41 protein-coding genes are annotated in these 41,254 nt (G+C 60.8%); 27 read left to right on the top strand and 14 right to left on the bottom strand.

The window, feature by feature from the left end:
* From SO139_RS33350 to SO139_RS33320, 7 genes are all read left to right on the top strand, one after another.
* Positions 1 to 402: DUF3305 domain-containing protein (locus SO139_RS33350; protein WP_498541296.1), on the top strand; the 402-nt coding region annotated here is incomplete at its 5' end.
* A gap of 50 nt (positions 403 to 452) precedes the next feature.
* The gene (locus tag SO139_RS33345) at positions 453 to 1,079 is read left to right on the top strand and encodes a DUF3306 domain-containing protein (protein ID WP_449381622.1); all 627 of its coding nucleotides are present in this window, start codon (positions 453 to 455) and stop codon (positions 1,077 to 1,079) included.
* A gap of 121 nt (positions 1,080 to 1,200) precedes the next feature.
* On the top strand, positions 1,201 to 1,980 hold the full coding sequence (locus SO139_RS33340) for a Cro/CI family transcriptional regulator (RefSeq protein ID WP_449381587.1): 780 nt from the start codon (positions 1,201 to 1,203) through the stop codon (positions 1,978 to 1,980).
* Between the two features lie 29 nt (positions 1,981 to 2,009).
* On the top strand, positions 2,010 to 2,228 hold the full coding sequence (locus SO139_RS33335; RefSeq protein ID WP_449381588.1) for a twin-arginine translocation signal domain-containing protein: 219 nt from the start codon (positions 2,010 to 2,012) through the stop codon (positions 2,226 to 2,228).
* Positions 2,229 to 2,230: 2 nt separating this feature from the next.
* The gene (locus tag SO139_RS33330) at positions 2,231 to 5,173 is read left to right on the top strand and encodes a formate dehydrogenase subunit alpha (RefSeq protein WP_474801439.1); all 2,943 of its coding nucleotides are present in this window, start codon (positions 2,231 to 2,233) and stop codon (positions 5,171 to 5,173) included.
* 12 nt (positions 5,174 to 5,185) lie between these two features.
* Complete coding sequence (gene fdh3B, locus SO139_RS33325) at positions 5,186 to 5,782, top strand: formate dehydrogenase FDH3 subunit beta (RefSeq protein ID WP_449381589.1); 597 nt, start codon at positions 5,186 to 5,188, stop codon at positions 5,780 to 5,782.
* 43 nt (positions 5,783 to 5,825) lie between these two features.
* The gene (locus SO139_RS33320) at positions 5,826 to 6,839 is read left to right on the top strand and encodes a formate dehydrogenase subunit gamma (protein WP_449381590.1); all 1,014 of its coding nucleotides are present in this window, start codon (positions 5,826 to 5,828) and stop codon (positions 6,837 to 6,839) included.
* Between the two features lie 16 nt (positions 6,840 to 6,855).
* On the opposite strand, the gene SO139_RS33315 is transcribed toward SO139_RS33320, so the two are convergent.
* The 5 genes from SO139_RS33315 to SO139_RS33295 all read right to left on the bottom strand — a co-directional run bounded on the left by SO139_RS33315 (position 6,856) and on the right by SO139_RS33295 (position 11,538).
* On the bottom strand, positions 6,856 to 6,978 hold the full coding sequence (locus SO139_RS33315) for a hypothetical protein (RefSeq protein WP_449381591.1): 123 nt from the start codon (positions 6,976 to 6,978) through the stop codon (positions 6,856 to 6,858).
* Positions 6,979 to 7,135: 157 nt separating this feature from the next.
* Entirely contained in the window at positions 7,136 to 7,750 is a 615-nt protein-coding gene (locus SO139_RS33310) for a LysR family transcriptional regulator (protein ID WP_449381592.1), read from the bottom strand.
* 419 nt (positions 7,751 to 8,169) lie between these two features.
* Complete coding sequence (locus SO139_RS33305; RefSeq protein WP_449381623.1) at positions 8,170 to 9,006, bottom strand: ABC transporter permease; 837 nt, start codon at positions 9,004 to 9,006, stop codon at positions 8,170 to 8,172.
* Positions 9,007 to 9,038: 32 nt separating this feature from the next.
* Positions 9,039 to 9,980, bottom strand: a complete 942-nt coding sequence (locus SO139_RS33300) for an ABC transporter permease (protein WP_449381593.1) — start codon at positions 9,978 to 9,980, stop codon at positions 9,039 to 9,041.
* A gap of 46 nt (positions 9,981 to 10,026) precedes the next feature.
* Complete coding sequence (locus tag SO139_RS33295) at positions 10,027 to 11,538, bottom strand: ABC transporter substrate-binding protein (protein WP_449381594.1); 1,512 nt, start codon at positions 11,536 to 11,538, stop codon at positions 10,027 to 10,029.
* Positions 11,539 to 11,756: 218 nt separating this feature from the next.
* Here SO139_RS33295 and SO139_RS33290 point away from each other — a divergent pair, with 218 nt between their 5' ends.
* The 5 genes from SO139_RS33290 to SO139_RS33270 all read left to right on the top strand — a co-directional run bounded on the left by SO139_RS33290 (position 11,757) and on the right by SO139_RS33270 (position 18,004).
* Positions 11,757 to 12,965 (top strand): ROK family transcriptional regulator, encoded by a 1,209-nt coding sequence (locus SO139_RS33290; protein WP_474801447.1) that lies wholly within the window; start codon positions 11,757 to 11,759, stop codon positions 12,963 to 12,965.
* 235 nt (positions 12,966 to 13,200) lie between these two features.
* Positions 13,201 to 14,796 (top strand): gamma-glutamyltransferase, encoded by a 1,596-nt coding sequence (gene ggt, locus SO139_RS33285; RefSeq protein WP_474801449.1) that lies wholly within the window; start codon positions 13,201 to 13,203, stop codon positions 14,794 to 14,796.
* A gap of 38 nt (positions 14,797 to 14,834) precedes the next feature.
* The gene (locus SO139_RS33280; RefSeq protein WP_474801451.1) at positions 14,835 to 16,454 is read left to right on the top strand and encodes an ABC transporter ATP-binding protein; all 1,620 of its coding nucleotides are present in this window, start codon (positions 14,835 to 14,837) and stop codon (positions 16,452 to 16,454) included.
* Positions 16,455 to 16,487: 33 nt separating this feature from the next.
* The gene (locus tag SO139_RS33275) at positions 16,488 to 17,717 is read left to right on the top strand and encodes a Gfo/Idh/MocA family protein (protein ID WP_449381597.1); all 1,230 of its coding nucleotides are present in this window, start codon (positions 16,488 to 16,490) and stop codon (positions 17,715 to 17,717) included.
* Positions 17,718 to 17,881: 164 nt separating this feature from the next.
* Complete coding sequence (locus tag SO139_RS33270) at positions 17,882 to 18,004, top strand: hypothetical protein (protein WP_449381598.1); 123 nt, start codon at positions 17,882 to 17,884, stop codon at positions 18,002 to 18,004.
* Positions 18,005 to 18,174: 170 nt separating this feature from the next.
* On the opposite strand, the gene SO139_RS33265 is transcribed toward SO139_RS33270, so the two are convergent.
* From SO139_RS33265 to SO139_RS33235, 7 genes are all read right to left on the bottom strand, one after another.
* Positions 18,175 to 18,606, bottom strand: a complete 432-nt coding sequence (locus SO139_RS33265; protein WP_498541297.1) for an EamA family transporter — start codon at positions 18,604 to 18,606, stop codon at positions 18,175 to 18,177.
* 549 nt (positions 18,607 to 19,155) lie between these two features.
* Positions 19,156 to 19,611: a MaoC family dehydratase gene (locus SO139_RS33260; protein ID WP_449381600.1), complete on the bottom strand. Its 456-nt coding sequence runs from the start codon at positions 19,609 to 19,611 to the stop codon at positions 19,156 to 19,158.
* 11 nt (positions 19,612 to 19,622) lie between these two features.
* Complete coding sequence (locus SO139_RS33255; protein ID WP_449381601.1) at positions 19,623 to 20,792, bottom strand: FAD-dependent oxidoreductase; 1,170 nt, start codon at positions 20,790 to 20,792, stop codon at positions 19,623 to 19,625.
* Between the two features lie 11 nt (positions 20,793 to 20,803).
* Positions 20,804 to 22,048 (bottom strand): flavin-containing monooxygenase, encoded by a 1,245-nt coding sequence (locus tag SO139_RS33250; protein ID WP_449381602.1) that lies wholly within the window; start codon positions 22,046 to 22,048, stop codon positions 20,804 to 20,806.
* Between the two features lie 32 nt (positions 22,049 to 22,080).
* Entirely contained in the window at positions 22,081 to 22,647 is a 567-nt protein-coding gene (locus SO139_RS33245; protein ID WP_449381603.1) for an OsmC family protein, read from the bottom strand.
* A 495-nt stretch (positions 22,648 to 23,142) separates the two neighbouring features.
* Complete coding sequence (locus SO139_RS33240; RefSeq protein ID WP_474801456.1) at positions 23,143 to 24,801, bottom strand: winged helix-turn-helix domain-containing tetratricopeptide repeat protein; 1,659 nt, start codon at positions 24,799 to 24,801, stop codon at positions 23,143 to 23,145.
* On the bottom strand, positions 24,798 to 25,091 hold the full coding sequence (locus SO139_RS33235) for a hypothetical protein (RefSeq protein WP_474801458.1): 294 nt from the start codon (positions 25,089 to 25,091) through the stop codon (positions 24,798 to 24,800). Before SO139_RS33235 ends, SO139_RS33240 begins: the two co-directional genes overlap by 4 nt.
* 1,069 nt (positions 25,092 to 26,160) lie before the next feature.
* Here SO139_RS33235 and SO139_RS33230 point away from each other — a divergent pair.
* The gene (locus SO139_RS33230) at positions 26,161 to 26,499 is read left to right on the top strand and encodes a PilZ domain-containing protein (RefSeq protein WP_449381605.1); all 339 of its coding nucleotides are present in this window, start codon (positions 26,161 to 26,163) and stop codon (positions 26,497 to 26,499) included.
* A 387-nt stretch (positions 26,500 to 26,886) separates the two neighbouring features.
* Here SO139_RS33230 and SO139_RS33225 read toward each other — a convergent pair whose 3' ends face one another.
* On the bottom strand, positions 26,887 to 27,150 hold the full coding sequence (locus tag SO139_RS33225) for a hypothetical protein (RefSeq protein WP_449381606.1): 264 nt from the start codon (positions 27,148 to 27,150) through the stop codon (positions 26,887 to 26,889).
* Between the two features lie 462 nt (positions 27,151 to 27,612).
* Here SO139_RS33225 and SO139_RS33220 point away from each other — a divergent pair, with 462 nt between their 5' ends.
* The 3 genes from SO139_RS33220 (at position 27,613) to SO139_RS33210 (ending at position 28,625) form a co-directional block, all read left to right on the top strand.
* Complete coding sequence (locus tag SO139_RS33220; RefSeq protein WP_449381607.1) at positions 27,613 to 27,783, top strand: hypothetical protein; 171 nt, start codon at positions 27,613 to 27,615, stop codon at positions 27,781 to 27,783.
* A 20-nt stretch (positions 27,784 to 27,803) separates the two neighbouring features.
* Positions 27,804 to 28,163, top strand: a complete 360-nt coding sequence (locus SO139_RS33215) for a DUF6616 family protein (RefSeq protein ID WP_449381608.1) — start codon at positions 27,804 to 27,806, stop codon at positions 28,161 to 28,163.
* A 144-nt stretch (positions 28,164 to 28,307) separates the two neighbouring features.
* Positions 28,308 to 28,625, top strand: a complete 318-nt coding sequence (locus tag SO139_RS33210; protein ID WP_449381609.1) for a sensor histidine kinase — start codon at positions 28,308 to 28,310, stop codon at positions 28,623 to 28,625.
* Between the two features lie 14 nt (positions 28,626 to 28,639).
* On the opposite strand, the gene SO139_RS33205 is transcribed toward SO139_RS33210, so the two are convergent.
* A complete protein-coding gene (locus SO139_RS33205; protein ID WP_449381610.1) occupies positions 28,640 to 29,152 on the bottom strand; it encodes a winged helix-turn-helix transcriptional regulator in 513 nt (170 codons plus the stop codon).
* A gap of 206 nt (positions 29,153 to 29,358) precedes the next feature.
* Between SO139_RS33205 and SO139_RS33200 the strand changes: the two genes are divergently transcribed.
* The 11 genes from SO139_RS33200 (at position 29,359) to SO139_RS33150 (ending at position 41,022) form a co-directional block, all read left to right on the top strand.
* Positions 29,359 to 29,997, top strand: coding sequence for a 2-hydroxychromene-2-carboxylate isomerase (locus SO139_RS33200; RefSeq protein WP_449381611.1), 639 nt, complete (start codon positions 29,359 to 29,361; stop codon positions 29,995 to 29,997).
* A 59-nt stretch (positions 29,998 to 30,056) separates the two neighbouring features.
* Entirely contained in the window at positions 30,057 to 31,601 is a 1,545-nt protein-coding gene (locus SO139_RS33195) for a class I adenylate-forming enzyme family protein (RefSeq protein WP_449381612.1), read from the top strand.
* 54 nt (positions 31,602 to 31,655) lie between these two features.
* Positions 31,656 to 32,393, top strand: coding sequence for an SDR family oxidoreductase (locus SO139_RS33190; RefSeq protein ID WP_449381613.1), 738 nt, complete (start codon positions 31,656 to 31,658; stop codon positions 32,391 to 32,393).
* An 11-nt stretch (positions 32,394 to 32,404) separates the two neighbouring features.
* Positions 32,405 to 33,586: an acyl-CoA dehydrogenase family protein gene (locus tag SO139_RS33185; RefSeq protein WP_449381614.1), complete on the top strand. Its 1,182-nt coding sequence runs from the start codon at positions 32,405 to 32,407 to the stop codon at positions 33,584 to 33,586.
* A gap of 23 nt (positions 33,587 to 33,609) precedes the next feature.
* Positions 33,610 to 34,731 carry an acyl-CoA dehydrogenase family protein gene (locus tag SO139_RS33180; protein WP_449381615.1) on the top strand — a complete coding sequence of 374 codons (1,122 nt, stop codon included), beginning with the start codon at positions 33,610 to 33,612 and terminating at the stop codon, positions 34,729 to 34,731.
* Between the two features lie 14 nt (positions 34,732 to 34,745).
* Positions 34,746 to 35,933, top strand: a complete 1,188-nt coding sequence (locus SO139_RS33175; protein ID WP_498541295.1) for an acetyl-CoA C-acyltransferase — start codon at positions 34,746 to 34,748, stop codon at positions 35,931 to 35,933.
* Positions 35,934 to 35,953: 20 nt separating this feature from the next.
* Positions 35,954 to 36,964: an NAD(P)H-dependent flavin oxidoreductase gene (locus SO139_RS33170; RefSeq protein WP_449381617.1), complete on the top strand. Its 1,011-nt coding sequence runs from the start codon at positions 35,954 to 35,956 to the stop codon at positions 36,962 to 36,964.
* A 53-nt stretch (positions 36,965 to 37,017) separates the two neighbouring features.
* The gene (locus SO139_RS33165) at positions 37,018 to 38,178 is read left to right on the top strand and encodes an iron-containing alcohol dehydrogenase (protein WP_449381624.1); all 1,161 of its coding nucleotides are present in this window, start codon (positions 37,018 to 37,020) and stop codon (positions 38,176 to 38,178) included.
* A 65-nt stretch (positions 38,179 to 38,243) separates the two neighbouring features.
* A complete protein-coding gene (locus tag SO139_RS33160; RefSeq protein ID WP_449381618.1) occupies positions 38,244 to 39,443 on the top strand; it encodes an ABC transporter substrate-binding protein in 1,200 nt (399 codons plus the stop codon).
* 31 nt (positions 39,444 to 39,474) lie between these two features.
* Complete coding sequence (locus SO139_RS33155; RefSeq protein WP_474801465.1) at positions 39,475 to 40,281, top strand: glutathione S-transferase family protein; 807 nt, start codon at positions 39,475 to 39,477, stop codon at positions 40,279 to 40,281.
* A 39-nt stretch (positions 40,282 to 40,320) separates the two neighbouring features.
* Positions 40,321 to 41,022 (top strand): SDR family NAD(P)-dependent oxidoreductase, encoded by a 702-nt coding sequence (locus SO139_RS33150; protein ID WP_449381620.1) that lies wholly within the window; start codon positions 40,321 to 40,323, stop codon positions 41,020 to 41,022.
* The last annotated feature ends 232 nt before the right edge of the window (positions 41,023 to 41,254 follow it).

Raw genomic sequence — 41,254 nt, 5'->3', positions numbered from 1 at the left:
CGTTGCGTCGCCGTGCTGCCCGATGAGCCCGAGACAAAACCCTGGACAGTGCTCCGCGAAGAGGACGGCAAAACCCTGTTCTATGCGGGCAGTGCGACGGTTGATCTCTATCCGTCCGAGACTGCACGCTACCGCGACAATCTCGCCTCGGGCGGTCCGAGCATCTGGACCGTGCTGTCGCCCGCGGAAGGCGTCTGGTCCTATTCAGTGGCGGCCGTCACCGCCGATCCTGCGGAGGGTGAGGCGTTCACTGAGGCCGGTGCCAACCTCGTCGAGGCGGTGCCGATGCCGGAGGTGCTGCGCGAGGCGATTGAAAGTTTTGTTGCCGAGCACCACGTCGAACGTGAGTTCTTCAAGCGCGAGCGGCGTCAGGCCGATCCGGAGGCGCTAGCCCGCCGCTAGCATGAAGGCGGACAGGAATGAGCGAGGCAAGTCGAGTGAGCGAGGACGAGCTGAGTGAGGACAAGTTTCTGGTGCGTTGGTCCCGCCGCAAGCGGGAGACAAGAGCGAACGCCACGTCGCCGACCGCGGCAACGCACGATGATGTGCAATCTGCACCAAAGCCCCCCGCCAAGGACGACGAGGCGAAAGTCGATCTGTCGAGTCTGCCTTCGATCGACTCGATCACGTCCGCGACAGACATCAAGGCCTTTCTGCGCAAAGGGATTCCGCAGGAGCTGGCCCGTGCGGCGCTTCGTCGCGCCTGGAGCGCCGATCCTGCCATTCGCGACTTCGTCGGGCTCGCGGAGAACGCCTGGGACTTCAACGATCCCTCTGCGATGCCCGGTTTCGGTCCGCTGGATTATTCCGAGGGAGATCTGGCCACGCTGGTTGACCGGATCCTTAGTGGCCTGCGCAAGTCGGCCGAGGCTCAGCTTGAGACTCGGGTTGAAGCCACGGATTCTTCGCGAGAATTGTGCCAGGCCAAGACTTCAACGGTCGAGGTCATAGCCGCGGAATCCGCGACGACCGAAATTGCCTCAGTTCCTGCTGCAACGCAATCGACAGTGGCTGAAAGCGCCGAGAGCGGCCGCGAACCCGTTCGGCGCCGCGCCCATGGCGGTGCGCTGCCGCGCTAGTGGCCCCAACGAAAGAAATAGCCTCAGGCTATGGAACCCCCGCAGCAATGGAAGTACAATTCGTCCAGCGCTTTGCAACCAAAGCGAAATCAAGCACCTGGGACTTGGATGGGAGGTCCACGTGCGTGATGACGGCCTTGATCGCGCCATTGACGCCGTTGGCGGCGTTGCCAGGCTTGCGCGCAAAATCGGCATCAGCCAGCCCTCCGTTTCAAACTGGAGCAAGGTGCCCGCACAACGGGTAATTGCTGTCGAAGCCGCGACTGGCGTATCGCGCAACGAATTGCGGCCCGATCTTTACAGAGAGCTGCCTGTGGCCGAAGACCCGAGTGATCCCGTCGACGCGGCGCGGGCGCAGGAGTATCTGCTGCTGGCTTCGCTTCTGTCGGCAGCGCCGTCAAAAAAGCTGCTTGATCAATTGGCGGCATTGGCCGGCGACGCGACGTCGCTTGGGTGCGCGCATATTGCGCTGGCCGAAGCCGCGGCCAACGCGGTCGCAGCGAAAGTTGAACGCGAATATTTCGACTTGTTCGTCGGTCTCGGCCGCGGCGAGCTTTTGCCTTATGCCTCCTACTACCTGACCGGCTTTCTCAACGAGCGGCCGCTGTCACGCCTGCGCGGTGATCTCGCTGCGCTCGGGATCGTGCGCGTTGCGGGCAATTCGGAGCCGGAAGACCACGCGTCGATCCTGTGCGAGATCATGGCCGGTTTTGCTTCAAAACGCTTCGAGGCATCTTCCGACGTGCAGCGCGCCTTCTTCGAGACGCACGTCGCGCCCTGGATGGGGCGGCTGTTCGCCGATATCGAAAGCGCTGAGAGCGCCACCTTTTATCGTGCGGTCGGCGCGCTTGGTCGCGCCTTTATCGAGATCGAGACGGAAGCATTCACATTCGCCAACTGACCCGCACGCGCGGATCCAGGAGAGATGCGATGAATGAAGACCGGAAAACCATAGGCGGGCGTCGCGACTTCCTGCGCAAGGTCGGCATCGGCACGGTCGGCGCTGGCGCGACGCTGGCGACACCGCTGGTCGGGTCCGCCGAGGCCGACAGCGAAACCAACGATGAGAAGCGCAAGGCGCGCTACAAGGAATCCGATCACGTCAAAGCCTTTTACCGCGTCAATCGTTATCCGGCCAAGGGAGGCTGACCGTGCTGATCAAGCGAACACACCAGCATTCGCTGCGCCACGGCTCCGTCGCGGAGTCCATTGCAGGTCAGGCCGGAGGTCTCGACCGCCGCAGTTTCCTGCGCAAATCCGGTCTTGCCGGCGGCGCGCTCGCCGCACTTGGCACCCTGCCGGTCGGTAATGTGCGCAAGGCGGAGGCGGCGATGGCCGGTCCGCTCACCGCGGGCGCGACCGTCCGCAAGAGCATCTGCACGCACTGCTCGGTTGGGTGCACGGTGACGGCTGAGGTCTTGAACGGGGTATGGATCGGCCAGGAGCCGAGCTGGGACTCCCCGATCAATCGCGGCTCGCACTGCGCCAAGGGCGCCTCTGTGCGCGAACTCGTGCATAGCGAGCGGCGGCTACGCTATCCGATGAAGCTGGTAGACGGGCAGTGGACCCGCGTCTCCTGGGATACCGCGATCAACGAGATCGGGGATAAACTTCAAGCTGTGCGTGAGAAGTCGGGTCCCGATTCCGTCTATTGGCTCGGCTCGGCCAAGATGACCAACGAAGGCGCCTATCTGTTCCGCAAGCTCGGGGCGTTCTGGGGCACCAACAACACCGATCACCAGGCCCGCATCTGCCATTCAACCACCGTCACCGGCGTCGCCAACACCTGGGGCTACGGCGCGATGACCAACAGCTACAATGATATCCGCAACGCGAAGACACAGGTCATCTTGGGCGGCAATCCGGCCGAGGCGCATCCGGTCTCGCTGCAGCACCTGCTTGAGGGAAAGGAGCTGCAAAAGGCCAACTTTGTCGTCATCGACCCGCGCCTGACGCGCACTGCCGCACACGCGACGGAATATGTGCGCATGCGGCCGGGCACCGACATCCCGGTGCTCTACGGCATGATGTGGCACATTCTCCAGAATAGTTGGGAGGACAAGGAATTCATCCGGCAGCGCGTCTACGGTTTCGACGACCTCAAGAAGGAGGTTGAGAAGTGGCCTCCGGAAGAAGTTGAGCGCGTGACCGGCATTCCCGGCGAGCAGCTCAAGCGCGTCGCCAAGATGTTCGCCACCGAGAAGCCGGCGACGCTGATCTGGGCCATGGGCCAGACTCAGAAGACCGTCGGCACCGCCAATGTTCGGGCGAGCTGCATTGCGCTGTTGATGACCGGCAATGTCGGCAAGGCCGGCGCCGGCGCAAACATCTTCCGTGGCCATGACAACGTTCAAGGCGCGACCGACGTCGGACTCGATATTGTCACGCTGCCGTTCTACTACGGCCTCGCTGAAGGCGCCTGGAAGCACTGGTCGCGGGTTTGGGAGGTCGACTACGAATTCCTGAAGTCGCGCTTCGATACCAAACAGATCATGGAGACCCCCGGCATCCCGCTGACCCGCTGGTTCGAGGCGGTGACGCTGCCGAAAGATCAGGTCGCGCAGAAGGATAATGTAAAGGCGGTGTTCGTGCAGGGACACGCCTCCAACAGCATCACACGCGTTCCTGAATCCCTCAATGGCCTGAAGGCGCTCGAGCTGCTCGTCATCGCCGACCCGCATCCGACGACCTGGGCCTCCCTCGCAGTCGAAGCCGGACGCAAGGATGGCGTCTACATCCTCCCGGTCGCCACGCAATTCGAGTGCAAGGGGTCGCGCGTCGCCTCGAACCGCTCGCTGCAATGGGGCGAGCAGATTGTGAAGCCGATCTTCGAATCGAAGGATGATCTCGAGATCATCTATTTGATGGCGAAAAAGTTCGGCTTCGCGGACCAGATGTTCAAGAAAATCAAGGTCGAGAACAATCTTCCTGAAGCTGAGGATGTCCTGCGCGAGATGAACCGCGGCAGCTGGTCGACCGGCTATTGCGGGCAATCGCCCGAGCGGCTCAAGGCGCACATGAAGTACCAAGCGAAGTTCGACATGCTGACGATGCGGGCGCCGAAGGACGATCCCGAGGTCGGCGGCGACTATTACGGTCTACCCTGGCCGTGCTGGGGATCTCCGGAGGTGAAGCACCCCGGCACACCGCTGCTCTACAACACACATCTGCACGTCATGGATGGGGGCGGCACGTTCCGGCCGCGATTCGGCATCGAGCGTGAGGAGAAGCTGCCGGACGGCACGACGCGGAAAGTCAGCCTGCTCGCGGACGGCTCGTACTCGTTGGGGTCAGGTATTCAGGACGGTTATCCGGAATTCACGCTGGCGAGCCTGAAGAAGCTCGGCTGGGACACCGACCTCACCGAAGCGGAAATGGCCGTAATCAACAAGATCAATCCGGCCAATCCGGACACGGTGTCTTGGGCTCTCGATCTGTCGGGCGGCATCCAGCGCGTGGCGCTGGCGCATGGCTGTGTTCCCTACGGCAACGGCAAGGCGCGGATGAATGCGTTCGGCTTGCCCGATCCGATTCCGGTTCACCGCGAGCCGATCTACACGCCGCGCGTCGATCTTGTGGCTAAATATCCGACGTTGCCCGACGCCAAGCAGTTCCGCGTGCCAAATATCGGGTTCTCCGTGCAGAAGGCTGCGGTGGAGAAGGGAATCGCAAAACAGTTCCCGCTCATCCTGTCGTCAGGCCGTCTGGTCGAATATGAGGGCGGCGGTGAGGAGACCCGCACCAACCCCTGGCTTGCCGAATTGCAGCAGGACATGTTCATCGAGATCAATCCTGGCGATGCCGCCGATCGCGGCATCAAGGACGGCGGTTGGGTCTGGGTCACTGGCGCCGAGAACAATTCGAGGGCGAGGATGAAAGCGCTCGTCACCGAGCGTGTCGGCAAGGGCGTCGCTTGGATGCCCTTCCACTTCGGTGGCTGGTTTGCGGGAAAGGATCTTCGCGGCAACTACCCGAAGGGCACCGACCCGATCGTGCTCGGCGAGAGCGCCAACACGATCACCACCTACGGCTACGACCCCGCGACGGGCATGCAGGAGCCCAAGGTCACACTCTGCCAGATCGCGGCGGCTTAGGGAGCAACGACGATGGCACGTATGAAATTTCTCTGCGACGCCGACCGTTGCATCGAGTGCAACGCCTGCGTGACGGCCTGCAAGAACGAGCACGAGGTCCCCTGGGGCATCAATCGGCGCCGGGTCGTCACCATCGCCGACGGCAAGCCGGGCGAGCGGTCGGTCTCGATGGCCTGTATGCACTGCACGGATGCGCCTTGTGCGGCAGTGTGTCCGGTGAACTGCTTCTACACCACCGCCGACGGCGTGGTGCTGCACTCCAAGGACCTTTGCATCGGCTGCGGCTACTGCTTCTACGCCTGTCCGTTTGGCGCGCCGCAATATCCGAAGATCGGTAATTTCGGCTCGCGCGGCAAGATGGACAAATGTACCTATTGCGCCGGCGGCCCCGAGGCCGATGGCAGCAAGGAGCAATACGAAAAATACGGTGCGAACCGCCTCGCTGAGGGCAAGCTGCCGCTGTGCGCCGAGATGTGCTCGACCAAGTCGCTGCTCGCCGGTGACGGCGAGATCATTGCCCAGATCTATAAGGAGCGTGTGCTGAAGCGTGGCTATGGCTCGGGCGCGTGGGGCTGGAAGACCGCCTATCGCGAGACGATCGAGTCCTGAAGCACGCCGCGGGCGACGCGGTACAAATGCCGAGGAGGAGCTCATGTCCTCATTTGCAAGGTTCATTGGTCCAGCCGTCGGTGCGTGGGCGTTGCTTCTGTTGATCATGGCAGTTCCGGCGCCGTCGGCGGCCCAGCAGATCAATCCGACGGCGAACTCGGTCAACGAACGCCAGTTGCTTCAAGAGATGGACCGGATCCAGGGGCGCGTCAGCATTCCCGACCAGCGCTCCAGCGTGCTGATGCAACCGGCCGGCCGCGAGTGGCGTGAATTCCGCGACGTCGCGCTGCGGTGGATCGGTGGCGTTGCCATGCTTGGCATGCTGGCGGTGCTCGTGATCTTCTATTTGACGCGCGGCATGGTTCGCCTCGAAAGTGGACGATCAGGCCGAACCATCGTGCGATTCAATTCATTTGAGCGTTTCGTGCACTGGATGACCGCGACCTGCTTCGTCATCCTTGCGATTTCGGGACTGAACATCACGTTCGGGCGGCCGCTGCTGCTTCCGCTGATTGGATTTGACGCTTTCTCGGGATGGTCGCAATGGGCGAAATTCGCCCACAACTACCTGAGCTTCCCCTTCACAATCGGCGTCGTGCTGATCTTTCTGATGTGGATCGGCGGCAACATCCCGAACAAGGTGGATCTGGAGTGGATCAAGCGCGGAGGCGGGCTGTTCGGACACGATCATCCGCCGGCACGCCGCTTCAACGCCGGTCAAAAGGGGATCTACTGGATCGTTGTGATCGGCGGCGGCCTCGTCGCCGCGACCGGGTATCAGCTCATGTTTCCCTTCTACCTGACGGGAATCGAGGGCATGCAGATTGCCCAGATCGTTCACTCCGTCGTGGCTGTGCTGTTTATCGCCGCGATGCTCGCTCACATCTACATCGGCACGATCGGGATGGAAGGGGCATTCGAGGCGATGGGATCAGGTGAGGTGGATATCAATTGGGCGCGCGAGCACCACAGCCTGTGGCTCGAGCAGCAATCGGCACGGAGCGGCCCGAACGATTCTCAGCGGCAAACGCGTCGTGCTACATCCGCAGCCGAATAGGGCTGGCGGCGTCTGCCTACAGACGCACGCCACTCGTTGCAAAGGCTTCTGCGACGGGTTGCTGTAAGCTGTCGAGCACGGCAACTCCAATCGCAGCGATTACGATCGTCGCAACGCAGGCAAGGATGAAAGCCCTCATCGCGATCCTCCAAACAAGCTGCCTTACGGATCATTATATAGGATGCCCGGTCACAAACAAACAACCGAGCGGGGTCCGGATTACGTAGCCCGGCCAGAGTTGAGGCGGTGCCACTCCGACACGAGCCCACGGGTTCGCGGTGCGCCATTTTGCGCTTTCAATTTGACTGTTTGGCCGGGACATACCGTCGTCGAAGAAGCATGAAATGAAGAAAAGTATGCGCGCGCAAGATGCGCAGTCCGTGCAGCAACGAAGCGACCGCATCGATAGTTCCGCCAATCAAGCCGTAGCCGCGCCCGTCATCCTCCTCGGGATGGTGCAGATAAGGGCTGCGGAATTCGACGAAGTCGAATTCGCCTTGCCTCAGCGCACGGAATAGCGACTCGTCGAAGCCGGCCTCGACGCGGACGCGGATCGACGGATGTGACGAGATCGTGCGTGCGAGCGCCGCCGGAAGATATCGTCGGAGCCATGTCGGGCCGGCGCCGATCGCGACGGTCCCGACGGCGCCAGAACGCTGCGCGGCAATCTCGTGACCGGCATCCTTCATCTGGACATGCACAGCCTCGGCGTGGCGCAGCAGCGTGGTCCCGAACGATGTCAGCACGACGCCACGCGGCAGACGCTCGAACAATTTGACGCCGAGCTGCTCCTCGAGCAACTTAATGCTCTTGGTTAGTGTGGGTTGTGCAATATTGAGCTCGGCTGCGGCAAGCGAGATGTTCTTGCGTTGCGCGACTCGGAGAAAATATTCGAGCTGTCGGAGGTCCATTGCTGCTCACGCTGAGGGAGATCTTCGTAGCTAACAATCAGGTGGCATGCGCTCGCTAAGTTCGCTCTCGCTTGCTTACACCAGTGGCGATCTAGTTTTTGCATCAAGGCGGCATGCGTTATAGCCGATGCACGGCAGGACCCCATAGAAGGGTAGTTATTGGCGTAAAGCAGTTGCCGATTGATCAGCCTCGATCTTCTTGGCTGGAGCTAACTTAAACTTCCTTTGATGGATGAGAGCGAGAGTTCAAATTTTTCAACTAGTTAGGTGGGGTGTGTGCACCGGAAGACCAATAAATTCTGTATCGGCTATTCCGAGCAGCTCCGGAAATGGAGAGCGGGTGGCAGTCCCCCTCGCTGACCTCGGCGGCTGGCGGGCGAGTACATGAGGCCGATGCGGCGCCCGGTTGCGTTGATAATCTACTGCCTGGGGTTCAGTACACTATTCAGGCCATCACCGATCAGGTTGAAGCCGATTACAAGAGCGATGATTGCGAGACCGGGCCAGAATGCCATCCATGGCGCCTCGCTGAGGAACTGCCTGGCTACATCGAGCATGGCGCCCCAAGAGGGAGCCGGAGGCAATTGACCAAGTCCAAGAAAGGCGAGGCTCGCCTCGGCCAACACTGCAATCGCCATCGTGAGGGTTGCCTGGACGATTGTCGGTGCGAGCACATTCGGCAATACCTGCCCAGTCAGGATAGCGAAATGACCGAGCCCTTGAGCGCGAGCTGCCGCGATATAGTCCTCGGTGCGGACAACCAGTGTCTCGGCGCGTGCAACGCGGACGAAGACTGGGATCGCGGAAATGCCGATTGCGATCATCGCATTCTGGAGGCTAGGACCCAGGAATGCGGCCAGCGCAATCGCGAGCACGAGAAACGGGCACGCGAGGAGAGCATCTGCAATGCGCGAGATCACCATATCGGCGACACCACCGAAATAGCCAGCAATGAGACCGAACGGAAGGCCGATCAGCACCGCAACAGTCACGGAAACCATGCCGGCGGCGAGCGATGCCTGTGTTCCGAAAATCACCCGAGACAGCACATCGCGGCCGAGGTCATCCGTGCCAAACCAATGCTGTGTATTCGGGGCGGCACGAATCGCCATCCAGTCCGGCGCATTCGGATCATAGGGCGAGATCCATGTTGCGAACACCGCCAGCACGACGAAGAACAGGATGATCGCGCCACCGATCATGGCGGATGGCTCGCGCAGCAAGCGACGAATTTCCGAGCGCTTGCCTGCGCGCATCTGAGCGGAGACCGGCGCCGTCTCAATCGTGCTCACGACCTGAGCCTCGGATTGAGCAGCACATAGGCCACATCGGCAATCAGGCTCATCAGGAGAAATACTGCCGCCGTGCAGAGAACGACCGCCTGAACCACAGCATAATCGCGGCTGAATACCCCATCGACGACCATTTTGCCGAAACCGGGGATCGAAAAGACCTGCTCGGTCAACACCGCGCCGGCCAGTAACTCGCCAAATTGCAACGTGCCCAGCGTGACCACCGGGATCAGCGCATTCGGCAGTGCATGGTGCAGCACGATGGTGCTTTCGCGGACGCCTTTCGCGCGAGCGGTGCGGACATAATCCTGCTTCATCGCCTCGATCATTGCGCTGCGGACATGGCGCATCATGATCGCCGCTGTGCCCGTGCCGAGCACCAAAGCAGGCATAAGCATCGAAATCAGGTTGCGGCCGACACTTTCAGAAGGCGGAACAAAACCTCCGGCCGGCAGCCAGCCGAGGTTCACCGAGAATAGAAGGATCAACATGATCCCCAGCCAGAAATGCGGAATGGAAAGTCCAGCGAGTCCGAAAAGACTGGCACCATAGTCGAGGGGCGTCCCGCGTCCCAGCGCCGCGAAGATCCCGATCGGCAGCCCGACGAGTAGCGCGACCAGCATCGACAGGATCGCGAGCTCAATGGTCACCGGCAGTTTTTCCACCAGCATGGTGCCGATCGGCAGTCGGGTGCGGACTGAAGTGCCGAAATCGCCGTGCGCCAGGGCTTTTAGCCAGATGGCATATTGCACCGGAATCGGATCATTGAAGCGATACTTCTGCCGAAGATATTCTACGACCTCGGGATTGCGCTCTTCCCCGGCGAGCGCCAGCGCCGGGTCGCCGGGTAGCAGCTTCTGCAGACCGAACACCATCATCGACACGAGCAATAAGGTCGGTAGTAGGACGGCAAGGCGGCGCAGAAGCAGGGTCTTCATTGGAGCAGATTGGTCCTCACCTGAGGAAAGCGCGAGACGTTGCGCATCAATTCACTGGCTTGACACCCACCAGGCGCAAGAGCCCGTCTGGTACCATGACGATCCCACCGACCGATTTGCGGGCAGCAAAGAACCAGTTAGGGTGATAGAGGGGAATTGACGAGAGTGCCGTTAGGTAAATGTCAGTCGCTTTCGCATAGAGAGTCTTGCGCTTGGCTTCGTCGGCCTCGCCTCGCGCCTCGGTCAGGATCGCATCGAGATCCTTGTTGCAGTATTTGTTGACGTTCTGAGAGCCTGCGCAACTGAAGAATGCGACCAGTGTTGGGTCCGGGTCAGCACGGCCGCTCCAGTTGCCGATGTAGGCTTCGAAATTGCCGTTCATGTAGCGCTCGATAGCGGTGGTCGTTTCCATAGGCAGCAGTTTCACGTCGAAACCGGCCTCGGCCGCCATCGACTGCATGATCTGTGCGACCCGGGAGTCGCCGGCCGTATTCTCGTACTGAATTTCGATAGGGACGCGGGTCATTCCGGCCGATGCAATCAATGCCTTGGCTTTGGCAACGTCGCGAGCCGGCGCCTTGTGGGCTGTATCGTAGAACGGAGATGACGGGGGGATCATCTGATTATCCGCCAGGAACTCGCCGTTGAAGGCAACGCGATTGATGACATTGCGATCGATCACAAGCTCAAAGGCCTGCCGTAGCGTCGCGTTCTTGCCGAGTGGTGTATCGGCCTTGGCGCCTGCGCCGACATTGAACATCAGATGCGAAACCGCAAGCCCCTTTCCGGAATGCAGAGTGAGGTTGGGATCGTCGCGCACGGTCTTGAGATCGGTGGGCGCGACGCGTTCCGCGAGCTCAAGATCGCCCGCTCGCACCCGCGACAATCGCACGGTTGAGTCAGGCACGTAGTAGTAGACGACTTCGTCGTAGCCGACCGCTCCAGCGTTCCAGTAGCCAGGATACTTCTTGAGGCGAATGAGGTCACGCGACTTGCGCTCGACAAATTGATAAGGACCCGCACAGACTGGCGCGGCTGCAAAGTCGCCGGCTTTCTCCGCGGCGGCCTTCGGCGATACCATCATGCCGGCACGATCGCTGAGATTGGCAAGCAGCGGCACGAATGGTTCCGACAGGTTGAACTTGACCTTGTCGCCCGCAAGGGCCTCGACGCTCACGATCGGCGCCAGTTCGGCCTTGCGCTTCGAATCCGGCATCGTCTTCATGCGCTCGATGTTGAACTTGACCGCCGCCGCATCAAACGTGGCGCCATCGTGGAACGTGACGTTCTTGCGCAGAGTAAAGGTGATCGACTTGCCGTCCGCGGCCCACTCCCACGCCTCTGCGAGCTGTGGCACGATCTTGAGGTCGGGGGAGATATCGACAAGTTTGTCGCACAGCGCCGCAAACACGAACCGGCCCGAATAAGTGCCGCTGAGTGCCGGGTCGAGCGCATCGGGATCGTCCTGAATGCCGACCCGCAGTGTTGCGGCACTGGCCGCGACAAGGCCCGATCCGATCATCAGAATTGCCGCCAACGCCGTGCCCATCCGCTTCATACGGAATTCCTTTCTTCCAAGGCTTCTCTGTCGAGGCTCTCGAAGAAGACAAGCACACCAATCTCAATTTGTAAACATATCGAACGAATTGACCTTTGGTGCGCAATAATGTTGTACGAAATGCACCGTCGACGGCGAGAATAACGCTTCTGTTCCCTCTTGACGGAAGGCGGGAGTCGCCATTAGTTCGAGAGGCTGACGAATTGGATTGAGCTTATATGCCAGACGCCCCGTCATCGCCCGTTGCGCGACAGCAATCCGTGCGCCTAGTCGTCGAGCGCCTGCTGCGTGATCGAGCGGTCTCGCGCGCCGAGCTCTCTCGCAGCACAGGCCTGTCCAAACAAACAATTTCCGAAGTCATGCGCGATCTCGAACGGGACGGCTGGGTGCGCGAGGACGGGCAAATCCAGGGCAGCGTGGGTAGAAGTGCAGTTACCTACGCGCTGCGGCCCGACGCTGCGTTCGTGCTGGGCGTCGACCTTGGCGGCACGAAACTGCACGTCGCGCTTGCCGATCTGCAGGGAGAGATCGTCGCCGAGAGCATCGAACCGACCTCCGGCGACGGTGGTGCTGCCGTGGTCGCTCAGATCGGGCGCATGCAAGAGTCTCTTCTCCAGCGTGCATCTGTACCGGCCCAGCGCTTGCGTGGTGGCGTGATGGGGAGTCCGGGCATCATCGACCCGGCCTCGGGCAGCATCGTCATCGCGCCCAACATCCCCGGACTGGATAGTCTGGATGTGCGGACTGCATTGCGCGAGCGTCTCGGCATCGACGTCGCGATCGAGAACGACGTCAATCTTGCCGCGATCGGCGAGCACTGGCGCGGCAGCAGCCGCAAGGCCCGCAGCTTCGCCTTCATCGCCGTCGGCACCGGTATCGGCATGGGCATCTTTTCGGACGGATATCTTGTGCGCGGCGCGCGTGGCGCGGCGGGCGAGATCGCTTACCTGCCACTCGGAGGCGACCCCTACGATACGCGCGGTCTTCGGTTGGGTACGCTGGAAACCGCCATCGGCAGCGTCGGGATTGTCGAGCGCTATCTCGGGCTTGGTGGTGTCCCAGGCGGCACGGTGCGCGATGTCTTCGATCGGCTCGAGACCGACGAGGCGGCACGAATAACAATCGACGAGGTCAGTCGGATCCTTGCGAGTGCGATTCTGGCCGTGCACAGTATCCTCGATTCAGAAATCATCATTATTGGTGGTAGCATCGGCGCGCGGCCCGAGTTGAAGCTGCGGATAGATGAGTATCTCGAACGATGCATGCGCGAGCCTGTTCGTATCGAGCTCAGCGCGCTCGGCAATCGCGCTACGCTGATCGGCGCAATCGGCAGTGCGATAGACCTCGTTCACCGCTCGCTGTTTGGCATCGGCAGGGACGCGGGCCCGCTAGCACTTCCCGCCGTGGCGGCAGATGTTGCGGCATGACAGAATATCCGTCGAGAATTGAGGTTGTCGGCAATGCGGATGCCGTCGCGGAGCGCGCGGCCGCGATTGTCGTCGCCCAGCTGCGCGCTCGACAGCCGGTCACTCTTGGTCTTGCGACCGGCGCATCAATGACGCCGCTTTATGCCCTTGTTGTCGCTGCAACACGCGCCGGCCCGATCTCATTCCACGCGGCAGCGAGCTTCAATCGGCCTCATACCAACGAACGGAGAAGGGCATGAGCTGGGGACAGCGCGATTTCATGGTGCCGGGACGCTCTCTGGCGGTCGGCGACCAGGGCATGGTCGCGGCCTCTCACCCCGCAGTCACGCTGGCTGCGGTCGAAATCCTGCGTAGCGGCGGCAACGCCGTCGACGCCGCGATTGCTGCGATCGCCCTTCAGGGCGTCATTGATCCGCACATGACCGGCATCGGTGGTGACTGTTTTGCGATTTATGCTCCCGCTTCAGGCAAACCCGTCGCCATCAATGGTTCGGGCAGAGCGCCGGCGAAGGCAGAGCTGGGCTGGTTCCGGCAATTGGGATTGGCGTCGATTCCTGATGACTCGCCCCATGCCGTCACAGTTCCCGGGGCGGTCGATGCCTGGTGCCGACTCTCGAGCGATTATGCTTCAAAAGGTCTAGACGAGATTTTGGCACCCGCGATCCACGCGGCCGAGAAAGGCTTCGTGGTGACTCCGCGCGCTGCTCTGGACTGGGCACGCTATGCCAATCGCATCGAACGGCATCAGACCGGTGGGCCTATATATCTGCCCGGTGGCGCTGCGCCCGTCGTCGGCGGAAAGCTCAGCCATCCGGCCCTCGGCGCAACGTTGCGCCGGATCGCTCGTAAGGGACGGGCCGCATTTTACGAGGGTGCCGTCGCTGAAGAAATCGTCTCAATTTTGAAGGCGCTGGGCGGACTGATGGAGCTCGAGGATCTGGTGAGTGCCCGGTCGGAATACGTGACGCCTATCAGTGCCGACTATCGTGATCACCAAATCTGGCAATGCCCGCCGAACGGGCAAGGCGTCGCAGCGCTGTTGATCGCCCGAATCCTAGCCGGCTTCGATATGGCCGATCCCGCGCTCGGCGAAGCGGACCGCATCCATCTTCTGGCCGAGGCGACCAAGGCGGCTTACCGGCAGCGCGATGCGCTCGTCGCGGATCCCTCTTTCCGCCCGTTCGATATCGACGCCCTACTCTCGGAGGGATCGGTCGCGACCTTACGCTCCCGCATCAGGCGCGAATGTGCGAGCGCACCGACGGACTTCGACATGCCCGTTCATCGTGATACAGCCTACGTCGCAGTCGCCGATCGCGACGGCAACATGGTATCTCTTATCAATTCGCTGTTTTTTGCTTTCGGAAGCGGCATCTACGCTCCTCGCTCGGGCGTGCTATTGCAGAATCGAGGCTCGGGATTCGCGCTCGTCGATGGGCACCCCAATGCCATTGCGCCACGAAAGCGTCCATTCCACACTATTATTCCTGGTCTATTGGCAAGGCGCGACAAGCCGGTCATGGCTTTTGGCGTAATGGGCGGACAATATCAGGCGACAGGACATATGCAGATCCTGAGCGGCATGCTCGACCGAGGTTGGGACATTCAGAAGTCCTCGGATGCACCGCGCAGCTTTGCATTCGACGGTGCGGTGGCGCTCGAACCCACGGTTCCTGCCTCGGTCGCTGATGATTTAATCGGTCGCGGCCATCGTGTGATCTGGGTCGACGAACCCTTGGGAGGCTGCCAGGCCGTGCACATCGATGTGTCGCGGGGCGTCATGTTCGGGGCGTCGGATCATCGCAAGGATGGCATCGCGTTGGCGGCGTGATCGGGACGAGGATGGATCGCAATGTTGGATCGGACAAAATGAACGACATAGTCGAACCGATCCTATCTATCGAACAGCTGACACTGGCGCTCCCCGCCGGCGCTGATCGTAGCTTCGCCGTCGAAGACGTCTCCCTTGCCTTGCACGCGCGACAGATACTCTGTGTTGTCGGCGAGTCCGGCTCCGGCAAATCGGTCTGCGCCTCTGCCGCGATGGGCCTGCTGCCGCAAGTCATTCGCCCAGTCGCAGGGGCCATTCGGTTCGAAGGGCGCGATTTGCTGAGGCTGGCGCCCAAAGAATGGCGGACGTTGCGTGGGCGGCGTATTGCGATGGTCTTCCAGGAGCCGATGACGGCGCTCAATCCTGTTATCAAGATCGGTGAACAAATCATGGAGGCGTTCGAGGCGCACGAGCAGCTCACGCCGCGTGAACGGCAGGTGCGTATGCGCGCACTCCTCGAGGAGGTGGGCTTGCGCGATCTGGACCGCATCATCCGCAGCTATCCGCATCAGTTGTCGGGCGGGCAACGTCAGCGCGCCATGATCGCAATGGCGCTGGCGCTCGAGCCGTCGGTTCTGGTGGCAGACGAGCCGACAACGGCGCTAGACGTCACCACACAAGCGCAAATCCTTCGGCTCATCCGCGACATCCAGCAGCGGCGTGGCATGGCGGTGCTTTTCATCACTCATGATTTCGGCGTCGTCGCCGACATAGCAGACCGCGTCGCGGTCATGGAGAAGGGGCGGGTCGTGGAAGAGGGGCCGGTCGAAGACGTTTTAAGGCGCCCAAAGGATCCCTATACACGTCGGCTGCTCGCGGCCGTACCCGGCGGGGTTCCGCCAGTTCGGGCGCAAGTCACGGACGAACCAATTGCCTGCGCCACGACCGGGCTTGCAAAGACGTATCGAGGTGGTGCGTGGTTCGGAGTGCAGACCGAGGTCGCGGCCGTCAAGGGCGTGAGCTTCGAAATCCGGCGAGGCGAAACGCTCGGCCTGGTCGGAGAATCGGGCTCAGGCAAGAGCACGATTGGACGCTTGGTGATGCGTCTCACCGACGCCGATGCAGGGGTGGTCCGCATCGGCGAACTTGATTTCTTCGAGGCTCGCGGAGCGCGTCTGCGGGCCGCCCGCAAGCACATACAAATGGTTTTCCAGGATCCGTTTTCCTCGCTCAATCCGCGCCGCCGCGTCGGACGGATCATCGCCGACGGTCCAATGGCGCACGGGGTTCCGGCAGCACAGGCCTTCGCTCGTGCCGAGGAGCTTTTGACCCTCGTCGGGCTCGATCCGGCCGCAGCGCGCCGCTTTCCGCATGAATTTTCCGGTGGGCAGCGCCAGCGGATCGGCATCGCGCGCGCGCTGGCGCTCGACCCAGAGGTCTTGGTCGCGGACGAACCTGTGTCGGCGCTCGACGTCTCGGTCCAGGCGCAAGTGCTCGCCCTGCTCGAGACGCTGAAGGAGAAGCTGCGGTTGGCGGTGCTGTTCATCACCCACGATCTCAATGTCGCGGCCCAGGTCTGCGATCGGATCGCCGTCATGCGCCTTGGCGAAATCGTCGAGATCAGACCGACCGCAGACCTGCTCAATCGGCCGGAGCATCCTTATACGCAGGCACTGCTGGCCGCGATTCCGGGGCGGCAACCGAAAGCGCCGAACTGATCCAGCCCATGCCATCATTGAAGGAGGTCTGATATGCAGAAGCTCACCGAACTTCCGATACTGCGTGTCGGGCTCATCGGCAGTGGCTTTATCGCCGCGTTCCATCTGCAGTCCATGCTCGGCGTACGCAATGTCTGCGTCGGCGGCGTGTACAGCCGCTCTGCTGAGCGTCGTGCGCGCATCGCAGACACGGCGCGCAGTCTTGGCCTTGGACAGGCGCATGTGTTCGGCAGCATCGAGACGATGGCCCTGTCCGGCGAGATCGATGCGCTCTGGCTGCTGACGCCGAACGACACTCGTCTCGACATCATGCGCGAGATTCACCGTGTGACCAAGGCGGGAGCTCCTCTGCGGGCCGTTGCCTGCGAAAAGCCGTTGGCTCGTACCCTTGCTGAAGCGCGGGAAATGCGCAGGCTTGCCGAAGATGCCGGCTTGCTCCACGGTTATCTAGAGAACCAGATATTTTCGACTGCGGTTATGCGCGGCAAGGACATCATATGGCGGCGGGCCGTGCCTGGGAGCGGTCGCCCTTATCTCGCTCGTGCGGCAGAGGAGCATTCCGGGCCGCACGAGCCATGGTTCTGGCAAGGCGAAAAGCAGGGCGGCGGCGTGCTTTCCGATATGATGTGCCATTCGGTCGAAGTCGCACGCTTCATGTTGACCGCGCCCGGTGCAAAGCGCGAGTCCTTGCGTCTGATCAGCGCCAGTGCCACGACGGCCAATCTCAAATGGACGCGGCCTCGCTATGCCGCCGATCTCAAGACGCGAATGGGCGTCGATTTTGCGAAGCGTCCTGTCGAGGATTTCGCACGCGGAATCCTCACGATGGAAGATGCCGATGGGCATCAATTGATGATCGAGGCGACGACTTCTTGGGCCTATGTCGGCGCTGGCCTGCGCATCCAGCTCGAATTGCTCGGCCCCGAGTATTCAATGGAGTTCTCGTCACTTTCGACCGGGCTCAAGGTCTTCCTGTCGCGCACGCTCGCCGGGTCGGAAGGCGAGGATTTCGTCGAGAAGCAGAATGCCGAACAAGGCCTGATGCCGGTGGTCGAGGACGAAGCTGGCATCTACGGTTATACGGACGAAAACCGTCATATGGTCGAAGCGTTTAGGCTCGGTGCCAGTCCTAGTGAGACCTTCGATGACGGTGTCGGGGTTATGGAAATGCTCATGGGCCTCTATCGCTCTGCGGAGCTCGGTCGGAGCGTACATTTTCCGGATCCCGAGCTCGAACACTACGTGCCGCTAGTGGCTCGGTGACGGTAGGGCGCCAGCGTGCACCGCAAAAGTCATCCGCTTCGGAGTTCGGTGGCGCATCACCTCGGGACCCGCATTGACCGCGGCAATACCCGATAGCAAGCTCGTTCGTCGTCTTTGGCGCCTGAGCCGACCGCGCCCAAAAGAATTCACCTGGAGATCCAACAGTGGACAGATCAATTCTGCTCGCCGCCATCTGGGCTTCACTCGCCGGGCCGGCGCTTGGCCTCGTCGGCATTTTCCTGCCCGGGATCCTGGCGCCTACGACCGCTTCGTCATTTGGTCCGTAATGTGTAGGTGCAGGCAGTCGCGCGGCTACCCCTCCACGCTTTGCGTGAGCGGGCCAATTCGTCCGCCTCGGCCGCGGGCGAATGCGGAAGTCTTATTTTTTTAGCTGGGCGAGCGGCGTTATCGGTTCCAAGCTCCTTTAGTTCGGAGGTTGAGCAGACTTGGGCGTATTTTATCTGCTACGAGATGGCGCGCGTTCTTGACTGCCGAACACCAGTGCAATTCCGCCAAGTATTGCAAGCGAAGATATGGAAAGGCGAAGGGAGATTGCTTCTCCTAGCACCAAGGCGCCTGCCAATGCCGCAATGACTGGAACGCTCAGCTGCACCGAGGCGCCTTGCGCGGGCGTGAGCCCCGGGAGCACCGCGTACCAGACCGTATAGCCAAGCCCGGACGCAACCGCGCCAGATAGGATTGCGCAGGCGAGCCCGATGGCTGTGATGTGCGTGCCAAACGAAAGGGCGCACAGGGAAAGACAGATTGCGATTGGAAGGGAGCGCAGAAAATTGCCACCCGTCACGCCAATGGGATCCGCAACACCACGGCCGAGCAAGGAGTAAGCGCCCCATGCAACGCCGGCAGTCAGCATGAGGGAGGCGCCCATTACAGACGGTGCCGATGCACCGGGAGCTACGAGCGCCGCCAGTCCGGCGACGGCAATTGTCAGTCCGAACGACTGCAAGGTGGATAGACGTTCACCGCGAACGAGCCCATAGCCGACCATTGTAGTCTGAACCGCGCCAAACAAAAGGAGCGATCCCGTACCGGCTGGTAGGGAGACATATGCAAAGGAGAACGCAGCCGCATAAACGAATAACGTAACAGATGCTGGCCACGATCCCGCCGGCTGTTCAGGCTTCCGGCGAAGCGACAAGATGAGGCACAGTACGCACGTGCCTGACGCGAGCCGAACAAGGGTGAAGGTGGCAGGATCGATCGCGGCCTGAGATAGGGCTAACCTGCAAAGCAACGAATTTGCGGCAAACCCAGCCATCGCCAAACCGGTCAAGGCAATTGTCCCGATTGTGATACGAGGCCGCTGCATTCGTCATTCACCTAAGCGAGACCGCAGGACCGATCTGCGCCGGTGTCACTGCAATTGTTGCATTGAGTCCGCACGACCGACCCATCACCTGGCTACGGCACGCTTCGCCTAGCGAGCCACGCGCCGCGACAACGGCATCGTGTAGGTTATCGCGGTTCCGACCACGCAATCTTCTCCGCTTGCGTTGCGGACGACGGTCTCCAACTTGCAGATCGGCTTGTCGTCCCGGACGTGCTCGACTTTGACGCTTGCGGTAATCGTCTCTCCGATCCGTACGGCCTTGACGAAACGCCAGTTTGTTTCGAGAAATACCGTGCCCGGTCCCGGGAGATCTTCGGCAACGACGGCGTTCATGAGACCGGTCGTGACCCCGCCCTGTACGATAAGTCCGCCAAAGGGTGACGCGGTCGCCAGTTCCACGTCATAATGGATAGGGTTCTTGTCGCCCGTCATCTCGGTGAACATTTCGATATCGCGCATCGAGGTCGTGCGGCTCCTTTCAGCGCGGCGACCTGGCACGGGTCGGCCGGCCAGCGTTCGGGTCCAGGGTGAGTCGGTCGACATTTCTCGTGCTCCTATGCTGCGAGGGACGGTTGTTGAGACAAGTTCGCGATGTGATTGGCTTCCGCTTTCATTGCCGCGCTCAGATCGGCATGAAGTTGCTTGACTTCGTCGAAGTCCCACGAGAACGAGGCAATTGCATCGGTGGCGCGAATAAGCGGCAAGGACAGTTCGTCGCGCTCGCGCTGGTAGCTCTCAAGGCCGCGGTTGCCGCCGTCGATGATCCCTCGCGATAGCAATTGCGCATCGCGAAGAGCGTCCGTGATTCCGTGCGCGGTCAAGGGGTCCTTGAAATAGCCGGCATCGCCGACCAGAGCCCACCCTGCACCATGACATTGTCGAAGGTAGCTCGTTGCGCCCGCAAAGCTCCGCAGACGGCCGACCAGCGTGGCTCTGCCAACGTCGGCGCGCAGCTCGGGAAAGCTCGTTGCCAGCACCTGGAGGAATCCGCGCATCACATCGCCGCGAAATGTCGCGACAAATTGAGAAGCCGGAACCGCCGCGAAGACGCAGTGAGCAGCGTTCGTTGGAATCACTCCTGCCGCGGCATTCCTTGCGAAATGCCAATGCAGGCCATCGCTGTTCAAGTCTGCAAAGTAGCCAAAAACGATGCCACAGGCATTGAAGCCTTCGACCAGTGTTTTTGAATTGACGAGCCGCGCAACGGTCGACTGGCGGCCGTCCGCGCCAATGACGATATCCGAGCGGACGGTTGTGCACGCACCGCTTCCATCTCTCAGTGAGGCGCCAATAACCCGGCCGTTCGATGCAAATTGCAACTCGGAAAGAGCGGTGCCATAGCGAACCGCCGCGCCGGCTTCGCGGGCTGCATCGGCGAGCAACGGATCGAGCACGGTGCGTCGCGGCGCCAACAGAAAATCGACGCCGTGATCCCGCTTGATATCCACTCGAACGATCTCGTCGCCATAGTGAAACGTGGTCGATCGAATCTCAGGCGTTCCCGCCGCTGCAAACTTCGGAATCAATCCCCATCGTTCGAGCTGCATAACAGCGGACCGCATCAGGGCGTGCGTCGACATCGTATCGGCGCCATAGGGCTGCCGATCGACCATCAGGACTTTTGCACCCGCCCGGGCCAGCAGGAGGCCGGTGGCCGCGCCCGCGCAGCGTCCGCCGATAACTACCGCGTCATAATGTGAGTTGAGACCGTGGAGACCGTTCATGGCAATTGCTCTCAGGCAGCAACGCGATTGAGGTTCTGGCTCAGATGGGCGGCGAGATCGGCAGCATCGGCGCCCGCTCCATCGATGAAAGACGATTTGCGCCGGCGCATGAATGGCAGGCCCATGACGTACATTCCCGGCGCAGAAACAATCCCGCCGTCGTGACGGATGCGTCCCTTGCCGTCGAGCACGGGGACGTCCAGCCAGGAGTAGTCGGGGCGATAGCCCGTCGCCCAGATCACCGTACCGATACCGCCACGGATTAGGTCCAGGCAGAGCCTGGTTTCCGACCCGACATCCGTCGGCTCAAAGCGATGAGGCGGGGCAAACTGCTGCGCCAGTCCGCTCGTGTTCACCCAATCATCGATGCTGGCGAGAAGACGGTTCATTTTTAGGTCGGCCAGCGCGCAATGATTGGCGAGCGATCCCGAAAACTGCGCCTTGCCGTCGCAAAGTCCGACAAGGCGACCCACGAGCTCGACGCCCGCCTTGCGCAGGCTATTGAGATCGATCGTGACGCGCTCAGGCGTTCCGATGAGCTGAAGCGACGGCAGTCGCCGCGCTCTTTCGATATCCTCGACCATGGTGTCGTACCGAACATCCATGGCACCGATGGTGTCCATCCACCACTGGATATCCCGTCCGCGGTAGGTCCGCGGCAGCCGGACGTGCTCTCCGACGCAAAGTAAGACTCTGCGGCCGGCCGCTCGGATCTCCCGGGCGAGCTGAATGCCGCTTGCTGAGGCACCGACGATCATCACGCCGCCATTAGGTAGGAGAGCGGGATTGTTGTATTGCAGTGGGGTGAGGCTGGTCACGGCGGCAGGCAAACCCGCAGCGAGCGACGGGATCGAGGCAAGGTTGCAGGCGCCGGTTGCGATCACGAGCTTGCGGCAGCGCCATGGACCAAGGTTGGTTTCGACCTCGTAACCGACCTCCTGCTGCCTTACCCGGGTGACGCGCGCTCCCGTCACAATTGGAGCACACGAAAGCCTGGCGTATCCCTGCAGGAAACTGACGACCTCCGACATCGTCATGAATCCGTCGGGATCATCACCGCGGTAGGCATATCCTGGCAGTCGAGTTTGCCAGTTGGGCGTCAGAAGGCGCAGCGAGTTCCACCGCTCCGTCAGCCATGAGTTGGCTACCTCGCCGCGCTCAAGGACCACGTGGTCGATCGAACGCGTGCTCAGATGCCAGCTCATGGCCAATCCGGATTGGCCGGCGCCGATAATGATGGCGGTCGCGAACTCCAAAGCACTCGCTCCTTTTTTTCCAACCGTCGTCCTCAGTTAGCGGTTACGAAGATGTTCGTTGGATTGGTCACGATGTCGAATACGGCGGACCGCTTCTGCGATTGAGCTACCAACGCCTTGATGTCGTCTTCGCTCGCATCGGCGCGAATATCGAAGTGGACGCGGATGGCGCCGAAGCCATTGCGCACCTCGTCGTCGATGCCCAGGATTCCCTGAATATCCATGTCGGCCTCGAGCGATGCCCTGACCGAATGGAGCTGTATGCCGCGGCGCTGGGCAATCGCAGCAACACCTGCCGTGAGACAGCTCGCGAGCCCGGAAAGGACAAGCTCGACAGGAGTCGGGGCACTGTCTTCGGCGGCAAAGACCTGCGGGTGATCTGCCTCGACGGTGAACGTCTTGTTGCGGGACTGCTCGGCTCCGAGCCCAAAAAAACTGCCAATAGCGGAGCGGCTGTGCGTGCCATTCACCCATTCGCAGCTCGCTCGCCACTTGAACTGAGCCGCCTCAGGCGCTTGCTCAAGTGCCATACGGGCACCTAACAACGCCTCGACGTTGACGCCATTATTGATTTTCGCGCTTGCACTCGTCGTCGTCATCTTGTTCTCCTCTGGTGACAAACCCGAGTTAAGATTCGTAAATCTTCCTCTCACTCGGCTCTTGCTGGCTTTGCGCTCGCCAAATGTCAGATCGATTTACGCGCCCTTGCCCGCGCATGCTTGACGCCCGCATCCGGAATTTCTTTAGATGCCGTGGATTTTTTGCTGAGGCAGGCAAAGGGCAGCGGGGCGATCACGCAGCGCTCTCAATCGCGTGAAGATACGGGGAGAGAGAGCAAATCGCTTCCAAGCAGCCGCGCTGCTTGCGATTCGATCGATAGTTCGACTTCGAAACTCAGCGGCTCCTTTAAAAGGAGCCGCCTTCCAGGGACCTCGCAGTGTGCAAACGGATAGGTCGGCACGCGGCCGTGGTCGCCAATCATTGCAGGCGGCTCGTGGCTTTTCACACAGCCAGGGACGTTATGGGACTTAAGCCAAGGCTCGTGATGCGGGCGGATGGGTCAAAACTCGAGGTGGCTACGCGGGCGTGCGTTTCTAAGCTCGGGGCTGCGAAATGCCTGCATTACTTAGACCGCGAATAAAACGATCGATAAGGTCCGGATCATTGCAATAAAAAAGTTCCTGACGAGCAGTTTCAGTAGTGTAGCCGGGCTTGCGCCGAAGCAGATCAGCAGCAACAGCTTCCGCTTGTGTCTTATCACCGAGAATGCCTAGTGAGGCGGCCAGTGGGGCGAACGCTTGATATGTAGCATTGCTTAGCCGAGTTGCCCGTCGCGCGAACTCGACTGCTATATCGTACTCGCCTAAGGAAAAGTGGGTCCAAGCGCGAACGTGATGGAAACTCCAAAGATGGTTGTCCCGTGGACTGAGCACGGTCGCGCGGTCGAGTAAGGTCTCAGCATCGGTCTCTCGGCCATGCCACAGCAAATTAAAGCCTTGTGCAAAATAGGCCTGGGCAAAACTCGGGTTTAGCTCCAAGGAAAGGTCGAGAGCCGCCAGTGCTTCGTCATTGTGACGAGTTAGGCACAGGACTCGACCACGGGCGCATTGGCAAAAGCAATCAAGGTCGTCGAGGGCTACTGCCGTTTGCGCCTGCCGCAAAGCGGTTTCAAGTCGCGCTAAGCGGTCTTTCGGTTCGTCTAGAAACGCACGTTGTATGTTTACGTAGCTGAGAGCGCCATGCCCGCGAGCAAAGTATGGATCCTCCGCGATGGCACGCTTGAAATACGTTTCAGCAGAATCAAATCCCGGAGTAGTAAAGCGCCACAAATTCCATAGACCGCGCTGGTAGCAGTCCCATGCGTCGAGGCTTTCGGGAGGCTTGCGAGCAGCGAGTTGCTGCTCGACCTTGGATAACTCGGGTTCGATCGTTGCAGCAATCTGTCTCGCCATCTCGTCTTGAATATCAAAAATGCATTCAAGCTGCAGATCATACTTGTCCGACCACAGTTGCTGCCCGTCCGCTGCCCGGACTAACTCCGCCGTTATCCTCACCGTCTCGCGATTTTTTCGTACGCTGCCGAGAAGCACATACCTTACGCTCAGCTGTTCGCCTATCTCCCGCGCGTCGACCATCCGCCCCTGGAAGCCGATGGTTGAGTGTCGCGAAATGACCGAGAGCCACCTGTTCCGAGCGAGGAGACGAATGATATCTTCCGTTAGACCGTAGCTAAAGTAATCGTTGTCGGGGTCATCAGACATATTCCCGAACGGCATTACGGCGATTGATAAGCGCGCAACAGCCTCGGCCCTAACTGTTTCCGAGACGATGTTGTCGAGGTTGGACACTTCGGTCGCGACGGAAACAGTGGTGGATTTGCTTTCCGAACCGATACTTCGCTCGCTAGGACGCTGAGCGTTTTCACCATCCGCTTCCGACGCTGAGACTGTTTGAACGTGTCCGACGAATCGGAAGCCACGTTTGTGTTGTGTACGAATGAGCGACTGGTCGTTGCCGTTATCACCAAGCGCCCGCCTGGCTGCGTTAACTCGGCTGCTGAGCGCTGCTTCGGAAATGATTCGACCGTGCCAAATAGTTTCAATCAACTCATCCTTACTTACAATCCGATCACGGTTGCGCACCAGATGAACAATAAGGTCGAAGACCTGAGGTTCGATATGGATGAACTCACCACGCCTGCGCAGCTCCTGCTGGCTGAGGTCGATCTCGAACTCGGAGAACTGGTACTTCAATACCGCCTCCAACTCGATCCCAATGCATCGCTGCGGTCGAGATATTCATACACGGGCCACGCAGTGGTCTGTCTCGCGAGGTTGGGTTTGGTGATCATCGCTTCCGGCCGCACATCCCGCCATTGTCCGTACAAACGGATGCGGTGACCGCCATCCTTACTGTCCCATTCGGGGTCGGCGACTGCTAGTTCGGGGCCGTTATGATCGTGCGCGTGCGCTGCGAAATGCGAGGCCAGCAACACGATCGCTGTCGTCGCCGCGTTGGCGGCCATTAAAGACATCTTCGTCATCGCAGTTTCTCTAGACAAACAAGAGATTAGCGCTGCGAAATGAGGTTACTTCAAACTGCGCGGGCTCCCCGATGTGTGCCGGTCAGTTGTTGCACCAACTCCAGACGAGTTGGACGGCTTCTAAAATCCCGCTCGTTCTTACGTCTGCGATGCGGTCACTGAGGTTCAAGTCGCGGCGGGGTCAGGTAAGGAACGGCGACCTGGCGGAGAGGGCCGCTTTGGTGCAAAGCGGACAAGCGCGCAGGAATGATCTTGGCCATTGCCAATGAGGACTGCCATTCCTTGTGGCGGGTTGCCTGCTCGCCTGCGGTTGGATTTTTTGATGTAAGCCGTCGATCTGCAATGGACAGAATTTGGCTCAGTTGGAAAGAGTCTCTTGAAAAATCAATAGTGGCAGCGTGTCTCTTAATCAGCGGGTCCCAGGTTCGAGCCCTGGAGCGCCCACCAATCTCCCAAAAATATCAGTGGGTTAGACCGATCCTCGCGAAGACACAGGTCGCTTGTAAGCGCTGGGTCACGCTTGGGTCACAAAGGAGGCTGTCACGGCTCTATTTAAGCTGGCGGCGACGTGCGGCCCGGCTCGTATCTTGAATGATCGAAGGCCGTGTTCTCCGCTCCGACTGCATCGTGCCAGCGACGCTCACCGAGACCTCATCGCCCATCGGAAATTCTTGCTCGGCAGTAAACACTGCTGCTCCAGGAGCAGCGGCCGCGGATTCTCGAAAATGTCCGAGTCGATGGCGAGCGCCTGGAGGGCGTCGGCGTGACGCCGACGATCGAGGGGCAGACGCTCCCTGCGCATTTCGCCCATGGATCTCGTGAAGCCGACCTCCGCTTCGAAACACGAACGTCCGTTTGTAAAGTCGGCGTCTGAATTAACCACGAACTTCGATCCAATTTTAATAAGACAACAATGCTGCTTGTTAGCTTAAATCAACCAGATCAGCTTTGCAGGTGCTGCCGTTTTCCGGGCGTCGGCGGGACCGGGAAACCGACTTCATAAAGCGCGATCGCAATCGCTGCGGTCGCGTCCGATGGGAAGTTGCATTCTCATTTGGAGCATCTGGCCATGATGGAACGTCGCGCACTGAGCCGCATACCGATGAACCGGGCGGCGCTGCTGTCATTCGATGGAATTCGTGGGACTCATCCATGCGTGGTGCGCGATATCAGCGCCTTGGGGGCCTGCATCTCCGCGCCGTACTTCATATTTGCCAACGAATTTGTGCTGTCGTTCGATGGCCATCCCGCAATTTTCATCTGCCGCATTGTGTGGAGAAAGGAGACGCTTTGCGGAGCTGCCTTCCTCCTGCGTCGTCGCTCGCCGAAATTGGCGAACGATTCCGGCGAGTACACAAAAGTGGTGCGACTTGATCGCCAGACCATGCGCCGCGAAAGGCGTCATTAGCTGAGAAGTGGCGGCAAAACTCCTTGCGCGCGCCGCTCGGCATGCTGCCGCCAAGCCGGAGGTCGCGCGCGGACGTAACATTGCCCGCGCCTAGACGTGGGCACCTTCGCCTATTCTGGGCATCTTCGGCGGCGACGATCACCCTCATGCTGGCGGCGGCCACGCTATCCGCTCCTGCGGCTGGTTTCGAGCAGTGCACGACCGGCGCGCTGAAGACGTTAGGAGTCTGCGGCGCCGGCAAGCCGCGACCACGGCAAGCGGCCAGCTTGGATCGGGTGAAAGGACCGTCCTACTGTGACGACCCCCGCGGCCGATATCGCCTACGGCAACGTATTTGAGCCATGTCGCCGCACCGTGTCGGATTCGCATGGGCCTCTCGGCCGTTTATTAGCCGCAGACCCGCACGCGGTGCTCCCGCCAGCCATGCCCGTCCCAGAAGCGTTGGGTCTTCCAGTAGCAAGGAGGCATTGGTTCGCCAACCGGGGCATCGACATAGCCCGACCAGTACGGATAGCCGCCGGGGCCGGGATAAGTGCGCGGATACGGATTGCCGCCGGGTCCGTAATCATAGCGCGGACCAGCAAACGCGGGCGAGGCTGCGGAGACGGCCAAAGTCGCGGCCGCAGCGAGAGCCAATAACGTTTTCCTCATGGTGTATCCTTTCCAGTTCGGCGGCGGCAGGAGGGACGCACGCCGGTCACTGCAATGAACTCACGATTCCAGGCCACGGCAAGATGCCATTGACGCCACCGACCAATATTGCTGGCTCGGGGATTAGGTCATCAGGCAGGCAGCGCCGCCACGAGTACGTCCCTCTTGGTCGCCCCCGGGAAGCCGGGATCGAATGCGAGCAGGTACCAGTTAGTGACACTTGTCTTCTCACCGCGGCGCGGCGACGCTCCCGTTGCCACGGACCACAAACATCCGGGATGCGGCTTACCTCATTAGCCCCAACAGCGTCGCGAGAGCAGACATTGCGGGACCGCCGGCGCGATCCCGACCGACGCCAGGTATGTGATCGACCGAAATCGTGCGACCGGCGGTGGCATGACTGCGGGAGTTGATTTCGGTCTTGCCATAGTCGGCCACCTCGCGGGAGAGCCCGTCGGTCGAGTGGCAGAGCTGTCCTTCGAGTATGCGCCGCAACCCCCTTTCGGAACCGGGCGAACTGAACTGGCCGATCCCGCGACATTGGCCAAAACGACCGACGCGCTGAAGTATCTGATGCCGGTCGAGCAGCTGGAGGGCGTGAGAGCCCGCCGCTCGGCCATGGGAAAACTCTAACCGGCCCACGCTCTCGTAAGGTGTCATCATGCAGCAGGGTTTTCGTCGAGCTCTACAACTACGCTCCCGCATGGAGCAAATGCTCCGAAACCGAGCGAACCGAATTCGTCAACAAGGTCATCGAGGCCGTAAACGGATTGAAATCTGCCGGCGTCGACGTCATCGCCTACGGCAAGAACGCGCCTGAGACCGATCGCCGCGCGCCGTGCGACTTCTTTTGCGTCTATCGCGTGCCGAGCGTCGAATTTCAGCGCGAGTTCGAGCGTCAGATCACCGCGTCTGGTTGGTACAACTACTTCGAGCAAGTGAACATTGGCGGATCTGCGGAAGATTATTCGGCTGTCCTGCTCGGTAATGCCAGGATGGTTCATCCTGACTGAACACACAAGGCTTCACCGATCGCCGAGCCTGACAGAGAGCGACGGTAGTTTTGCAGGTCGTCCGACGCCGGTCATGGGTGGCCATGCGGTGGCCCACACGATCCGATTGGTCTCGTTGCCCGGTAGCGGATTCAGAGCGATAGGTTGCTCTTCGGTGCGATCCTGCGAAATCTGGTGCGTAACTTGGTCAAGTACACTCACCCTGGCGGTCGCGTTCTCGTTGATGCCGTGCTGCCGGCAAGAACGTCCTCATCGAAGTCTATGACGCCGCTATCGGCATATCCCGGCGACGAGATTCCGCAAGTCTTTGATTTGTTCGCTTGCACGGACTTCTCGAGCGGTAGCGATGGGGTAGGCCTCTACATTGTGCGACAAGCCGCTGGGATGCTCGGGCATCACCTGGAGATCACGTCCACACCATTGCAGGGGTCGCGATTTTGCATTGTTGCAGAGAGGGCCTGATGTTTATTAGTGACCTAACCAGATCGAACGGTTCTCCTGGAGCCTGTTAGCGTGTTCGCACGTACCGGCGACGATTGTCGCGCGCCGGGGCCAGGATGCACGTGAACTGCCTTGGCCGTGAGCGGCTCACCGCATTCCGAACAGACCATGACTGGGTCGAACAACTTTCCGCAGTTCTTGTGCTCATGCAGCATCGGCCTCCCGCGCGCGTCGACCATGTGGATGTTGCCCCAGTGCACGATGGACATGATGATCGGATAAAGGTCGAGACCCTTCTGCGTCAGGATGTATTCGTAGCGCTTTGGCGAGTCCTGGTAGGGAATCCGGCGAAGCACGCCGAAGCGCACCAGCTTCTTCAGCCGATCGGCGAGAAGATGCCGGGTAACTCCCAGCGACGCCTGAAATTCATCGAACCTGCGGATGCGCAGAAAGCATTCGCGCAGGATGAGCAGGCTCCAGCGGTCGCCGATCACGGCCACTGTGCGGGCGAGCGAACAAGGCTCCTCCTCGAGAGCGTCCCATTTCATTCGCGTCTCCAGCAATTCGCCACAGCATTTCAAAATAAATTCTAAATTAGAACGGACATGATTTCAATACGATACCTCACTAACCGCTACAAACCTTAGATCATATGATGAGTATCATATTGACAGTTCTAAAATAGAACGTAGCATCTCGATGCGATTAACGGGGCGGTCTGCGGGGGCTGCCAGTCGAAAAGGAAAGGCGTGCCATGGCTGTTCCGCTTAAGGTCGAGTTTCATTTCGATTTCGGTAGTCCCAACGCTTATCTCGCCGAACTGGTGCTGCCGGAGATCGAGCGGCGGATCGGCGTGAAGTTCGACTACGTTCCCGTGCTCCTCGGTGGCGTCTACAAGGCGACTGGCAATATGTCGCCAGCCGAGTCCCTGCACGGCATCAAGAACAAGCCCGGATACAACGCGCTGGAAACTGAGCGCTTTCTACGGCGCCACAACATCACGAAATTCAAGTCGAACCCGTTCTTCCCGGTGAACACGCTAACGCTGATGCGCGGCGTCGTTGCGGCCCAGTTCGAGGGAATGTTCGAGCCCTATTTCCGCGCCGCCTATCACCACATGTGGGTCGAGCCCAAGAAGATGGACGATCCGCAGGTCTTCCGCGAGGCGTTCCTGTCCTCTGGACTCGATATCGATCGCATTGCGGTGCGCGCACAGCAGGACGACGTCAAGAAGAAGCTGATCGAGAACACCAGTGATGCCGTGGCTCGCGGCTCGTTCGGATCGCCGACCTTTTACGTCGGGAGCGAGATTTTCTTTGGCAAGGACAAATTGCGCGAGGTGGAGGACGAGATCGTCGCGCAACTAGCCACGGAGCGGCGCAAGACCGCCTGATCCGGACCGGAAGCAAGAAAGAATAGGGCCCAAAGGGCCATTGCAGGGAGGTTTCAGTGGTGGCTTCGACGCAGACGGTGGCAGAACATCTTGAAGGCTTGCCAAACCGGATCCACGGGGTGATCGACCGGCATGTCGACTTGACCCCGGATCGTCTTGCCTTGATCGATGACAAGGCAAGCTTGACCTATCGCGAGCTGGATCGGAGCGTGGGCGGCGTCGCGAGGGCGTTGCGGGCGCTGGGAATCCGCGCCGGCGACCGCATGATGATCGTCAGCGAAAACTCCATTCCGCTCGCCTGTCTGCTGCTCGCCGCAAGCCGGCTTGATGCATGGGCGATCGTCGTCAATCCGCGGCTGTCGCCACGCGAGATTGACCAGATCAAGGATCACAGTGGCGCTCGTCGGGCTTTCTTTACCACCGATGTTTCGCAGGAAGCATCCGACCACGCCACGCGGTATGGCGCGAGCATACAGGATGTCGGCCCGCTCGAGGGCATCGGCGTGACCGCGCTGAATGAGACGACCGCGCCAGAGCCGGTCGAGACCGAAGGCTCGCACCAGGTTGCGGTCCTCATCTACACATCGGGGACCACGGGCACGCCCAAGGGCGTGATGCTAACTCACCGCAATCTCCTGTTCAGCGCAAAGGGCACTGCCAATTGGCGGAAGATGACGTCGGCCGATGTGCAATATTGTGTACTGCCGATCTCGCACATCGTTGGCATTTCGTTGCTCACCATGACTTTGATGGTTGGCGGCACCGTGCGCCTGGTCGCAAAGTACGATCCGGCCGCCCTCGCGAAAGCGATGGCGGAGGAGGGTATTACCATCCTCAATGGCGTGCCGGCGACTTACCAGCGGCTGGTTGAATACCGGCGCAACGCAGGCTTGCCGAAGTTCAATCGTGGTGCGCTTCGCCTGATTGCAGTGGCGGGAGCGCCGCTCGATCTGGATCTCAAATCTCGTGTCGAGCAGGAACTCGGCCTGCCGCTCCTTAACGGCTACGGCATTACCGAGTGCTCGCCGGGCATCTCCGGCGTCCGATTCGATAACCCGAGGGCCGACCACGCCGTAGGAACGGTTCTCCCAGGCCTTGAGGCAAAGCTCGTCGCTCGGAACGGCAAGACCGTTGCCAACGCTGAGGTCGGTGAGCTCCATGTTCGTGGCCCGAATGTGATGCGTGGCTACTACCGCGCTCCCGACTTGACCGCGAAGGCGATCGATGCCGACGGTTGGTTCAACACCGGCGACCTAGCGCGCTTCGAGGGCGACTGCCTCTTCATCGTTGGCAGGACCAAGGAGATGATCATCCGCTCCGGATTTAACGTCTATCCGGCTGAGATAGAAGCAGTGTTGAGTACGCACGATGCGGTGGTGCAGTGCGCCGTGGTCGGACGGCCAGTCGAGGGCAATGAAGAGATCGTGGCCTTTGTGCAGCTGATCAAGGGCTCGACCGTCACGGTACAGGATCTGATGGCCCATGTTGCTCCGCAACTGACCTCGTACAAGCGCCCGTCCGAGATTATCCTGATGGACGCGCTGCCCGCGACATCAACGGGCAAGCTATTGAAGCACAAGCTCGCGGAATCGCTGCGCAGCTGAGGCTGACGCGCCGTCCGCAGAACAACTCACTCAAGCAAGAGACCGGAGAACACCATGCAAAAGAGAAACAAGACGGTTGCCGTCATTGGTGCCGGTGATTTCATCGGCGGCGAGATCGCCAAGAAGTTCGCCTCCGAGGGCTTCACCATCTTCGCCGGTCGCCGCAACGGCGATAAGCTTGCGCCACTCGTCAAGGAGATCGAAGCCGCCGGCGGCGAAATCCATGCCCGCTCGCTCGATGCGCGCAAGGAGGAGGAAATCACTGCCTTCCTCAACGACGCCGACAAGCATGCGCCGCTGGAAGTTTGCATCTTCAACATTGGCGCCAACGTAAATTTCCCGATCCTGGAGACTACCGAGCGCGTGTTCCGCAAGGTCTGGGAAATGGCGTGCTACTCCGGCTTCCTGGCCGGGCGTGAGGCGGCGCGGCTGATGACGGCGCGCGGTGCGGGCAACATTTTCTTCACCGGCGCGACCGCGTCGTTGCGCGGCGGCAGCGGCTTTGCCGCCTTCGCCGGCGCCAAGTTTGGCTTGCGCGCCGTGGCGCAGGCGATGGCGCGCGAGCTCGGACCGAAGAACATCCACGTCGCGCATCTCATCATCGACTCCGGTGTCGATACCGAATGGGTGCGGCAGCGCCGCATCGAGGCGCTCGGTCCCAATGCGCTCGACAACCCCGACCTCCTGATGCCGCCGTCGTCGGTCGCGGCGTCCTACTGGCAGCTCTATCAGCAGCCGAAGAGCGCCTGGACGTTTGAGCTGGAAATCAGACCCTTTGGCGAGAAGTGGTAGGAGTAGGTCCGATGGAGCTCGCATTGTCACCGGAGGATGCCGCCTTCCGCGACGAGGTGCGCGCCTTCATCGCCGGGAATTATCCGGCGGAGATGCGCGTTCCGAATCCGGAGACCGATCTTTCCAAGGAGCAGATGCTCCTCTGGCATCGCATCCTGCACAAGAAGGGCTGGATCGCGCCGCTCTGGCCGAAGGAATATGGCGGGCCCGGCTGGTCGATCACGCGCCGCTTCATCTTCGAGCAGGAGACCACGCGCGCCGGCACGATGCCGCCGTTGGCGTTCAGCGTCACTATGGTTGGCCCGGTCATCTATACGTTCGGCAACGAAGCGCAGAAGAAGAAGTTTCTGCCGCGCATCCTGTCCGGTGAGGACTGGTGGTGCCAGGGCTATTCCGAGCCGGGCTCCGGCTCCGATCTTGCCACGGTCCGCACCAAGGCCGTACGTGACGGTGACCACTACATCGTCAACGGCCACAAGACCTGGACCACGCTGGCCCAGCACGCCGACTGGATCTTTTGCCTGGTGCGGACCGATCCTGCCGCCAAACCGCAGTCCGGCATCTCGTTCCTGCTGATCGACATGAAGTCGCCCGGTGTTACGGTCCGGCCGATCATCACCATCGACGGCTCCCACGAGGTCAACGATGTCTTCCTGGAAGACGTTCGCGTTCCCGTAGAGAACCTCATTGGCGAGGAGAACAAGGGCTGGAGCTACGCGAAATTCCTGCTCGGCAATGAACGCACCAGCATGGCCGGGATCGGCCGCTCGACGCGCTACATCGAGCGGCTGAAGCGGATCGTGAAGGCCGAGATATGGGAGGAGGATCCGGCCCATCTCGAATTCATCAGGGATATCGCCCGCGTTGAGGTCGACGTGCTGGCGCTGGAAGCGACCGAGTTGCGGGTCGTGGCGCAGATGGCGCGCGGGATCGATCCGGGGCCGGCGGCCTCGCTGTTCAAGATCCGCGGCACCGAGATCTTTCAGAACATCACCGAGCTGACTCACCGTGCCACCGGCAATTATGGTCTGGCGATCCGAGAGCATCCGGTCAGCGCGAACCATTTCATGCCTGGGCCGGACTATGGACACACCGCGTCGGAAAAGTACCTGAACTCGCGAAAGCTCAGCATCTACGGCGGGTCGAACGAGATCCAGCGCAACATCATCGCCAAGGCAGTGCTCGGTCTCTAGCAACAGCGCCACAAGAGGATCGGATGGATATCCAGTTCACGGAAGAGCAGGAATTATTGCGATCGAGCGTCCAGCGTCTGCTGCGCGACCAGTATGATTTTGACGCGCGTCGCAAGATCGTCGCAAGCGAAGAAGGCGCTAGCCGCGAACAATGGGCTGACTTCGCCGAACTCGGTCTGTTCGCGGCGCCGTTCTCCGAGGACGTCGGCGGTCTCGGTGGTGGACCGCTGTCGACCATGATCATCATGCAGGAGTTCGGCCGCCACCTCGTGGTCGAGCCGTTCGTTGAAACGGTCGTGCTTGCCGGCGGCCTGATCGAGCAGGCGGGATCCGACACGCAGAAGAAGGGCTTTATCCCCGACATCATCGCGGGGAAGAAGATCTGGGCTCTGGCCTGGGCCGAAAAGGGCTCGCGCTTCGATCTGGCGACGGTGACGACTACCGCGCGCCACGACGACGGCGACTACGTCTTGAGTGGCGAGAAGACAGCTGTGATCGCCGCACCCTGGGCGGATTATCTCATCGTCTCTGCCCGGATCTCAGGTGACCGCGGCGGCGTCAGCCTGTTCGTCGTCGATCGGCGCGCGGCCAACCTGCATCTGCAGAGTTTCAAGACCATCGACGGACGCCGCGCCGCTGAGGTCAGTTTGAACAATGTCCGCGGTCAGCTGCTTGGCAAGGAAGGCGAAGGTGTCGCTGCGCTGGAAGCCTGCCGTGATCGGGCGATCGGCGCGCTCTGTGCCGAAGCCGTCGGCGCGATCGGGGAGCTGAACTCGGCCACGCTGGAATATTCAAAGACGAGAAAGCAGTTCGGAACGGCGATCGGCTCGTTTCAGGTGCTGCAGCACCGGATGGTCGACATGTTTGTCGCGCATCAGGAGGCGCTCTCCCTGATGCAGCATCTCAATCTCAGCCTCCACGCGGGCGAGACTGGCGTCTCGCGACTGGCGTCAGGCGCAAAATCGAAAATCGGTTATGCCGGCAGGTTCGTCGCCGACCAGGCGGTGCAGCTGCATGGTGGCATGGGCATGACCGACGAGCTCAATGTCGGGCACTACTTCAAGCGCATTTCCGCGATCAACATCCAGTTCGGCGATCCCGCATATCACTTGCTGCGCTACGCGCGGCTCGAAAAAGCGGCCTAAGCAGAGACGCAAGCATGACAACTGATGCAGTTATCGTTTCTACCGCGCGTACCGGTGTCGGCAAGGCCTATCGCGGCGCGCTCAACAATACCGACGGTCCGACCCTGGCCGGCCATGTGATGGCCGAGGCCGTGAAACGTGCCGGTATCGCGCCCGGCGAGGTCGAGGACGTGGTGATGGGCTGTGCCATGCAGCAGGGCACCATGGTGATGAACGTCGCGCGCAAGGGCGCGATCCGTGCCGGTCTCCCCGTCACGGTTGCCGGTACCACAATTGATCGCCAGTGCGCCTCTGGCCTGCAGGCGATCGCGGTCGCTGCGCGCTCGGTGATGCTCGACGGCGTCGAGATCGCGATCGGCGGCGGCATCGAGTCGATCAGTCTGGTGCAGAACGACCACATGAACAGGTTCCATGCCGTCGACGAAGAGCTGATGGCGATGAAGCCGGAAATGTACATGTCGATGCTGGAGACCGCGGAGGTCGTCGCCGAGCGCTACAGGATTGGCCGCGATAAGCAGGACGAATACAGCCTCGAATGCCAGCGCCGCGTCGGTGCCGCCCTGCAGGGGGGCCGCTTCAACGACGAGATCGTGCCGATCACGACCAGGATGGCCGTGATCGACAAGGACACCAAGGAGGTCAGCTACCAGCAGGTGACGCTGACCAAAGACGAAGGACCGCGCCCCGATACGACCGCCGAGGGCCTCGCCAAGATCAAGCCGGTGTTCGAGGGCAAGACGATAAGCGCCGGCAATGCCAGCCAGCTTTCGGACGGCGCCTCGGCTTGCGTGATCATGAGCGACAAGATCGCTGCCAGGAAGGGCCTGAAGCCGCTTGGCATCTTCCGCGGCTTCGTCGCCGCCGGCGTCGAGCCGGACGAGATGGGCGTCGGCCCGGTCGCTGCGATCCCGCGGCTGTTGAAGCGCCACAATCTGAAGATCGACGACATCGATCTCTGGGAGCTCAATGAGGCCTATGCGGTGCAGGTGATCTATTGCCGCGACAAGCTCGGCATCGATCCGGACAAGCTCAACGTCAATGGCGGCTCGATCGCGATCGGCCATCCCTACGGCATGACCGGTTCGCGGCTCACGGGGCACCTCCTGATCGAGGGCCGTAGGCGCAAGGCGAAATACGGCGTGGTGACCATGTGCATCGGCGGTGGCATGGGCGCGGCCGGTATGTTCGAAGTCGTCCACTGATTCAAAAGCGGAGATCACACGTGAAGACGGCAATCACTGAACTATTCGGCATCCAGCATCCGATCATCCAGGGTGGCATGCATTATGTCGGCTTTGCCGAGCTTGCGGCAGCCGTCTCCAACGCCGGCGGTCTCGGCATCATCACCGGCCTGACACAGAGAACCCCGGAACGGCTGGCGAAGGAAATCGCGCGTTGCCGCGACATGACCGACAAGCCCTTCGGCGTGAACCTGACCTTCCTGCCGAGCTTCATCGCGCCTCCCTATCCAGAATACATCGCCGCCATCAAGGAAGGTGGCGTCAAGGCTGTCGAGACCGCTGGCCGCAGCCCCGAGCAGTACATGCCGGCGCTGAAGGCGGCCGGGATCAAGGTGATCCACAAATGCACTTCGGTGCGACATTCGCTTAAGGCTGAGAAGATCGGTTGCGATGCGGTGAGCGTTGACGGGTTCGAGTGCGGCGGCCACCCTGGCGAGGACGACATCCCGAATATGATCCTGCTGCCGCGCGCGGCGGACGAATTGAAGATCCCGTTTGTGGCCTCGGGCGGCATGGCGGATGCTCGGAGCCTCGTGGCAGCGCTGTCGATGGGCGCGGCCGGAATGAACATGGGAACCCGCTTCGTCGCTACCAAGGAAGCGCCGGTCCACGACAACGTCAAGCACGCGTTGGTCAAGGCAACCGAGCTCGACACGGTGCTGGTGATGCGCGCGCTGCGCAATACCGAGCGTGTGCTCAAGAACAAGGGCGTCGATCAACTGCTCGAAGTCGAGCGTGAAAAGGGCGCAAGCCTGAAGATCGACGACATCCACGAGCAGGTGGCCGGAGTCTACCCCAAGGTCATGGTGAACGGCGAAATGGACGCGGGTGCCTGGAGCTGCGGGATGGTGGTCGGCCTGATCAAGGACATTCCGACCGTGAAGGAGCTGATCGATCGTATCATGAGTGAGGCCGAGCAGATCATACGTCAGCGCCTCACCGGCTTTCTTGACGGGACTATCGACGACGCACCGGCGCGCGCCGTCGCCTGACGGCCCGGCGCCACGCGGGAATGTCGAACAACAACATCGATGGGAGCGAAGGCATGCTGGTCACGGGCAGTTATCAATACCCGACGATGGAATCGGTGATCTACGGCAAGCCTGCGGCCGAGGCGCTGCGTGAGGAAGCGGAGCGGCTTGGCGCCAGGCGTGTCTACCTGATCGTCAGCCGCACCCTGAACAGCAAGACCGAAGAGATTGAGAAGATCCGCAAAGGCCTGGGCGAACGCCATGCCGAGACGTTCGATGGGGTCCCGCAGCACACGACACGCGAAGCGGTGGTGCAGATCGCGAGGCGAGCGGCGGAGGCGAAGACTGACCTAGTCGTCGCCATCGGCGGCGGCTCGGCGGTCGACGCGGCGAAGATCGTGCTGATGTGCATGGAGCACGAGATCTTCGAGCAGGACGGGCTTGACGGCTTCGAAACCACGCCGGAGCGACGCTTCGGTCAGTTCCGCACCCCCAAGGTGCGCATGATTGCCATCCCCAGCACGCTGTCCGGCGGCGAATACAATTCCGGCACGCTGGTCACCGATGCCCGCCGCAAGCTGAAGCAGATCTTCAACCACCCCATGATGATGCCGCGCAGTATCATTCTCGATCCCGCCATCACCAAATATACGCCGGAAAAACTCTGGCTTGGTTCCGGCACACGAGCCATGGATCACGGCATCGAGGCGATCTGTTCGAGTCGTCCCAATATACTCGTCGACGCCGTGTGTCAGCAGGGACTGCGCTATCTGCATGATGGTCTCGGGCGCACCAGGAGCAATCCGAACGACGAAGCGGCACGGCTGAGCTGTCAGTTGGGCTCGTGGCTGTCGGCCTTCGGGTTGCAGGCGAGGGTGCCGATGGGGGCGAGCCACGCCATCGGTCATGTGCTCGGCGGCACCTGCGACGTGCCGCATTATTTCTGCACAGCCGTGATGATGCCGAGCGTGTTGCGCTACAACCGCCCGGCCACGGAAGCCGCTCAGAAGGCGGTCGCAGCCGCACTCGGGAGGCCCGAGCGTGATGCCAGCGAGGCCTTCGCGGAATTTATCGCGGAGCTCGGCCTTCCCCGGACGCTCGCCGAGGTCGGCGTTACCGAGGATCGCTTCGAGCTGATCGGCAAGAACGCCATGCTCTCGATCTTTACGCGGGCGAACCCGCAGCCGATCCGCGAGCCCGGCGACGTCATCAAGATACTCAAATTGGCCGCCTGAGCCGATCGAGGAACAAGCGTCGGACCTGCGGAAGGCGAGACGCGTCAACATTGGAGGAATGCGCGATGTTTAGGAGCATCCGGCTGGGCTGCGCAATCTTGCTTGCTATGTCAATCTCGTGCTGGGCAGGTGACACGCCCGGTGTCACGGCGACGCAAATCAAGATCGGCGGGATATTTCCCCTGAGTGGGCCGGCTTCCTCGATCGGCCAGACCGGACAGGGCGTGCGGGCCTATGTGCAATCGGTCAACGATCGCGGAGGGATTAACGGACGCAAAATCGAATATCTCATGCTCGATGATGCTTATAGCCCGCCGAAGGCATTTGAGCACGCGCGCAGGCTGGTGGAGAGCGACGATGTCGCCTTTATGTTCAGCCAGCTCGGCACGGCGGGCAATTCCGCCGTGGCAAAATACCTCGCCGCGAAACGGGTGCCGACGATCGCGATCGTGACCGGCGCCAGCAAATTCACCAGCGTCAAGGACTACCCGCTGACGACCACGGGACTTGTCAGCTATGACACCGAGGGAAAGATCTACGCAAGATATCTGCAGCGCACCTTGCCCACGGCGAAATACGCGATTCTGTTCCAGAACGACGATCTGGGTCGTGACTATGTGAATGCCTTCAAAACGGTGCTAGGCGCTGATTTCGACAAGCGCGTGGTGACCGCCAGTTACGAGGTGACGGAACCAACGGTCGACTCGCAGGTGGTCACACTCAAGAGTTCGGGTGCACAGGCGCTGTTCATCGCAGGTACACCGAAATTCGCTGCTCAGGCCATCCGCCGCGCCGCCGAGAGCGGCTGGAAGCCGACAATCTTCATCAACTTCCCCTCATCGACAATCGCGGGCACGCTGAAGCCGGCGGGATTGGAAAACGCGATCGGCGTGATCGTGGGAACGCCGAACAAGGACCCCAGCGATCAGAAGTGGGCGGATGACGAGGGCGTCAAGGTCTATCGTGACTTCTTCGAACGATATCTGGCCGGCTCGGATATCACCAACACCAGCTATCTGACCGGGTATCAGCAGGGCATGGTGCTGGAGCAGATTCTCAAGCAATGCGGCGACGACCTTTCGCGCGAAAACATCATCAAACAGGCGAAGTCGCTGAAGAACCTCGTGCTGCCGACCGCGCTGCCCGGAATTCACATCAACACCAGCGCCAGCAACAACATGATCTGGACGCAACTGCAGCTTCAGCGATGGACCGGCACGGGCTGGGAGCAGTTCGGTGAAATTCTCGACGGGAGCTCGGAGTAGGCGACCCCACGTTCATCAGGAGCGATCCACGATGGCTGATTTGCGAATATTCTCTTATCTACCGAACCCGCGTGTCTGGAAGGCAACCATCGCCGCCCGGTTCTGCGCCGTGGACGTCGAGGTCAGGGGAGCATCGGCCAAGGAGTTGAGGGAATGGCTATGGGATTATGATGCGCGTCCCCTGGCTGACAACGAGCGTCAATCCTTGTCATCCCTTGCGCGTATCGGCCGGGTCGGGCTGACCGGTGCGCAGCTCTTCAAGACCGATGCGTTCCTTGAAGCACAGCCGTTCGGTAACGTGCCGACAGCTTTCGGGCCCGGCGGAAAGACCGGCATCTTCGAGTCGAACAGCATCATGCGAGCGGTGGCGCGGCTGGGTGAGGCGGCGTTCCCGCTCTATGGGCGTGATGCTTACGAAGCGTCCAGGATCGACAGCTTTCTGGATGTCAGCCTCGTCTTTGCGAGAGATGCGCAGATCTATCTGCTCGCGCTTTCGGGCGGCACGGTCGATGCGGCGATACATGCGCGCGCCAAGGAGGCCTTCGCCATCTATGCCTCGGGACTGGAACAGGCGTTGTCTCCGCGACGGGATACGCTGGTGGGAAATGGCATCACCTTGGCGGACATTTGCTTTGCCGCCGAGTTTGCATTGTTCATGAACGAGCATGCCCGGGCCAGGCAATTGAGCGAGCATGGGCTCGACAGGATCCTGCATCAGGGGGTCGAAAGCGACTATCCGCTGGCGTTCGCGCACTTCGCCCGGCTGATTGATCACGAGCACTTCAGGCCGGACCTCAAACCGTATGTCGAAAGATTGGTCTCAAAGGCGGCCCCCTGAAGGTAATAGCCGCCCGCTCCAACCAGGAGGTTTAATCGCATGATCGCGCCCGTTTGCCTGATAACGGGCGTTGGACCCGGCACGGGTTCGGCGCTCGCCAGACGATTTGCCGAGGGCGGCTACCGCGTGGCGCTTCTCGCCAGGAACGAGGAACGTCTTGCCGCACTCGAGAGCGAGCTGCCGAACGCGCGTGGCTATCGATGCGACGTGTCCGATCCGGCGCAGATCGAAATGGTCGCGAGCTCCGTCGAGCGCGAGCTGGGTCAGCCCGGCGTCGTCATCCACAATGCCGTTGGCGGAGCTTTTGGTACGTTTCGCGAGATTGATCCGCAGATTCTCAACCGAAACTTCCAGATCAATACGATGGGACTCTTGTATCTCGCGAGGCGCTTTGCGCCGGCGATGGTCAGCTCGGGCAAGGGCGCCATTGTTGCCACCGGCAATACGTCAGCCCTGCGGGGCAAGCCCGCTTTCGCCGGCTTTGCACCGACCAAGGCGGCGCAGCGGATCCTGGCCGAATCGATGGCGCGCGAGCTCGGGCCGCAAGGCGTACATGTCGCCTATGTCATCATTGATGCGGTTATCGATTTGGAATGGACTAGGAAACGCTACCCGGCGAGTCCGGAAGACTTTTTCATTAAGCCGCAGGCGATTGCAACGGAGATCTGGCACGTTGTTCATCAGGATCGCAGCGCGTGGTCATTCAATGTCGAGTTGCGGCCCTTCGGAGAAAACTGGTAGCCGCAGCCTGGAATGTGGTCCCGGACATGTGTCGACAGGCTCCTTGAGTTGCCTCGTGCAGCCAAGAGTTGGCCCGGAAACGGGAGATTTGCTCGTTAGTCGTCAATGTCTCGATCCCTGCCGCCACGTTGTGGCAGTCGCAGCGCGTCTGAGCACACTCCATTCAGGAGAGGCTTAGGCGGCTTTCAATCGCCCGCCCGGCACAAAGGCGGTCCGGCTCAAAGAAACGCAC

The organism is Bradyrhizobium sp. UFLA05-89, from assembly GCF_059803475.1.
Note: the sequence above shows the minus strand (reverse complement) of the source record. Positions and strands in the feature narration are given on the sequence as shown.

Excerpts from the sequence above, each read along its gene's own strand:
- SO139_RS33295 (WP_449381594.1), bottom strand. The coding sequence starts at position 11,538 with ATGAAGCGGATGGGCACGGCGTTGGCGGCAATTCTGATGATCGGATCG.
- SO139_RS33235 (WP_474801458.1), bottom strand. The coding sequence starts at position 25,091 with ATGACGAAGATGTCTTTAATGGCCGCCAACGCGGCGACGACAGCGATC.
- SO139_RS33190 (WP_449381613.1), top strand. The coding sequence starts at position 31,656 with ATGCAAAAGAGAAACAAGACGGTTGCCGTCATTGGTGCCGGTGATTTC.
- SO139_RS33275 (WP_449381597.1), top strand. The coding sequence starts at position 16,488 with ATGCAGAAGCTCACCGAACTTCCGATACTGCGTGTCGGGCTCATCGGC.
- SO139_RS33290 (WP_474801447.1), top strand. The coding sequence starts at position 11,757 with ATGCCAGACGCCCCGTCATCGCCCGTTGCGCGACAGCAATCCGTGCGC.
- SO139_RS33265 (WP_498541297.1), bottom strand. The coding sequence starts at position 18,606 with ATGGGCGCCTCCCTCATGCTGACTGCCGGCGTTGCATGGGGCGCTTAC.
- SO139_RS33155 (WP_474801465.1), top strand. The coding sequence starts at position 39,475 with ATGGCTGATTTGCGAATATTCTCTTATCTACCGAACCCGCGTGTCTGG.
- SO139_RS33230 (WP_449381605.1), top strand. The coding sequence starts at position 26,161 with ATGATGGAACGTCGCGCACTGAGCCGCATACCGATGAACCGGGCGGCG.
- SO139_RS33280 (WP_474801451.1), top strand. The coding sequence starts at position 14,835 with ATGAACGACATAGTCGAACCGATCCTATCTATCGAACAGCTGACACTG.
- SO139_RS33300 (WP_449381593.1), bottom strand. The coding sequence starts at position 9,980 with ATGAAGACCCTGCTTCTGCGCCGCCTTGCCGTCCTACTACCGACCTTA.
- SO139_RS33315 (WP_449381591.1), bottom strand. The coding sequence starts at position 6,978 with ATGAGGGCTTTCATCCTTGCCTGCGTTGCGACGATCGTAATCGCTGCG.
- SO139_RS33160 (WP_449381618.1), top strand. The coding sequence starts at position 38,244 with ATGTTTAGGAGCATCCGGCTGGGCTGCGCAATCTTGCTTGCTATGTCA.
- ggt (WP_474801449.1), top strand. The coding sequence starts at position 13,201 with ATGAGCTGGGGACAGCGCGATTTCATGGTGCCGGGACGCTCTCTGGCG.
- SO139_RS33205 (WP_449381610.1), bottom strand. The coding sequence starts at position 29,152 with ATGAAATGGGACGCTCTCGAGGAGGAGCCTTGTTCGCTCGCCCGCACA.
- SO139_RS33335 (WP_449381588.1), top strand. The coding sequence starts at position 2,010 with ATGAATGAAGACCGGAAAACCATAGGCGGGCGTCGCGACTTCCTGCGC.
- SO139_RS33245 (WP_449381603.1), bottom strand. The coding sequence starts at position 22,647 with ATGACGACGACGAGTGCAAGCGCGAAAATCAATAATGGCGTCAACGTC.
- SO139_RS33320 (WP_449381590.1), top strand. The coding sequence starts at position 5,826 with ATGTCCTCATTTGCAAGGTTCATTGGTCCAGCCGTCGGTGCGTGGGCG.
- SO139_RS33305 (WP_449381623.1), bottom strand. The coding sequence starts at position 9,006 with ATGCGCGCAGGCAAGCGCTCGGAAATTCGTCGCTTGCTGCGCGAGCCA.
- SO139_RS33200 (WP_449381611.1), top strand. The coding sequence starts at position 29,359 with ATGGCTGTTCCGCTTAAGGTCGAGTTTCATTTCGATTTCGGTAGTCCC.
- SO139_RS33260 (WP_449381600.1), bottom strand. The coding sequence starts at position 19,611 with ATGTCGACCGACTCACCCTGGACCCGAACGCTGGCCGGCCGACCCGTG.
- SO139_RS33180 (WP_449381615.1), top strand. The coding sequence starts at position 33,610 with ATGGATATCCAGTTCACGGAAGAGCAGGAATTATTGCGATCGAGCGTC.
- SO139_RS33310 (WP_449381592.1), bottom strand. The coding sequence starts at position 7,750 with ATGGACCTCCGACAGCTCGAATATTTTCTCCGAGTCGCGCAACGCAAG.
- fdh3B (WP_449381589.1), top strand. The coding sequence starts at position 5,186 with ATGGCACGTATGAAATTTCTCTGCGACGCCGACCGTTGCATCGAGTGC.
- SO139_RS33165 (WP_449381624.1), top strand. The coding sequence starts at position 37,018 with ATGCTGGTCACGGGCAGTTATCAATACCCGACGATGGAATCGGTGATC.
- SO139_RS33175 (WP_498541295.1), top strand. The coding sequence starts at position 34,746 with ATGACAACTGATGCAGTTATCGTTTCTACCGCGCGTACCGGTGTCGGC.
- SO139_RS33185 (WP_449381614.1), top strand. The coding sequence starts at position 32,405 with ATGGAGCTCGCATTGTCACCGGAGGATGCCGCCTTCCGCGACGAGGTG.
- SO139_RS33150 (WP_449381620.1), top strand. The coding sequence starts at position 40,321 with ATGATCGCGCCCGTTTGCCTGATAACGGGCGTTGGACCCGGCACGGGT.
- SO139_RS33225 (WP_449381606.1), bottom strand. The coding sequence starts at position 27,150 with ATGAGGAAAACGTTATTGGCTCTCGCTGCGGCCGCGACTTTGGCCGTC.
- SO139_RS33255 (WP_449381601.1), bottom strand. The coding sequence starts at position 20,792 with ATGAACGGTCTCCACGGTCTCAACTCACATTATGACGCGGTAGTTATC.